General features: G+C 45.5%; 59 protein-coding genes (1 of these 59 running past the window's edge). 24 read left to right on the top strand and 35 right to left on the bottom strand.

The window, feature by feature from the left end:
- Positions 1-465 precede the first annotated feature (465 nt).
- Positions 466-1,248, top strand: coding sequence for a hypothetical protein (locus tag OIK42_RS19745; RefSeq protein WP_273642910.1), 783 nt, complete (start codon positions 466-468; stop codon positions 1,246-1,248).
- 21 nt (positions 1,249-1,269) lie between these two features.
- On the opposite strand, the gene OIK42_RS19750 is transcribed toward OIK42_RS19745, so the two are convergent.
- The 9 genes from OIK42_RS19750 to OIK42_RS19790 form a co-directional block, all read right to left on the bottom strand.
- Positions 1,270-2,994, bottom strand: a complete 1,725-nt coding sequence (locus tag OIK42_RS19750) for a glycosyltransferase family 2 protein (protein WP_273642911.1) — start codon at positions 2,992-2,994, stop codon at positions 1,270-1,272.
- A gap of 158 nt (positions 2,995-3,152) precedes the next feature.
- Positions 3,153-4,241, bottom strand: a complete 1,089-nt coding sequence (gene rfbB / locus OIK42_RS19755; RefSeq protein ID WP_273642913.1) for a dTDP-glucose 4,6-dehydratase — start codon at positions 4,239-4,241, stop codon at positions 3,153-3,155.
- Between the two features lie 29 nt (positions 4,242-4,270).
- Positions 4,271-5,125 (bottom strand): dTDP-4-dehydrorhamnose reductase, encoded by an 855-nt coding sequence (gene rfbD / locus OIK42_RS19760; RefSeq protein ID WP_273642915.1) that lies wholly within the window; start codon positions 5,123-5,125, stop codon positions 4,271-4,273.
- A gap of 9 nt (positions 5,126-5,134) precedes the next feature.
- Positions 5,135-5,680 carry a dTDP-4-dehydrorhamnose 3,5-epimerase gene (rfbC, locus tag OIK42_RS19765; RefSeq protein ID WP_273642916.1) on the bottom strand — a complete coding sequence of 182 codons (546 nt, stop codon included), beginning with the start codon at positions 5,678-5,680 and terminating at the stop codon, positions 5,135-5,137.
- A 164-nt stretch (positions 5,681-5,844) separates the two neighbouring features.
- Complete coding sequence (rfbA, locus tag OIK42_RS19770; protein ID WP_273642917.1) at positions 5,845-6,723, bottom strand: glucose-1-phosphate thymidylyltransferase RfbA; 879 nt, start codon at positions 6,721-6,723, stop codon at positions 5,845-5,847.
- Between the two features lie 4 nt (positions 6,724-6,727).
- Positions 6,728-8,857 (bottom strand): secretin GspD/PilQ domain-containing protein, encoded by a 2,130-nt coding sequence (locus OIK42_RS19775; RefSeq protein ID WP_273642918.1) that lies wholly within the window; start codon positions 8,855-8,857, stop codon positions 6,728-6,730.
- A 17-nt stretch (positions 8,858-8,874) separates the two neighbouring features.
- Entirely contained in the window at positions 8,875-9,330 is a 456-nt protein-coding gene (locus tag OIK42_RS19780) for a hypothetical protein (protein WP_273642919.1), read from the bottom strand.
- Positions 9,327-9,902 (bottom strand): hypothetical protein, encoded by a 576-nt coding sequence (locus OIK42_RS19785; protein WP_273642920.1) that lies wholly within the window; start codon positions 9,900-9,902, stop codon positions 9,327-9,329. The genes OIK42_RS19780 and OIK42_RS19785 overlap by 4 nt, the downstream gene beginning before the upstream one ends.
- Positions 9,895-10,836, bottom strand: a complete 942-nt coding sequence (locus tag OIK42_RS19790) for a PilN family protein (protein ID WP_273642921.1) — start codon at positions 10,834-10,836, stop codon at positions 9,895-9,897. The genes OIK42_RS19785 and OIK42_RS19790 overlap by 8 nt, the downstream gene beginning before the upstream one ends.
- Positions 10,837-10,960: 124 nt before the next feature.
- Here OIK42_RS19790 and OIK42_RS19795 point away from each other — a divergent pair, with 124 nt between their 5' ends.
- The 17 genes from OIK42_RS19795 to OIK42_RS19875 all read left to right on the top strand — a co-directional run bounded on the left by OIK42_RS19795 (position 10,961) and on the right by OIK42_RS19875 (position 30,503).
- Complete coding sequence (locus OIK42_RS19795; protein ID WP_273642922.1) at positions 10,961-12,664, top strand: GspE/PulE family protein; 1,704 nt, start codon at positions 10,961-10,963, stop codon at positions 12,662-12,664.
- 6 nt (positions 12,665-12,670) lie between these two features.
- Positions 12,671-13,861 (top strand): type II secretion system F family protein, encoded by a 1,191-nt coding sequence (locus OIK42_RS19800; protein ID WP_273642923.1) that lies wholly within the window; start codon positions 12,671-12,673, stop codon positions 13,859-13,861.
- A 9-nt stretch (positions 13,862-13,870) separates the two neighbouring features.
- The gene (gene gspG / locus OIK42_RS19805; RefSeq protein WP_273642924.1) at positions 13,871-14,290 is read left to right on the top strand and encodes a type II secretion system major pseudopilin GspG; all 420 of its coding nucleotides are present in this window, start codon (positions 13,871-13,873) and stop codon (positions 14,288-14,290) included.
- A complete protein-coding gene (locus tag OIK42_RS19810) occupies positions 14,271-14,660 on the top strand; it encodes a pilus assembly FimT family protein (RefSeq protein WP_273642925.1) in 390 nt (129 codons plus the stop codon). Before gspG ends, OIK42_RS19810 begins: the two co-directional genes overlap by 20 nt.
- A complete protein-coding gene (locus OIK42_RS19815) occupies positions 14,650-15,066 on the top strand; it encodes a prepilin-type N-terminal cleavage/methylation domain-containing protein (protein WP_273642926.1) in 417 nt (138 codons plus the stop codon). The genes OIK42_RS19810 and OIK42_RS19815 overlap by 11 nt, the downstream gene beginning before the upstream one ends.
- Positions 15,067-15,070: 4 nt before the next feature.
- The gene (locus OIK42_RS19820) at positions 15,071-15,643 is read left to right on the top strand and encodes a type II secretion system protein (protein WP_273642927.1); all 573 of its coding nucleotides are present in this window, start codon (positions 15,071-15,073) and stop codon (positions 15,641-15,643) included.
- Positions 15,633-16,589 carry a type II secretion system protein GspK gene (locus OIK42_RS19825; RefSeq protein ID WP_273642928.1) on the top strand — a complete coding sequence of 319 codons (957 nt, stop codon included), beginning with the start codon at positions 15,633-15,635 and terminating at the stop codon, positions 16,587-16,589. Before OIK42_RS19820 ends, OIK42_RS19825 begins: the two co-directional genes overlap by 11 nt.
- A 456-nt stretch (positions 16,590-17,045) precedes the next feature.
- Entirely contained in the window at positions 17,046-18,380 is a 1,335-nt protein-coding gene (locus OIK42_RS19830; RefSeq protein WP_273642929.1) for a hypothetical protein, read from the top strand.
- 231 nt (positions 18,381-18,611) lie between these two features.
- Positions 18,612-19,094, top strand: a complete 483-nt coding sequence (locus OIK42_RS19835) for a hypothetical protein (protein WP_273642930.1) — start codon at positions 18,612-18,614, stop codon at positions 19,092-19,094.
- 211 nt (positions 19,095-19,305) lie between these two features.
- The gene (locus tag OIK42_RS19840) at positions 19,306-19,977 is read left to right on the top strand and encodes a hypothetical protein (RefSeq protein WP_374211886.1); all 672 of its coding nucleotides are present in this window, start codon (positions 19,306-19,308) and stop codon (positions 19,975-19,977) included.
- A 61-nt stretch (positions 19,978-20,038) separates the two neighbouring features.
- Positions 20,039-21,724 carry a glycosyltransferase family 2 protein gene (locus OIK42_RS19845; RefSeq protein WP_273642932.1) on the top strand — a complete coding sequence of 562 codons (1,686 nt, stop codon included), beginning with the start codon at positions 20,039-20,041 and terminating at the stop codon, positions 21,722-21,724.
- 7 nt (positions 21,725-21,731) lie between these two features.
- The gene (locus OIK42_RS19850; RefSeq protein ID WP_273642933.1) at positions 21,732-22,943 is read left to right on the top strand and encodes a glycosyltransferase family 4 protein; all 1,212 of its coding nucleotides are present in this window, start codon (positions 21,732-21,734) and stop codon (positions 22,941-22,943) included.
- Between the two features lie 39 nt (positions 22,944-22,982).
- A complete protein-coding gene (locus OIK42_RS19855) occupies positions 22,983-24,140 on the top strand; it encodes a polysaccharide pyruvyl transferase family protein (protein ID WP_273642934.1) in 1,158 nt (385 codons plus the stop codon).
- Positions 24,141-24,198: 58 nt separating this feature from the next.
- Complete coding sequence (locus OIK42_RS19860) at positions 24,199-26,631, top strand: rhamnan synthesis F family protein (RefSeq protein WP_273642935.1); 2,433 nt, start codon at positions 24,199-24,201, stop codon at positions 26,629-26,631.
- Between the two features lie 261 nt (positions 26,632-26,892).
- Positions 26,893-28,743 carry a LicD family protein gene (locus tag OIK42_RS19865; protein ID WP_273642936.1) on the top strand — a complete coding sequence of 617 codons (1,851 nt, stop codon included), beginning with the start codon at positions 26,893-26,895 and terminating at the stop codon, positions 28,741-28,743.
- Positions 28,743-29,198: an adenylyltransferase/cytidyltransferase family protein gene (locus OIK42_RS19870; protein WP_273642938.1), complete on the top strand. Its 456-nt coding sequence runs from the start codon at positions 28,743-28,745 to the stop codon at positions 29,196-29,198. The genes OIK42_RS19865 and OIK42_RS19870 overlap by 1 nt, the downstream gene beginning before the upstream one ends.
- Positions 29,199-29,447: 249 nt before the next feature.
- Positions 29,448-30,503, top strand: coding sequence for a glycosyltransferase family 61 protein (locus OIK42_RS19875; RefSeq protein WP_273642939.1), 1,056 nt, complete (start codon positions 29,448-29,450; stop codon positions 30,501-30,503).
- On the opposite strand, the gene OIK42_RS19880 is transcribed toward OIK42_RS19875, so the two are convergent.
- On the bottom strand, positions 30,500-31,273 hold the full coding sequence (locus OIK42_RS19880) for a sulfotransferase family protein (protein ID WP_273642940.1): 774 nt from the start codon (positions 31,271-31,273) through the stop codon (positions 30,500-30,502). The two genes, OIK42_RS19875 and OIK42_RS19880, sit on opposite strands and share 4 nt — an antisense overlap.
- A 77-nt stretch (positions 31,274-31,350) precedes the next feature.
- On the opposite strand from OIK42_RS19880, the gene OIK42_RS19885 reads away from it, so the two are divergent.
- Complete coding sequence (locus OIK42_RS19885; RefSeq protein WP_273642942.1) at positions 31,351-32,271, top strand: glycosyltransferase family protein; 921 nt, start codon at positions 31,351-31,353, stop codon at positions 32,269-32,271.
- Here OIK42_RS19885 and OIK42_RS19890 read toward each other — a convergent pair.
- Positions 32,264-33,925, bottom strand: a complete 1,662-nt coding sequence (locus OIK42_RS19890; RefSeq protein ID WP_273642943.1) for a hypothetical protein — start codon at positions 33,923-33,925, stop codon at positions 32,264-32,266. The genes OIK42_RS19885 and OIK42_RS19890 overlap by 8 nt on opposite strands.
- Positions 33,926-34,433: 508 nt before the next feature.
- Here OIK42_RS19890 and OIK42_RS19895 point away from each other — a divergent pair.
- Positions 34,434-34,814 (top strand): VanZ family protein, encoded by a 381-nt coding sequence (locus OIK42_RS19895; protein WP_273642944.1) that lies wholly within the window; start codon positions 34,434-34,436, stop codon positions 34,812-34,814.
- Positions 34,815-34,908: 94 nt separating this feature from the next.
- Here the strand turns inward: OIK42_RS19895 and rplQ are convergent, their stop codons facing one another.
- The 21 genes from rplQ to efp form a co-directional block, all read right to left on the bottom strand.
- Positions 34,909-35,310 carry a 50S ribosomal protein L17 gene (rplQ, locus tag OIK42_RS19900; protein ID WP_070176332.1) on the bottom strand — a complete coding sequence of 134 codons (402 nt, stop codon included), beginning with the start codon at positions 35,308-35,310 and terminating at the stop codon, positions 34,909-34,911.
- 40 nt (positions 35,311-35,350) lie between these two features.
- A complete protein-coding gene (locus tag OIK42_RS19905) occupies positions 35,351-36,340 on the bottom strand; it encodes a DNA-directed RNA polymerase subunit alpha (RefSeq protein WP_273643040.1) in 990 nt (329 codons plus the stop codon).
- Between the two features lie 19 nt (positions 36,341-36,359).
- The gene (rpsD, locus tag OIK42_RS19910) at positions 36,360-36,980 is read right to left on the bottom strand and encodes a 30S ribosomal protein S4 (protein ID WP_273642946.1); all 621 of its coding nucleotides are present in this window, start codon (positions 36,978-36,980) and stop codon (positions 36,360-36,362) included.
- A gap of 24 nt (positions 36,981-37,004) precedes the next feature.
- On the bottom strand, positions 37,005-37,397 hold the full coding sequence (rpsK, locus tag OIK42_RS19915; RefSeq protein WP_273642947.1) for a 30S ribosomal protein S11: 393 nt from the start codon (positions 37,395-37,397) through the stop codon (positions 37,005-37,007).
- Positions 37,398-37,413: 16 nt separating this feature from the next.
- Complete coding sequence (rpsM, locus tag OIK42_RS19920; RefSeq protein WP_273642948.1) at positions 37,414-37,770, bottom strand: 30S ribosomal protein S13; 357 nt, start codon at positions 37,768-37,770, stop codon at positions 37,414-37,416.
- Between the two features lie 164 nt (positions 37,771-37,934).
- Positions 37,935-38,048 carry a 50S ribosomal protein L36 gene (rpmJ, locus tag OIK42_RS19925; protein WP_075607266.1) on the bottom strand — a complete coding sequence of 38 codons (114 nt, stop codon included), beginning with the start codon at positions 38,046-38,048 and terminating at the stop codon, positions 37,935-37,937.
- Between the two features lie 25 nt (positions 38,049-38,073).
- Positions 38,074-39,393, bottom strand: coding sequence for a preprotein translocase subunit SecY (secY, locus tag OIK42_RS19930; protein ID WP_273642951.1), 1,320 nt, complete (start codon positions 39,391-39,393; stop codon positions 38,074-38,076).
- A 5-nt stretch (positions 39,394-39,398) separates the two neighbouring features.
- Positions 39,399-39,833: a 50S ribosomal protein L15 gene (rplO, locus tag OIK42_RS19935; protein WP_273642952.1), complete on the bottom strand. Its 435-nt coding sequence runs from the start codon at positions 39,831-39,833 to the stop codon at positions 39,399-39,401.
- A 3-nt stretch (positions 39,834-39,836) separates the two neighbouring features.
- Positions 39,837-40,016, bottom strand: coding sequence for a 50S ribosomal protein L30 (gene rpmD / locus OIK42_RS19940; RefSeq protein ID WP_044058207.1), 180 nt, complete (start codon positions 40,014-40,016; stop codon positions 39,837-39,839).
- 6 nt (positions 40,017-40,022) lie between these two features.
- Complete coding sequence (rpsE, locus tag OIK42_RS19945) at positions 40,023-40,523, bottom strand: 30S ribosomal protein S5 (RefSeq protein WP_273642953.1); 501 nt, start codon at positions 40,521-40,523, stop codon at positions 40,023-40,025.
- A gap of 9 nt (positions 40,524-40,532) precedes the next feature.
- Positions 40,533-40,886, bottom strand: a complete 354-nt coding sequence (gene rplR / locus OIK42_RS19950) for a 50S ribosomal protein L18 (protein WP_273642954.1) — start codon at positions 40,884-40,886, stop codon at positions 40,533-40,535.
- A gap of 12 nt (positions 40,887-40,898) precedes the next feature.
- Complete coding sequence (gene rplF / locus OIK42_RS19955) at positions 40,899-41,432, bottom strand: 50S ribosomal protein L6 (protein WP_273642955.1); 534 nt, start codon at positions 41,430-41,432, stop codon at positions 40,899-40,901.
- 13 nt (positions 41,433-41,445) lie between these two features.
- Complete coding sequence (gene rpsH / locus OIK42_RS19960; protein ID WP_273642956.1) at positions 41,446-41,838, bottom strand: 30S ribosomal protein S8; 393 nt, start codon at positions 41,836-41,838, stop codon at positions 41,446-41,448.
- A 12-nt stretch (positions 41,839-41,850) separates the two neighbouring features.
- Entirely contained in the window at positions 41,851-42,156 is a 306-nt protein-coding gene (gene rpsN / locus OIK42_RS19965) for a 30S ribosomal protein S14 (RefSeq protein WP_137168137.1), read from the bottom strand.
- 12 nt (positions 42,157-42,168) lie between these two features.
- Positions 42,169-42,708, bottom strand: coding sequence for a 50S ribosomal protein L5 (gene rplE, locus OIK42_RS19970; RefSeq protein WP_273642957.1), 540 nt, complete (start codon positions 42,706-42,708; stop codon positions 42,169-42,171).
- A gap of 16 nt (positions 42,709-42,724) precedes the next feature.
- A complete protein-coding gene (gene rplX / locus OIK42_RS19975; RefSeq protein WP_273642958.1) occupies positions 42,725-43,039 on the bottom strand; it encodes a 50S ribosomal protein L24 in 315 nt (104 codons plus the stop codon).
- Positions 43,040-43,051: 12 nt separating this feature from the next.
- Positions 43,052-43,420: a 50S ribosomal protein L14 gene (rplN, locus tag OIK42_RS19980; RefSeq protein ID WP_105934286.1), complete on the bottom strand. Its 369-nt coding sequence runs from the start codon at positions 43,418-43,420 to the stop codon at positions 43,052-43,054.
- Between the two features lie 269 nt (positions 43,421-43,689).
- Positions 43,690-45,075, bottom strand: coding sequence for a DUF4397 domain-containing protein (locus OIK42_RS19985; protein WP_273642961.1), 1,386 nt, complete (start codon positions 45,073-45,075; stop codon positions 43,690-43,692).
- A gap of 266 nt (positions 45,076-45,341) precedes the next feature.
- Positions 45,342-47,852, bottom strand: coding sequence for a TonB-dependent receptor (locus tag OIK42_RS19990; protein ID WP_273642963.1), 2,511 nt, complete (start codon positions 47,850-47,852; stop codon positions 45,342-45,344).
- Between the two features lie 234 nt (positions 47,853-48,086).
- Positions 48,087-49,064 (bottom strand): elongation factor P--(R)-beta-lysine ligase, encoded by a 978-nt coding sequence (gene epmA / locus OIK42_RS19995; protein ID WP_273642964.1) that lies wholly within the window; start codon positions 49,062-49,064, stop codon positions 48,087-48,089.
- A 44-nt stretch (positions 49,065-49,108) separates the two neighbouring features.
- Positions 49,109-49,678, bottom strand: coding sequence for an elongation factor P (gene efp / locus OIK42_RS20000; protein WP_273642965.1), 570 nt, complete (start codon positions 49,676-49,678; stop codon positions 49,109-49,111).
- A 34-nt stretch (positions 49,679-49,712) separates the two neighbouring features.
- Here efp and epmB point away from each other — a divergent pair, with 34 nt between their 5' ends.
- Positions 49,713-50,744 (top strand): EF-P beta-lysylation protein EpmB, encoded by a 1,032-nt coding sequence (gene epmB, locus OIK42_RS20005; RefSeq protein ID WP_273642966.1) that lies wholly within the window; start codon positions 49,713-49,715, stop codon positions 50,742-50,744.
- Between the two features lie 9 nt (positions 50,745-50,753).
- Here epmB and OIK42_RS20010 read toward each other — a convergent pair whose 3' ends face one another.
- Positions 50,754-50,945: a hypothetical protein gene (locus OIK42_RS20010; RefSeq protein WP_273642967.1), complete on the bottom strand. Its 192-nt coding sequence runs from the start codon at positions 50,943-50,945 to the stop codon at positions 50,754-50,756.
- Between the two features lie 118 nt (positions 50,946-51,063).
- On the opposite strand from OIK42_RS20010, the gene OIK42_RS20015 reads away from it, so the two are divergent.
- The gene (locus OIK42_RS20015) at positions 51,064-51,375 is read left to right on the top strand and encodes a hypothetical protein (protein ID WP_273642968.1); all 312 of its coding nucleotides are present in this window, start codon (positions 51,064-51,066) and stop codon (positions 51,373-51,375) included.
- 7 nt (positions 51,376-51,382) lie between these two features.
- Here the strand turns inward: OIK42_RS20015 and OIK42_RS20020 are convergent, their stop codons facing one another.
- The gene (locus tag OIK42_RS20020) at positions 51,383-52,657 is read right to left on the bottom strand and encodes a YfiM family lipoprotein (RefSeq protein ID WP_273642969.1); all 1,275 of its coding nucleotides are present in this window, start codon (positions 52,655-52,657) and stop codon (positions 51,383-51,385) included.
- A gap of 26 nt (positions 52,658-52,683) precedes the next feature.
- On the bottom strand, positions 52,684-53,361 hold the full coding sequence (locus OIK42_RS20025; RefSeq protein WP_273642970.1) for an HAD family hydrolase: 678 nt from the start codon (positions 53,359-53,361) through the stop codon (positions 52,684-52,686).
- A 771-nt stretch (positions 53,362-54,132) separates the two neighbouring features.
- Between OIK42_RS20025 and OIK42_RS20030 the strand changes: the two genes are divergently transcribed.
- Both OIK42_RS20030 and OIK42_RS20035 read left to right on the top strand, forming a co-directional pair.
- Positions 54,133-56,742: a TonB-dependent receptor plug domain-containing protein gene (locus tag OIK42_RS20030; protein WP_273642971.1), complete on the top strand. Its 2,610-nt coding sequence runs from the start codon at positions 54,133-54,135 to the stop codon at positions 56,740-56,742.
- 67 nt (positions 56,743-56,809) lie between these two features.
- Positions 56,810-57,671, top strand: partial view of a glycosyl hydrolase gene (locus OIK42_RS20035; protein ID WP_273642972.1) — the beginning only. Its footprint extends 2,480 nt past the window's final position; the window shows 862 of its 3,342 coding nt (coding positions 1-862); its start codon is at positions 56,810-56,812; its stop codon lies off the right edge, out of view.

Consider the following 57,671-nt stretch of genomic DNA (forward strand, 5'->3'; position numbering starts at 1 on the left):
ATCTGATTTTTAAAGAACAAAGTGCAAAAAGATTACTCTATTTGCGCAAGGAGGACTTCCGTCACATTCAGCTATTTAACTGAACCTTGCTGCTTCGTGGCTGTTTAGGCCCTGCCGAAGCGGATGCGTATAATACGCTTTTTGTTTTTTGAGTCAACATGTTTTTTGAATTATTTTCGCAAACTGTTTTCTCTTAAAACCGCTTGACACCTGACGTAGAGAACATTTAACAATGTTCGTTTGCGTACATTTCCTGTCGAAGCGGACGCGCATTCTAGACACTTCTAATTAAAGATCAATACTAAATTTGTATTTTTATTGTAATTTGTTGAACGAACGGATACTTTATAACCAATCCGGTTGTTTTTTCGTTATTTTTTGAACTAAATACACCTATTTAGCTCTAATCTAAGGATTCATCTTACCGAAACGAAATAGGTTTAAATTTGAGTGTAGGGCAGAAATATGAAACGTAGTGGTTATATCCTGGTTTCCCTGATGTTATTCACAAGTCATTTTTCGCAAGCGATCACAACTGACGAAGAATTATTGCAAACTGAGAATACCGTTCTGCAAGGATTTATTAAGCGACAAGTAAAACAATCAATGTCGGTTGGCAGAGCTGTAGGCTCGATTACCAGTCATTACCCCAACGAAGTAGAAACGATTGTTGCCACTTCACTGGATATGTACCCGAATGATTTTAAAGAAATCATTCACGCTGCTATATCGGCACAACCAAACGCTACCTCTAAGATTGTTGAAATAGCGATTAAAAAGAACGTAGCATCCTGCCCTAATATTGTAGAACTCGCTATTGAGGCCGATCCAAGTTATGTGGATTTTGTGGTGGGCGCTGCCGCAAACTCTAATCCTGATGAATTGAAAGATATTGTCCGCGTTGCGGTGTTAACTGAACCCGATTCCGCTGATACCATAGTGCAGACTCTCACCAGTGAGCACCCGAATGAGTTGGTAGATATTCTTACCAGTGCTATCCAAGCCGTGCCCGTAGTGGGTGAGTACGTGGTAAATGCATTACTGGCGGTGTTTCCCCACGAAGCAGAAGCCGTGGTCACTACCGCGGTTCGAGAATCAGCTCAACAACGCGAGCAAATATCAAAAATCATTGAGACTGCCCATCAGGCAGGTTTAGATAGTGCCGACATTAAGCGTTACGCAATGGACGCCGGTATGACTGAAGAAGAATACAGTGCTGCAGTAAAACATAAGAACCAGGATCAGTAATAATGGTCGTGTGAGCGCGCGCTATGCGCTGGTCTCCCGCCATTCCTTTTCATCTTTAACAGCAAAGTTTTCTCTGCGTAACGTCAGGTTAGGGTTATAGGCAGGGTCGTTTTCGATAACATGGGCCCAATGCTGTTTTAAGTAATCGAGTTCAGCATTAAAGCGGGCCATTTTTTCTTTACTGACGTCTAATCCCCGTGACACCGATTCGTGATGATAATGTTCTACCTCTGCACAATACAGATTCCGCAGGCCAAGCTCTCTGACACGCAAACAAAAATCGACGTCATTAAAGGCAACGGTAAGGTTTGTGTCGTTTAACCCGCCAACGGCTAAATAGTGTGATTTTTTAACCAATAAACAGGCCGCCGTCACGGCACTGAAGTTTTGCGTAGCGGCTAACCGGTTCATATAACCTGGATGGAATCGCGGGAAATACTTGTGCGCGTGCCCTGCACCGCCCCCGTACCCCATTACAACACCGGCATGCTGGACACGATCATCACTGTAGAGTAACTTTGCGCCAACGCAGCCGATGTCATCCCTCATGGCATGCCCGGCCATATATTCGAGCCAATCCGCGGTGATAACTTCAATGTCGTTATTAATTAATCCAATGAGCTCGCCTCTGGCATGTTGCACTGCAAAGTTATTGATTGCCGAGTAATTAAACGGGTGCGGGTACCTTAATACCGTGATCTGCTTATGGGTAGCCAGTTCTTCAAAATAGGCTAAGCTGTCGGCCTCATCGGAATTATTGTCAATCAACAGGATTTCGTAGTTAGTGTAGGTGGTTTTGTTAATAATTGACTCAATACACGCTTTCACCAGTGCCTTGCCATTTTTAGTCGGAATGATCAGTGACACCAGTGGCTCACTGTTTAGCGGCCACTGAACACGGTTAACCGCGACTTTCGATAACGTCGACGCTTGTCCGCCCGCGCTGACAACACAATTCGCCAGTTCCTGAAGTTGCGCGCTTTTACCTGAGCGGCTCCCGGTAAAGTGCAGCAGTGAAAAGGGCAAGTGCTTAATACGCAGATGCGTATCGGCCAGCCACAGCTCGGCGACGATCGCACCAATTGTGGCGCACGACAGCTCCTTTAACGCTGTTATTTGGTGCGCAGCAACCACCAGCCCCGTTTCTACATAGCCAGCGGAAAAGTGATAGTCCGGGTTCCAGTCGGGTAAGCAGCGAGGTGTATCGAAATGTGCGCCGGCCGCTTTTTCATCGGTGTCTACATACAGCATGTCATAATTGTCGCTGCGGGCTAACACAGCCAATGCCATTGGATGCAGTTCATCACCGGCGTTGATTAATAACGCAGGTAAATCCGCGGTTAAGCTTGCTTCGTTAACGTGGCCGGCGCAATGTATTGAACAGGGCAATAGCGCCGAGAGCTGATTATCTTCTGCGCCAATCACCGTCACTGAGTTTAGCCAGTCGGACTGAGGCAGCAAAGACAAACACGTTTGCTTGATCTGGTTAGCGTTTGCGCCAAATATCACCACATTAAAATGACTTTGCACTATTGGCTGTTGTGCAACGATTGTGTGCAGCTTTGATGCCTGACGGCGCAATGTATTGGCATATAGAGCCTTGAGTTTCTTTTTACTTGGCAACCCGTAAAACAAGCCGGACTTTTGCAGGGAGCGCGAATAAAACGACGTGAGCGCCGGGTTCTTTTTGGCAAAATTGCGCACCGGTTTGGGCACAACACCCACACCGGCTTTAATGGCTATCATTGAATATTTTTTTAGCGACATGTAGCGATATAACAACCGTTAAGTAATGTTTTATGTTTGCCTGAAGCTCTGCAAACGCGAACTTTGAAGTATCCCTTAAAACAACAACAGGGGCAAATAGCCCCTGGTTTATAACACGCTGCGCCTTAAACGCTGCATCAGGCGTTACCTAAACGTTCGCCCTGGTAACTGCCGTCAAGTACCGCTTGCCACCAGCTGGTATTTTGCAAATACCAGAGTACCGTTTTACGAATACCACTTTCGAAGGTTTCCTGTGGCGTCCAGCCCAACTCAGATTCAATTTTGCTGGCATCAATGGCATAACGCATATCATGACCAGGGCGATCGGCAACTGTGGTGATTAACGCACGATAACTGCCTTGCTCACTGGGTTTAACTTCATCAAGAATATCGCATATCGTGTGTACCACATCGATATTTTGCTTTTCGTTATGACCACCGATGTTATAGGTTTCGCCAATTTTTCCTGTGGTTGCTACCACCACCAGTGCACGGGCGTGATCTTCAACATATAGCCAGTCACGAATTTGATTACCTTTACCATATACCGGCAACGGCTTTCCCGCCAAAGCATTTAGAATCATTAACGGAATGAGCTTTTCCGGAAAATGATAAGGCCCGTAATTATTGGAGCAGTTCGTTACCACCGTAGGTAACTTGAAGGTGCGTAACCAGGCCCGAACCAAATGATCGGATGCCGCTTTTGATGCCGAATACGGTGAGCTTGGCTCGTAGGCAGTGGTCTCGGTAAACAAGGGGAGTTCGCCATCTGAACCGACATCATCAGGGTGCGGTAGATCGCCATACACTTCGTCGGTAGATATGTGGTGAAACCGAAAGCCTGCTTTTTTGCTATCGGACAACGCAGCATAGTAGGCCCTTGCCTGTTCCAGTAATACGTAAGTTCCTACAACATTGGTTTGAATGAACTCACCGGGACCGTCGATAGAACGATCAACATGCGATTCGGCCGCTAAATGCATAATGATGTCTGGCTGGTAGGTATCAAGCACACGCTTTACCGCCGGGCCATCACAAATATCCACCTGCTCAAAATGATAACGCGCATCGCTGTCGACGTCTTTGAGTGACTCCAGGTTGCCAGCGTAAGTCAGCTTATCAAGGTTAACCACCCTGTGTTCGGTATCGTTTATAAGGTGGCGTACTACGGCAGAACCTATAAACCCTGCACCACCGGTCACTACAATTGTTTTTGCTGTTGTCATTGTCGTCTTCTTAACTATGTTTATGCGGCTTACACCAGTTCGTCCATCATCGCACTAAGCTGCACTTGCCAGTGATTAAGCTCTGTCGAAAAGGTCTCTCTGGTGAGGGTTTTATCCAGCACGCTATAATGCGGACGTTTGGCCGGTGTTGGATAGGCGCTGCTGGGGATCGGTTTAATAGGTACCGGCTGTGACAGCAAACCTTTGGCTAAGCCTAGTTGCTGAATAGAAACAGCAAAATCAAACCAGCTGCACACCCCTTCGTCAGACCAGTGATATACGCCGCTGGTGCGCTGTATGGCAGCTTCGATACACGCCTGAGCTAATCCCCTGGCCCAGGTGGGGCTGCCAATTTGGTCGTCAATGACGCCAAGCTGGGGCTTTTCTTTCATTAAGCGCAGCATGGTTTTAACAAAGTTGTTGCCATGGGCCGAATATACCCAGGAAGTACGGATAATGGCACTGGCAGCAGGTAATATCGATAGCACTTCAGCCTCGCCAGCCGCTTTGGTTTTGCCGTACATGCCCTGGGGTTCAATGGTGTCGTGCACGGTATAGGGCGCGCCCTTTTCGCCATTAAATACATAGTCGGTCGACACGTGGACAAAAAAAGTGCCATTGACTTTGCAATAGCGCGCTAGATTAGCCACGGCGGCCTGGTTAAGCAGATAGGCGTTATCCTGATCCGTCTCAGCGTTATCAACAGCAGTATAAGCTGAGGCATTTATTACTGCATCTGGTTTGATGTCATCCAGCTTTGCGGCAATATTTTCGCTTAAAGTTATATCGATATCTTCTCGGCCAAGGCAAAGGGCTTCTGGCACCAAACGGGCAATTTCCCAGGCCAGTTGACCGCTTTTACCAATAACCACTAATTTTGTCATGGTAATATCCTAAAACGTTGGCGCATTCACAAACGTCACTCCATCGGCATCTTTCGCCGACAATGACGGCGCTTCACCATTTACCAGCGGCCAGTTAATGCCAATTGTTGGATCGTCAAACTTCACCGACACTTCTGACTCAGGATGATAATAGTCCGTGCACTTGTAAACAAATTCGGCCGATTCGCTGGTGACGTAAAAGCCGTGAGCAAAGCCTGCCGGTACCCACAACTGACGTGCATTCTCTGCCGATAAGTGCACGCCCACCCATTTGCCAAATGTGGGTGACGCTTTTCGCATATCCACTGCCACATCAAACACTTCGCCGGCCACAACCCGCACTAACTTGCCCTGGGTTTGCTCCAGTTGATAATGTAAGCCGCGCAGAATGCCCTGTTTGGACTTTGAATGATTGTCCTGAACAAACTCGACATTCGCACACTCAGCTTTAAACCAGTCGGTACGAAAAGTTTCCATAAAAAAACCACGCTCATCACCGAATACGCGTGGCTCAATAATTTTGACATCAGCAATGTCAGTTTGGATTACCTGCATTAATTTACTTTTCCACTATTTTTGTTTTGTATCCAGCGTGCGTATTAATGTGTTAGAGATACGATGAGCTAAAATACATTTAATTATTTGTTAGGTATATTTGCGTTGTACTTATCTGAGTATGGGTAAGCTTTTTACACCAGCATTTGACACCCCTGAAGGCTTTATTTTACCCGGTCTTTAATGACTTTTAATAAATACGTGCCGTAGCCACTTTTAACTAGTGGAGCTGCCAGCTTTTCCAGTTGCTGCGCGTTAATATAGCCCATGCGGAATGCCACTTCCTCCGGACAACAAATTTTTAAGCCCTGGCGTTTTTCAATAGCGGCAACAAAGTTAGCGGCATCCAGTAAGCTGTCCAGCGTACCGGTATCGAGCCAGGCTGAGCCGCGCCCCATTAGCTCCACTTTAAGCGAGCCATCCTGCAAATACATATTGTTTAAGTCGGTAATTTCGAGCTCACCACGGGGAGACGGTGTGACTTCTTTTGCAAAATCCACCACGCGTTTATCGTAAAAATACAGACCAGTCACCGCATAGTTGGATTTTGCGACAGCCGGCTTTTCTTCGATAGAAAGTGCGTTCCAGTCGTGATCGAAATCAACAACGCCATAGCGCTCCGGATCATTCACGTGATAACCGAATACCGTAGCACCAGAGGTTTGTTCATGGGCGCTTTTTAAAGACAGTCTTAAATCGTGACCATAATAAATATTGTCGCCCAAAATGAGCGCGCAGTCATCATTACCGATAAACGATTCACCAATTAAAAACGCCTGCGCCAGGCCGTCGGGTGAAGGTTGCACGGCATACTCAAGGTTAAGTCCCCACGCCGAGCCATCGCCAAGCAGGTCAATAAAGCGCTGTTGCTCTTCTGGGGTAGTAATAATGAGCACATCACGAATACCCGCCATCATCAGTGTCGACAGCGGATAGTAAATCATTGGCTTATCGTAAACAGGCATTAACTGCTTGCTTACCACTTTCGTGAGAGGGTGCAGCCTGGTACCAGAGCCACCAGCTAAAATTATTCCTTTTCTCATTGTGTTACTCCATCAAAGCTTCTAATCGAGCACGCTGAAGATCATCCGTCAAACCTTCAACTTCATCAGGCGAATTCAGAATATAAGGTATGATCATAATCATCAGTTCTGTACGCTCTTGCGTCGAGCCATCGCCCCGGAACAGCCGGCCTAAAACCGGAACTTTACCAAGTAGTGGCACGCCGACTTCGTTTCCTGAATCTTTAGAACGTATTAATCCTCCGATCAGCGCCGAGCCACCATCGCGCAAAGTGAGCACGGTTTGGATGCTTCGATTAGAAATTCTGGGTTGATCGCCGCCTGATACAGCCGCTTCACTCAGCTCTTGAGAAATTTCCAAATCAACCATTCCTGTAGCATGTACTGTTGGCGTAATATCCAATATTACCCCGGTCTCCTGGTATACATAGTTTTTAACGATTGGTGCATCCGCTGTGCTAGTACCTTGCGATTGTGTCGACAAAACAGGGATTCTGTCACCGACATTTATGTTCGCTGATTCGCCACTTTTCACCATTACCCGAGGCCGAGAGCGTATTGTTGTTCGGTTATTGCTGTACAGAAAGTTTAATGCAGCCCGTGTATTATTTGCTGCGCCATCGCCCATCCCATCTGTCACGGTAAAGTTTAGGCCATTGCCAAACGTTGAACCTACTACATCATAAGCACCAATAGATGATTTAAATAGCCACTCAATTGCTGAATTATCGCTCTCGTCAAGGCTCACTTCCGCTAATATAACCTCAATCATCACTGAAGGTGCTGGACGATCCATACGCTTAATCATCGCTAACGCCTGAGTCCAATCCTTGCCACTACCGCTGAATAAAATAGTGTTGAGCATTTCATCAACCGCATAACGACCTTTCGTTTGAGAATTTTCATTATCGTTTGTCGTTTGTGGTCTGGCTTGTACTTGCGACACTCTGCCGTTTTCACCACTTCCCTGCATTGGCTGCAACCCGTTGGCTACGCCTAATTGGCTCAACAGGTTTACAATATGACTGGCTTTGGTGCTTTGCACCTGATAACTAAACAACCCATTTTTGACCTCACTTTCTCGCTTAGTCTCTAGTTTCCTGGCCCACTCAACTATGTAATCGAGTGTTTCTTGCTCTTTTGCAAAAATGACAACCTGGCCAGTCGACTCTAAAGGCAATAACCGAACTGGTGCTGTTGACTCTCCAGCCTTAACTTCAAAACCTTCAGTTTTCAATATCGCCAACAAATTGTCAGACAATTCTTTGGCCGTACTGATCACAGGCTGTAAAATCACGCTATTCATACCCGCCATCGACGGCCTGTCGAGTAAGTTTATTGCTGCAACTGCTTGTTGAACTTTTTCATACTTTCCTTGTATGAGTAGTGCGTTACGATTAATGTCTTCTTTAACATCCAAATCGTTACGACCAAAAATTTGCGATAAGACACTGCGCACATCGGGTGTTTTCAGTGCTTTAAGTGGATAAATTTGAAATATGGGGCGATTGCCTGCGGGCACCTCCGGTAGCGCTCGTCCAGACATAATTATAGGCGTTTCATCTCCTGCGGCCTGGGCAGAATAGTCAAACACCAATACTCCCTCACGTTCAAAGGTCGTAACCCCGTAAGAAGCTAGCGTCTTAGTAGCCAACACATAGAAATCATCCTGAGATATAGGGGCGCTCAAGCGAAGCGTGACTAAGTCTGGAGCATCTTTAACCGACGGTTGCAGAATAAAGTTTAAACCCAGCTGATTTCCATATACTTCATTTATGAAACCTGGAATGGGTAAATTGTTGTATGACTGCTGAGCAACTTGTTTATCTTCTAGTTTTGGTATAACGACCTTTTCAGCCGCTTTAGCGGCTTGAGAAACCGATAACTTGGGCGGAGGGATCACTCCTAATGCAGTATCAATCTCACTGCTATCTGCCTGTTGCCCAATAATGGTGTCTGCCTCCCCCTCATTTTGCTCTTTTGGCTCACGAAGTGGCTTAAAAAACGTTTTTTGATCCTCTTTGGAGAATTTGGAAGCAGGTCCACTGAATTGCGCACAGCCATTAAGTAGCACCAGTAAAACTGGCACGACTAAGCAGCTCAGATGTTTTCGCTGAGTTGAAATAAACCATGCATTATTGCTTTTTCTGTTCATCGGATTTTATTACTGCCTTATTGAAATAGCACTTGTTGTTGCTGTTGGTTAGTATCGTCGTTTTGCCAGACTACTCGTCCTTGCTCAATCTGAGTTAATGACCAGGGAGCAAGCCATTGCTCTCCCAAGCTCAACACAACTGGTTCAGTATCTCCAGGAAGCAAAAGTATCGCTCGTTGTTGTTCAGTTAATACCGTGCCAATTAATATTGCATCGGTTAGCTGACGTTTTTGGGGCTCCACGGCATTCTCTTGTGAAACACCAGGCTTCTGTTTTGGCTCTGGATTGAATTTTTCAATATTGCTCATCACCTGTTTCCAGGTTGTTGTGTCCGGAGCCTCATATTGAATGAGGGTTTGCGCATCTCTGCTATTGCTATTACTGTTGGCACTCAACAGATTAACAATACCGCCCAGTATAGCGGCAACAATCCAACAACCTGCCAATACTACGATTAGTTTATTACGACTCATTCTTTAGCGTTCCGGTATAGAAAATCTAAAACGACTGTAATACTGTCGCTTCTCCCTGGCCGGTAACGCAAAGATATAATTCGCAATGCGGGTTTGCTTCCATCCATTATCGCGAGCAATCCTGATAGATTACGCTGGGACATTTTGCCCTGATACTCTACACGCACCTGCCAAAAACGGCTGGTGCCAAAATTAAGTTCGCTGGAACCTACTAAACTGGCGCGGCCATCACTTATGAATTCAGTTGTCAATTTGCTAACCGCTGATAGCGCTTCGGCCTCTGCGACACTGACTGATTGCGCAACTGGAATAGTTTGTTTTATGGTCTCAACCGACTCGCGTACCGACTGCATAACAGAGTCAGGAACTTCATCATCAGCCGCTCTTTGCAAACGCCCGAGCATTTGGAGTTTATTCTGAACCTCCGCCGCAAACTCATCACTCGAATCACTTAAGGATTTTGTTAGGCTAAGCAGCAAAATAACCGCGATCAGTAATAACAACCAATGCAAACGTATATTTTGCTGCAACTCTAACATAACTGGACTATTTTTTTGCAACTGCTTATTCACCGGCGACTACTTCCAGTATCCATGTATCTTCATTAGCATGTGGCCGGATAGCAACACGTTCAAATAGAGGGCTTTGTTCTAATTTTGTGACCAGTTCAGCGATATTCAAATTAGCCATTTGTAACTCGACTTTAAGTTCTTTCAATTGCCACTCTAGTAAGTTGATCTGCCATTTACTTGACTCACCTAATTCGGATAGCACCTCAGCCAAAGCTTGAGGCAGGTAACCAGCTTCACTTTGCCAGGACTGTGCCCGACCAATAAACTGCTGATCGTTTTGCAATCTCGCCTGCTCATCAAGCCTGTCTCCCACAAGGTCTTCAAGCTTGACTATATCACTGTCCAATTGATTTCCTTGCACTGCAAGCGAAACAAAGCTGCCCGCCTGCCATGCTATCATTACGCCGAACACCACGCCGGCGAGCATTGCCCAGGTTATTGGTTTTTTTAACCATCGATCGATATTTCTATGGCGCGCCCAGTATCCTCGCTGCTCCTCGCTCATTGCAACGGCATCGGTGGCCTTTTCAGTCAGGACATGACAAGCCGTCATTTCTCCCGCCGCCCAATGCTGTTCGTAAGCGAAGTTTTCACCAGTAACTCGATGCATACCGTCAGCCAGGACACCTTGCGCTGCGGTTTCTGGCAAGCCTTGGAAACTCCCTGCGGTAGTCCAGATTGCTACGCCATTGGCTGACAAATAATGATAGGCATCGCCTCCCACAAACGGATTCACCACACGAGCCTGAATTTTCGCCCAATCAGCCTTTTGTGAAGGCTTAAGACTTGCAGGATAAGCTTTGAATACATAGTATACTTCGCTTTTGGTATCCACGTTATATTCGTCATGCCATAGTAAAGACTCAAGCCAGTCCAGTAATGAGGACAGCCAATTGGCCTTAAACTCAAGGGCAGAAGTCAATGTCATGCTCATGAAACTATTCCGATCAAGTAATGCGGGATAATATACCGAAAATTCTCCAGACAATTAACCGTTTATCAGTAAATATGTTCATAAGTGACAGTTACTACCTAAAAAGCGAGCGATTAGTGTGACAATGCCCAATACAAATATAAGCGAACATCATCAGGACAAACTATTGGCGGCCCTGCTGGATGATGGAGTACTAAGTTCGGAACAAGCAAAGTTGGCAGAAGACACCGCCGGTAAGCTCAGCCTGGACATCCTGCGCGCATTATCACGCCTCGGGCTTGTTGGGGACGATAATTTGTACAGCTATGCCGCAGATGTTTTTGGTCTGGAATTAATCAATAAAATACATCAATGCCCGGGGTCGGTAATGATTATCGATACATGCAAAGACCTGGGGTTAAGTATCGACTGGTGCATCAGTAACTCCGTATTCCCCATCCAGGATGGCGATTCCATTCATGTTTATTTTGGTAATCCGTTTCTGCAAAATCAACTGACACCGTTAAGACAGCTGGTCAACGAAAAAAAACTACACAAATATTTACTGACCCCAGCTATGGCCGTTTCTGTTGCTGACGACATCACTAGTGAACGAGCTGTGTCCGAATTATTTGGTCAGTCCAATTCAGATATGGCCGCGCTCGCAGAGGAAGCACCTGTTATTAACCTGGTAAACAGTGTTATTGAACGCGCTATCTATGCTGAGGCATCAGATATACATGTTGAACCCGGCAGTAAGAATCTAACCATAAGATTACGGGTAGACGGCAAATTGAGTGAATTTATGCAACAGCCGGCATCTCGATTTCAAGCCATTGCATCGCGTATAAAATTGTTATCCGGAATGGATATTGCTGAGCGTCGTTTACCGCAGGATGGTCGCTTTACCAGCCGTGCAGGTAGCCGCGAATATGATATTCGGGTGTCAAGTGCTCCCGATGTCAATGGCGAATCTATCGTTATGCGATTGTTACCAAAACAGCGAGATGAACTCAGTATTGACGGTCTTGGCTTCGCCGAAGATCATCTGGCAATGATACGGCAGTGGGGCAAGTTAAGTAATGGCATCATATTAGTTACCGGGCCCACTGGATCAGGTAAGTCAACTACATTGTATGCACTGCTGGCTGATGTACAAAGCGGTGATGAGAAGATTGTTACCGTGGAAGACCCGGTTGAATATCAATTACCAGGGATCACTCAGGTCCAGGCCAAACCAGAAATTGGGTACACCTTTGCGAAGGCCTTGCGTACTTTTCTGAGGCAAGATCCTGATATCATCATGGTCGGCGAGATACGCGACAAAGAAACCGCCGACATAGCTATTCAATCCTCACTGACCGGTCACCTGGTGTTATCGACCCTGCATACTAACGATGCCTGTTCCGTATTTCCCCGGCTTTCCGATATTGGTGTGGAGAGCTACCTTACCGCTGCGACAATACAGGGGGTTCAGGCTCAGCGACTAGTGAGAAAGCTCTGTGAACATTGCTCTGTGAGTGCACCGAAACCCAACTTTTTAGAGCAAAACCCTGAACTTCACAGCCTGTTAGAGAACGTGTCCAGCCCTGACTGGAAACAAGCTGTAGGATGCGAGCGATGCCAGGGACGAGGTTACCGTGGCCGAGTGGGTATTTATGAGTTAATTGCCGTGACGCCAGCATTACGTGACCTTGTTGCTGCCAAAGCGCCGCTAAAGGATATCCGTGCCAGCGCAAGAGCATCCGGGTTTCGTTCCTTGCTTGAAGATGGTTTACTAAAGGCCGCCCGGGGGTTAACCAGCGTAGATGAGGTTTTACGCGTTTGTTCATCGAATGAGGATGCCTAAACGTCTATGAAATTCAATTATGAAGGTATAGACCTAACACTAAAACAGCCGGAGACGGGGGAAGTGGAAGCCCTGACCGAAGCAGAAGCACACCATTTATTGCAGCAACGCAACATAGAGGTGACCAGGCTAGTCGTCCAGGAAAACAAAGTTGAGGGCAAAAAGAAAGTCACTGTGTCTGACTTGGTTGTGCCATTGCAAGAACTCGCAACGCTCACTGAATCAGGTGTGATATTAGTCGATGCGCTGAACGCTCTGGCGCAAAATAAAATGCATTATGGGTTAGCTCAAGGATTTAGAAAACTGGCCAGCGCTATAGAAGGCGGAGAAAGTTTTTCTAAATCAATAGCGTCTTCTAAACTCCCATTTCCGACCTATGTAGAGCATTTGGTTCATGCTGGGGAGCTCAGCGGCCAATTAAGCAACGCGTTAAATAATGCCGCAGCGCAGCTAAAATACGATGAGGCAATTCGCAACGATCTTCGTGCAGCCTTAACTTATCCCCTGGTACTCATTGGTTCCGGGCTAGTTGCCATGTTGATTATCTTTTTTGCCGTAGTGCCTAAGTTTTCCCATATGCTGGATAACGAAAAAGAACTTCCAACCCTGGCCTGGTTTGTCTTATCGGCCGGGCGTTATGCCAACGAGTACCCATGGCTTATAGCCAGTGGGTTTATTGGTGTTTTATTATTAATTGTTGGCGCCGTGACCAACAAAAGGATTCAAAGTAAAATAATGAATATTGCCATTGGACTACCCGTTATTGGTCCCTGGCTTGCCGAACAGGATGCTGCACGCTGGGCTGCATTGTGTGGGGCTATGCTCACAGCCCGAGTAAACTTAGTTACTGCACTATCCCTGGCGGCGCAGTCAAGTGCTTTTACCCGGCGACGCGCCCGTGCGGAACAAATAGCTGACGATATTCAGGCTGGCACTGCGCTGCCAGAGGCAATTGAACGGTCTGCTCTATTACCGGGGACTTCATTAAACTTGCTCAACGTGGGCGACAAAACAGGTAAACTAGCAGAAATGATGGGCGCAGTGGCTCGGCTTCACGACGAATCTTGTAAACGCAGAATGAAACAAGTAATGACACTAATTGAACCCCTTGCAATACTGATTGTCGGGGTGTTAATTGGTATTATGATTTTAGGTATAGTACTGGCAATTACAGCCTCTACCGATATAGCAATTTAAAGGAAGGTTATGAAAAAGCACTATTCGGGATTCACGATGATTGAACTCCTCGTTGTACTGGTGATTTTAGGTCTCCTAGCGGGATTAGTAGGCCCGCAATTCTTCGGCAAAGTGGATAGTTCAAAAGTCCGCACTGCCGAAACCCAGGTAAAAATGTTAAAAATGGCACTACAAACTTACCGCCTTGATGTTGGCCAGTACCCGGATAACCTTGAAGCCTTGCGCACGGCGCCAGCTGACGTAAAAGGTTATTGGGATGGACCTTACCTCGACGAGTCGGTTCCTGTCGATCCCTGGAACACGCCTTACGTATATGAAAAAGATACCAGCGCTGATCAAGGCTTTTATTTGTATAGTTATGGTGCTGATAGCGCTCCTGGTGGCGAAGAATTAAATGCAGATATCGGGTATGTACCACAAGAAAGCTAATATCGGTTTTACGCTGATTGAGTTGCTCGTAACGTTGGCAATTCTGGGCTTGATAACCGCCTTAGCCGCACCATCGGTGAATGCCTGGTTATCGAGCAGAAGTACCGACGCCCAGCGTCAGGAGCTTTCATCAACATTAGCACTGTTACCTTTAAAAGCAGTTTCCGCCGGCCAGTCTCTTTATGTAGAGTCTGCCAGCGAACTAATCGACAACACTGCGGGAGTAACGATTTCCAGCCCTATAATTGTGCTCGAGAATGGCTATTGCAAAGGTGGCAAAATCATCATAGGGCGGGGTAATTCGCAAAAGCGATACACTGTCAACGCACCATTTTGTGAACTCATGATGGACATAGAAAATGCGTCGTAACAAAGGCTTCACCCTCATCGAAGCTCTGGTAGCGCTGGTTATCCTGGCGGCAACATTTACGACTGTCTGGGGCTGGTTTGGTACTGTTGCAACTAACACCCCGAAGATGGAACAGGCATTGAGAATGCCACTGCTGTTTGATGAATATACCCAGTACCTGGCTTTGCAGCCACTTCAGCAGGTTCGGCAGGGAGAATTCGTTATAGATGGGTTCAGAATTGAATGGCAGGCAACAGTCGCCCGCGCTTCAGACAATGAATATTATCGGCGCCAACGTGAATGGCTTGTAGTCCTTTTTGACGTAGAGGCACAGGTATTTAAGCAGGACGAACAAGTCGAAACATTCTCCACGCAGGAAGTTCGCTACTGGCGGGATCCAAACTCTCCCTCCAGTATTTTTGGATAAGGCTATGCGTAATCGGAACGGCTTCACCTTAATCGAGCTGCTAGTGGTACTTGTCATTACATCGCTAACCACCGCACTATTACTTTCAGGGCTTTCAACCACCTGGCAAAATTTTGCCAGATTAAGCAGCCGTAACCTTGTGTTTAACCAAGCGCAGTTACCTAAGTCCTGGTTTATAGAAAGTGTTCGCGGCGTGTTATTGTCACATCCGGATACGGCAACGTTTGCCGGTACATCTGACAAAATCGACATGGTAACATTTCTCCACCCTGCCAGCCGGCCAGCTTCACCTCAGCAGCTCAGTTGGGAGCTGAGGGGCGATAACGGCACCTGGTCGCTGGGCATCTCTGAACCGACCAATCAATACAGTGAAGTACTCACTTTTACGGAGGCAGTGCATTTTGAGTACCTGGTTGAACGCCAGTGGCAAGACACATTTATCCCAAGCAATGGAAAGCTGCCGTTGGCAATAAGGATCCAGGGTAACAATGCAACCTATATACTAGCGACTGTGTCGCGTCCTTTACGCGCAGACATACCAACCGAATTACCGGTATTTGGTGCTTATGAATTTTAACCCTGCATTGACAACTCAGCGAGGAATCGCGCTCCTCTCTGTTTTAGTTGTCTCGTTAATTTTAACGCTTTTAATTAGTGGGGCTACAGCCATGCTAAATAAACGCATGGCGCTCGCAATAGATGCTAAGCAACAGCTCGCAGAAAAGATGCTCGCCCATGCGGTAAAAAATGAACTCACCTATTTAATTGCGACACAAAGGACAACCCGAGCAGGAGTAAGCAAAGGTACTAACCCTCAGGGCGCCAGCAGAAACGACGCGATCTGGGCCCTGCGCTATATCGGTGATGAGATTAGGGTTGATGGTTTTGAGTATAGTCGCACAAATGAGCTGGCTACCGTTCACTACTCGATTCAAGCTGTTAATGGTCTGATCCCGGTTAATTCGTCGGCGCAGAACTGGCTAAATCGCTGGTTATACAGTACTGGCATGGATAACTATACTGCCGCGAGATACACTGACGCATTAGCTGATTACGCCGACCCCGACGACTGGAGCAGACCTGCGGGTGGGGAGCGGCGCAGTTACCTCAATCGGGGAATGGCTCCCCCGACAAACTTTCTGCTACAACACTGTGGTGAACTGTATGACATTTTGCATTGGCATGATAATCCCGACCTGGTTTCCCAATTGCAGCCCTTTTGCGGGCTCAGGCGATCTGCCAGCGTAAATTTGAACGCAATACCTGCCCCTTTACTCCATCAGCTATGGCCGAACCTGGCCGACCAAATTCTTGCCGAAAGGGCCAATGGTGAATGGATACTGGGCCATAGTCAGGCTCAGTTAAAGTTTAATGATATAAGTGGAATGACAGACGATTTTATTCGGTTTATTGCCGGCTCAAGATTTAAAATACAAATTAAAACAGGCAGTCATGTAGAGGCAACGGAACTCACCACGGGTACGAAGCTCTTACCGCCCTATACGGAACGCCCACTTCGATAACTACAGTTTGTTATTGATACACCCTACCACAACCAAAGCTTTCATCTACACGGTTTGAACAATGTGCTAACACCGACTACGATTGCAAGAGATTATTTATTATAATAACGACACCAAAAATATACCTGTAATCTCAGCCGTCACTATATACATATTTAACTGATGCATATAGCATATACCTGAGACTTTGCTTGTAATTTTGTGCTAAGTAGTCTAAAACTGTGTATTCTTCTTTAATAATGTAACTGAATTCGCTAATGGACAGTCAATTAAAGTTTACAAAACATCTGTGATGTTAAGAGAAGACCAGAACAAGCTATTAAAATAGCGACAAAAAAGTTGAACACAACATTTTGGTGTTGTACTTTATAGGGGAAGTCGAGTGCTCGTCACTAAGGACTTGGTGGCGAAAGCCATGACTAAATAAAACTATAGTTACTCTTGCAGGAGTTATACATGTTAAACAAAAAAATCTTAGCGGCTTCTATTGCAGTCGCGTTCTCATCAAGCGCATTTGCTGTTGTTGACATTGAGGCGGACACTGGTTCCGTTACCTTTGCAACAGAAGCATACACTGCGACTGACCTAAACACCGACGGTAACCTTCCGGTAACCAACGCCAGTAACATTCTTGACGTTACTTTTAACACCGGTTTTACCATTGGTAACGGTACATCTAAGTACGTTGTTGTTACTCTGAACAATGCTGAATTTGGTGCAGCACCAACCCTTACAGTAACAAACGGTACTGCATCTATCGCCCAAGGCGGTACTGCGGGCGACAGCACTGTAATCTTTGAAGTTGCAGCAGGTGCAGATATTCCAGCAAACGCTGTAATGACTTTAGCAGCGTCATCTTATGCTATTTCAACTTCATCAGCAGCTACTGTATCAACAGCTCTGTATGAAACAGCGGGCAATGCAGTATCTGGAGACCAGGCGCTGTACACTGAAACTGGTACTTTAGCAACAACAGGTACTGGTAGCTCAGGTGACTTCGCAAATGAGTACACCAGCACAGCAACTGTAGCGTCTAGCTTCCTGAACTTTGACGCATCAGCAACAAACACTGCTTCAGCAACGTTAACTGCAGTTGGTGAAATTGACATCACTGAAATCGTAGCTAACTCTACTTACAAGCCTGACGGTACTGCGTTAACTGCTGGTGATCTGATCACTGACGCTCAAGACGTTACCTTCGCTGGTAACTTCTCATACGGTACCTGGACGCTTGAAGACGAAGCTACCTGTGCTGACGTTGGTGGTGTTACTTCTATCGACGTAAGTGCTGGTATTAACACTGATGAAGACGAAGCGACAGTAGCGGTTGCAAGCTTAGCGGCTGGTCCATACTACCTGTGTCTTGAAGTTGACGGTACTACCGAAACTATCGTTAAGTCTACTTACGATGTAACACTTGTTGACGACAGCCTGGAAAACGACCTGGGTACTGTTAAGTACGATACTACTTCTATCGAAGTACCGTACCTGACAACCTTCGCAGACTACAATCAGCGTTTCTTCTTGGTAAACTACAGCAACTCTGAAGTGACTTACACAATCGACTTCGTTTCTGAAGACGGCGTGACAGCTACTGACGGTACTGCACAAACAGGTACTATCCCTGGTGGCGAAATGATTTCAATTAAAGCAACTGATATCGTTACTCTGGCAGGTAAACAGCGTACTTCTGCTATCATCGAAGTAGAAGCACAAGATGCTGACGTTTCAGCTAGCATGCAAATCGTTGACCTTGAGTCAGGTACTACTGACACCGTAGTACTTAACTAATTTTAGTTAATAACTAGAATCCAAAAACCTCCGCTTATGCGGAGGTTTTTTTTGCCTAAAAAAGCGTTATTTGGCGTTTTTTTATGACACTACAGATAGTTGCCCCGCGAATAACTATCAGCCATTCTTATGGGCGTATCAGGCTTGGAGCAAATTTTTTTGCCAAGCAAGCCAGGCATACATTAGAATTCCAGCCATTAATTAACAAATCACTGAAACAAAACGCAAACAATGTTAAAACATCCGCTCATTATATTTTTATCGCTCACACTGCTACTACTGGTTAACTACCAAGCCGCAGCTGTGGAAACTAACTCCCAGCAGCCAGCAGAAGTTAGTACATCGGGGCTAAGTTGTGCCGAGCCAGCACAAAATTTTATCCCCTTATTAGGGAGAGGCACTGCCGATGTCGAAACTTTTTTAATTAGAGATCTGCAACAGGAACTGGTAAGGCAAGATGAACACTCGGTGCTCGTTTCGATAGTTTGCACTAATGATGCTGTAGTTAAGGGATCCACCATAGAAGTACAGGAAGATGGCGAAACCAAACAAGCTCTTTCTAAATTGTTAGTCACTTTTCCCTTAACCCTCAAAGTACAAAATCGCCGTTCATTAATCACCCTGGATGTAAACCTGCACTATTTAACTGAACATTTGGAAGCAGTCGAAGGCCGCAATACAACAATCACGTTTGAAGTATTAAAACAGCGGTGACATATTTGTCCGGGCAATACCACTTTACAGGCACTTTTATAAGATGACGGCTATAACATTACTAACCGGTATACCACGGTCAGGTACGACACTCTGCTGTAAACTGTTAAGCCAAAACAAAACGACGCTGGCTCTGCATGAACCACTGGATCCGCAAGTAATAACCTCAACAGAGCTGAACGCGTCGATACATGAAATATCGCAACGAATAATGGCTATTCGAGACGCTGTTCAATCGTCAAAACCTATCCCTCTTGGCGATAAGGATAATTACCTTGTAGATAATCCTGTGGGCTACTCACAACAACACCATGGCGTAAGAGCACTTTCTTCGGTGAGAGGAACAACCACTATTCCGCTTAACAACGATCTTGAACTGCTTGTGATAAAACAAAATGCGTTGTTTACGGCACTATCATCCCATCTTATTGCCCACTATCCATTAATTGCAATAATCCGCAATCCTGTTGATGTACTGCTGTCATGGATGACTGTCGATTTACCGGTAAATAAAGGGAGGTTACCGGCCGGAGAAAAGTTCGATAAACATTTAGCCAGCCTCTTACAGCAAGAAGACGACGTATTGCAACGTCAATTAATTATTTACGACTGGTTTATAGATAAGTTTAAACACTCAGCATTAGAGTGCATTAAGTACGAAGAAATTGTCGCGACCAACGGTAAAGCACTTTATGATGCTATTGGTATCACGCAACCTAACCCTGCAGAGCTCAGGGCTCCGCAACGCAATTTCGCTCCCTCCCTGATTGAACGCCTGAACAACTGTGTACCACAGTTGGAAGCTTTAGCCATAAAAGCGGGCTACAGCCCCGCAATAATAAGCAAGCAACTTGAATTCTTAAGCTGCCAAAACTGCTCTTAAAAAGAATCTATGTTATATTGACACCGTTTTGTTAGCGACTGACCAGAAAAAAATAATTCCAATGAAAAGAACACTCAAATCAGTAGTAAAAAAATTACTCGGCTCTTCACCCCAGCAACTCGTTACCATTGATACCGTAGCAAAAACTCTCGACGGCTATTGTGTGATTGGCTGGTATTTCACCGACCTTGTCTCGTCCGTTAAAGTCACCGACAGCAACAATCAGACTGTTGACGCTATTACAGATGACATAGAACGTGCAGACGTTGCTGCAGTAACGGGGAAACAGGCGACTGGCTTTCAGATATTGCTTACCACTAAAGTAACACTTGATGAACTGACGTTAGTTGCAACACTCAAAAATGGCCAGAGCCAAACTTACGCGCTGTCGTCTGCCAATGTGGAAGCTTCACAGTTAGCTGCACCGATTAAATCAACAACAAAAGGCCAAAACTGCAATGGCGCCTGTGAATTCGCTGTTGTTACGGGTACTCATGTATTTGTGAGTGGCTGGTTAACCGACACCCGGCGAGCAACGTCGTTGGCTCTCAATAAAAAATCCAACGCTGTAACTGAAAGTGACTATGACATATTTCGGTTTATGCGCAATGACGTGGTCGAGGCTTATGGCAAAGGTCCTCATACTTCCGCTGCCGGCTATTGCATATTGTTTACCCTCGATAAAAAACTCGACAAAAACGAGAAGCAACTTAATTTAGTTTTTACAATTGATGGCAACGAAGAAGAAATGTCGGTAAACCAGGTGTTTTGGGGCGCTGACGAACCCATGACGAATACCAAGCGGATTCTTAATAACTGGGCTCCCTCCAACCCGGCTCACCTCGCCAAAGCAGACATTGTTAGCACACCGGTACTTGAGCTTTACGCTAATACTGCCAAAGCAACCTCAGTGCGTTACGATTTTGGTGAACAGGTACAAACGCCAAAGGCCAGCATCATTATTCCGTTATATGGCCGTTACGATTTCATTCGTTACCAAATGTCGCATTTTAATCGTAGTGGCGAGGCACGACAATGCGAAATTATTTATGTAATTGACGATCCGTCCATCGCCTCGCCCGCAATGCAGTTGGCGCGTTATATGGCTCAAATGGTTTCGCATCCCTTCAGCGTTGTGAAGCTGTCAGACAACGTTGGTTTTGGCCGCGCCAATAATATTGGGGTTGAGCATGCTCGTGCAGACAACCTGATCCTGATGAATTCAGATGTTCTGCCTAAGTCTGTCGGTTGGCTGGATAAAATGCTCAGTAGTCTGGACGCACCCGACACCGGAATAGTGGGCGCACGCTTACTGTTTGAAGATGGCTCAATACAGCACGATGGAATGGCGCCTGTTCGCCTGCAGGAATACCCGGGCTTGTTATTTAATGACCACCCTTATAAGGGCTGGGCGGTAAAATTATCGCCACACGCCGCAGAGGAAGCGCCCTGCCAATTAATTACGGCAGCCTGTTGGGCACTACGTAAAGCAGACTTTGAAGCCGCTGGCGGCTTTGACCCAGCTTATGTACTCGGCGATTTTGAAGATTCTGACTTATGTCTGAAGATAGAAGAAATGGGTAAAACCAATAAAATCCGCAGAGACGCAGAGTTTTACCATTTAGAGCGCCAGTCACAGAACCTGGTAGAAGCCGGTAAGTGGAAGCACAACCTTACAATCGTTAACGCAGTGACATTTAACAAACGCTGGAAACAAAAACTCGAAGCAATGCAGGCTGCAGGATAAATACATAATGAAAAAAATACTTTTTATCTCTCATGGTCACCCTGAACTGAGTAAAGGCGGCGCCGAAGTTGCCTCCTGGAACCTTTACCAGCAATTAAAAGAACAAGGATTTGAGTGCTTGTATATCGCCAGAACAGACCCAGGCTCTCATGGTGGTTCAACATTCTCAGTGCGTGGCGAAGAACTGCTGTTTCATACTGCCATGGATGACTGGTTTTCTTTGAGCACAAAACGCTTAAAGCCGTTATTTGATGACTTGGGCGATCTTGTCAAAGAGTACGCGCCCGACGTGATACATATACATCACTATGCTCATATGGGCTTTGAAATCTTTGCGGCGCTGCGTCAGGCTGCGCCCAATGCTAAGATCGTGTTTACTATCCACGAGTTTATGACTATTTGTATGCACAATGGCCAAATGGTCAAGAAAGGTTCGCTTAAGCTCTGCCATAAAGCGTTACCTGCCGACTGCCATAAGTGTTTCCCGCAACACTCACCGGGTGACTTCCTGTTGCGACAACAATATTTGCTCGATCAGTTCGATAATGTTGATTGTTTTGTGTCGCCCAGTCACTTTTTGGCGAAACGCTATATTGAGTGGGGCCTGCCAGAAGATAAGATGCATGTAATTGAAAATGTATTGCCAGAGATGACTTCCTTCCCGCCTGCGCCTATCAAAGAAGGCGAAAAGCGCACCAGATTGGCATTCTTCGGACAAATAAACCCGTACAAAGGGTTAGATATACTACTCAATGCATTAACCTTGCTGCCGGATAATATTCGCGAGCAGATAACTCTCGATGTGCATGGCGCTAACCTCGACAAGCAAGAGCCCTCGTTCCAGGAAAAAATAAACAAACAACTCGACGCACTCAGTGATTGTGTAAACCTGCGAGGCGCTTACGAGTCTGAGCAACTACCTGGCTTATTAGCAGACTGTGACTGGGTGGTCATTCCGTCTATCTGGTGGGAAAATTCCCCGGTTGTCATTCAGGAAGCGATCGCCCATGGCCGCCCGCTCATTGGTTCAAACATTGGCGGCATGAAAGAGAAAATAGAGAACATCGCAGGGCTTACCTTTGAAGCACGCAGCGCCTCATCACTGGCAAAGACCATACAAAATGCTATCGAACCAGACGTTTTTGAACACTGGCAAAAGTCTTTAGTGGTAAGCAGCAATACTTTACAAGAGCATATTTCTTTGCTGAACTCATTGTAGTGATCTGCAAAAGTCACATAAATTAGGACCACACAACTTATGAAGATTGGTGTTATAACCAACCTGGTTAAAATAGAAGAGTTTGTTGCCAAACATATGGCGACAGCAGATACCGATGCCTGGATGAGAGCAACTGGTGGGAATACCGGTAATGTTGCATTTGTTCAGGGCATCAAAAATATCCTGGGTGACAGTTTTGGTGTGGTGAACTGGGGCGATAACCCCCAGGCCGTTAACAAGCACTACGATTTACTGGTCATTTGCTGTGCTAATCAAATTGGCGCCCACGTTGATTTGGCGGGCTGGGCCGACCGCCTGAGAAACTTCGATCTGCCAACTGTGTTTATAGGGCTTGGCGCCCAGAGCAATAAAATTGGTGAAATACCCGAGATACCAGAGGGTAGCAAGCAATTTCTGGAACTCACCAAGTCACTACGGATAAACTCTGCAGCCAGTAATATCATTACCCGGGGTGAGTTCAGCAGTGAGGTGTTGTCTAGCTTTAACGTAGACAGTTCGCCTTTTGGTTGTCCATCACAGTTTATCTCAACCCAACCCAATTTAGGTGCTGCCTGCCTCGCTCACCAGCAACGAACCAAGTTCGACCGTATCATGACAGCCGCAGGCAACCCCTGGCATGCGTCGGCATCGTTAGAAAATACTCTCACAGAGATAGTGGAAAAGTACCGCGGTGATTACATTTTACAACACCCTAAAATGTTAATTCAGCTAGCTTTGGGCGAGACTGATACCATTGAGCCAAGCCACATCAAACGGTTAGAAACTGTGTATTCTCGTATCGGTGATATAGAAAACATCAAAGCCTGGTTTGAAAGCTTTGCGGTATTTTTTGCCGACGCACAAAATTGGATGCATTATTCAAAACATTTCACATTAGCTATTGGCCCTCGATATCATGGTGTCGCCTTACCAATACAAGCTGGCGTGCCAGGAAAGGTGATAAGTATCGACTCCCGTACAGAAGAACTATCTGTCACGACAGGCATACCAACGGTACCTTACGAAGAAGTTGAGAAGCTATCAGCAGAAAAGCTGGTCGATTTTTGTCGTTGGAAAGAAAGTGATGCAAGCAACTATGACGCTATCCGCACTAAAAATGCGATTAACTATCAACGTTTTCTGACCGACAATACTATTCCTGTAAATGATGGCATTATTGCTTTAGCTGAAAATTAAGATCACTCGGGCTGTTTTTTACAGCAGCCCTTTTACACACCTGGTATCTGAATAGCCCATGGTTAAACACACTGACCGCCCTTTCCTGCTGGTATCTGGCTTTCACCGAAGCGGCACATCTCTGGTTGCCAAAACACTCGCCAACAACGGTGTTAATATGGGCGATAACCTTATGGGAGCTAGTTTCGCCAACCCTGAAGGCCATTTTGAGGATATTCCACTTGTTGAACTGCATGATGCCATGCTGGCTGCCAACGGCACAAACTGGCAGGAACATAAAAATATTACGCTCACAACTCCTTCTTTCCTAACTTCGAGGTTAACAACATATTTGAATTCTCGGCGCGATAAGGCAGCTACATTTATTGGAGCCAAAGACCCGAGGGCGCTATTTTTCCGGCAACAATGGTTACAACAACGTCAAGCGAATCTTAAGTCTCTTTTTGTGTTTCGAAGTTGGCAATATTCAGTCTCTTCACTCTTGAAGCGCCATAGCAGAGAGTTGCTTCAAACATCAAGTCCAATGAGTACACGACCCTCTGACATCATATTTTGGCAACAACCTGAATTAGCAGCGAAAATGTGGATTACGTCTGCACAGGCTATGCTAAAATGGCATGAAAAAAACCCAAATAACACTCTCCTTTTTCCTCTTGCAGCATTAATTGAAAAAAACGACCACCTGCCAAAAGCTCTGCAGTCGATAGGACTGCCGGAAGATCTTCTTGATGCATCATCAATAATTAAAAAGGAGTTGCTCCATACGGATGTTCCAAGCTCTTTGCTCAATATGCTTCCTGAAGCCATTCAGAATGAATGTAACAACCTGAGTATGCAGCTAGACTCAGTTTTTGGCATTAACGTGCGCGAGCAAATTACATACACCCAAACAAACTGCATTTTCCCCGATATTGAAAGTCTCATTTCCTCAGATGAAGGGGGTGCAGAGAGCGAGTCCGAGCCTGCTTCGTATATTGATTTAACAAGGTTTACTTATCAGGAAGCCATAAGTCTTATTACCGAGTACCCTGTCGGACTGTATTCATTTGACTGGACAGTACTATTAAATGCTCCTGGAATTACCGCTAAAGATTATGATGATATTTTTACATGCGCTATCAAATACAAAGCATGGACAACCGCGGAATTGGCAGTGCGACGGGCACTAGACTTACAACCGGCATCTTGGCGGTGGATGCAACTGGGGGATATTTTTAAAAGAAAAGGTGATATTGACCAAGCAGAAAGGTGCTATAAGAATGCATTGGCTCGTACGCCAGAAAATGCAACGTTTTATGCAAGACTAGCTGAAGTTGAAATTGAAAGAAAGAATTTCGATGCTGCAAGAAAGCTAATAACAGAGGCAAAAGCACTAGATATTACAAAGCCCGCCATTGCCAGTGCCGAAGTAATACTACACAGAGAAGAATCCGTTAAGCTCAAGTCCGACTCGGCACCTGACGATCGTGCAGATTATCAATCCATGGCGTTGATAAACAATTATGCGGAAGTCGTAGATGTTATGTCAGCAACCCCTCAACAGGGTAAAGCACTCGATGACTATATGGTTAAAACCGCATTTGTGCTGCGTGATAATTACCAGTGGCTAAAAGAAGGCTTAACCAGTATCCCAGCGCAAAGCAAACAATCTCTTTTAGATTATTTGTCTAATCACGTGCAAAAATACTGGTCTGAGGCTGTTATATCAACAGAGTTTTCTCGTGGGGAGGCCGTCATAAAAGAACCGCTCGTCCCATCAAAACCTCAGTCAGAGAAAGCTAAATGTACGATCGGCGTACATATTCATGTTTTTTACCCTTATCTGCTTCCGGAAATCTTTAGCTTTCTGGAAAATATTCCGTGCGCTTTTAGTACTGTTGTGACATGCCCTAAAGAAATAGAAGCACCGGTTAAACATCTACTAAGTAAACTATCTGATATTCGTGTCATTTCTGTAGAGAACAAAGGCAGGGATATTGCTCCCTGGCTTATGGTTGCATCGAAGTTACTTAAGCACTGTACTGTAGTACTAAAATTGCACACTAAGTCTACCCCACATGCCAGCAAGCTTTCAGGTTGGAGATTACAACTGCTCTGGCATCTGCTTGAAAGTCCACAGAGTATTGAAAAGATTCTTTCTGACTTTGCCGAAAACCCCAGGTTGGGTTTAGTTATACCTGCCTATCACCCACATATATTTCCACATATAAACTGGGGCAAGAACAAAGCGCTGAGCGAAGAAATAGCGAACATATTTAATATACCAGTTGATACAACGATAAGTGTCAATGCTTTTCCTGCTGGTTCCATGTTCTGGTACAGACCGGCAGCTCTAGCTCCGATCATTGAACACACATGGCAATTAAAAGACTTTCCCGATGAAAGGGGCCAAATCGATGGTACCTTAATGCATGCAATCGAACGACTTATTCCTTATATATGCCATAATCAACACTACGTTCATGAATTTATCAATTTACCCTCTCATTAAAAGACAATGATGACGGTCATTATCCATGAGTGACTATCAACCAAAATAGTTTACGGATCCCTCGGCAGCAATGGGTGACCTACGTTTTAACTCAAAAGCAGTTCGTTTCGCCTACCCAAGCTCAACAATAGCCGATGAAAAAGTCCTTCATTCTAGACAAGGTGAGCGTGCTTGCGTATCATTGAGTTTTGTCATTATTGTGACAACTTCATGAATTTTTCATGAATTTTTAAATTCAATCTACAAATTATCAGGTGAGAAATGGAGTACCCAATTACTGTCGAGGAACTTGACAATAACAAAGAAGTTACACTCCAGACATCAATACAAGATTCATCATTATCTTCATTTCAGCGACTCGAAAGTGGCTCATTTCAATCCAGCATTTGTGTTACTCCTTCTCAAGATGTTATTTTTGCCACTACGGCAATAGGGTTGAGTAATCGGCAAGCAGAGATCTCATTGATTTGTAAAAAGCAAGCAATATTCTCATTTGCTTGCAAAACAAAGGTCATTGCAAAGTCCGCTTTTTATGTCGAAGAACATAAACTTACCAGTACATTTATTTCAGTGCCTTTGAAAGAGTTGCTACGGCAAGAAAGTGAAAATCTTCAGGTTTGCATAGCGTTAAACAATGAAACCGCTATATTACTAAAAGTATCAACACACATAATTAATGACTTCTCCCGTGAGGAAAGAAAGATTGCCAGCTTAATGCCTTCGAGGGGTTATTTTGGAGGTCTTAGCAATACTCCTTTGCGGATTAATGTACAAAAAAAAATAGATACGCTTTTCTTATGCAATCAGGATACTGATGCCTATCTAAATTTCAGCCAGTTACACATCTATACGACAGGGCGACAACGACTTCAACCAGACCAGTTTGCTGACGTAACTGCCAGTTCAAACGTATCAAAAGCGGATCTTTTCAAAACCATATCGAGCGGTAATGGATTTCACTCGAGAAAAGAAACCTTTCCTCACCTAATAGTTCGCTTGAAGAAACCTGAGTTTGTAGAAAGTATCGAAATTGTAAACCGACGGGATAAGTGGGGCTCTCGAATTCAAAACTTAGCAGCTTCCGTGGCCATAGAAAACCACAAGATTGTTCCAGTTTATTCCATGTTGGATTTTAGTGGTATAGAACAAGACAAAGATACCTTAATTAATTTATGTCAGCATTTACGCCTGGATTACCCCAAGTCGAAAGACAGATACGCTATATTAAGCTCAGTTGTGACTTGTTTTGAGGAACACCTTGTCAGTTTGAAAGAGCGAGACTTCGACATCCCTCTGCAAATGTTAAGTACATGGAACGAGAACTATACCATTTCTGACAACAAGTGGCACAAAACGGAATTGGCATTGCTTGCTATATATATTTTCGTTAAAACTAAAAAAACATTGTCATTGTCCCTGAATAGCTTTTCGCGGCTGTTGAGCAACTCTAAAGATATAGAATATTTGGAAAGTAAGGTGAATGCATATCGCTCAGCCGGGTCCCTTTTTCCACTCAAATTCACTAAACACGGAGCTGCAAGACAAGGTATGTTGGTATGTAATACGGACAAGGTATTACTAGCCTTGGATGCAGTGATGGAAGACTTGTCTCGCTTGGGTCTTAAGCCATGTATCGCATATGGAACACTTCTGGGCGCCCAGCGAGAGGGAAAATTTATTGATCATGATGATGATGTTGACATTTTGATAGAGTTGTCTGAAGAAGACCTGACAGAATCTCAGGTACGCACCTTAATGAACGACGCAATGGCCAAGCTAGCAGGCAGCAAATACAGAGTAAACACAAATAAAAAATCTGGAACTTACAATACTCATGTTTGTCATCGGGAGACAGATATTTTAATCGATGTTTTTCCATACTGGTATAGCGGAAACTCTATAAATCTTTACATGGAAAAGATGGCTATAAAATCTATTCCCAAGCAGATTCTATCAGGCCGTTCGAAACTCCAGTTGTATCAAAAGAGCTATGATGCCCCCTTTGATATAAAAGCCTTCTTGTTAAGTCGCTATGGCCCCAGATGGGAAATTTCAGATCGATACCATGAGTGGCCTTGGCAGGTAAAACAGGATTCCGTAGGGATTAATTAATGAAGACTATTATAACTTACGGTACCTTCGATTTGTTTCATGTTGGTCATGTAAAGTTACTAGCCCGGTTAAAGAATCTTGGAGACCGGTTAGTAATTGGCTTATCAACCGATGAATTCAATTCTGAGAAATCGAAGACAACAATAATTAAATATGCAGACAGAGAGGAAATTCTGTTGTCATGCAAGTATGTTGATGCAGTATTCCCTGAGACTTGCTGGGAGCAAAAAAGACAGGACATTATAAGGGAAAAAGCGGATGTTTTTGCGATTGGTGATGACTGGGCAGGTAAATTCGATTCGCTGGAAGATATCGTAGATGTAGTTTACCTCCCACGAACACAAAACATCTCAACAACTAATATCAAGTCAGTAATGAGTAAAATAGAGTCTGACCAGAAAGCCGAAATCAGAAATGTCAGTTCGCACCTGCAGGCGCTTGTTGATACATTATAATATGCATATGTGTACATCATGAGGATATCGTCATTTTTTACTTGTATAGAATGAATCTATTGTTCTGGGCGCATATATTTATTCAGTCTTAAAATTGATTATGACTTTTTCCTAACCTATTAGAACTGCCAAACTTTAATCAGAGTCAATCTGACTTGATAATTATACTAACTAGTTCGGCATCCAATATTCTGTTAGGATCTAGCGAGTAGAAGTAGCTTAATTATGAATCCTAATAGAAAGTAGCGAATGAATCTCCCTGTCAATTCAAAAAAAACTCCCCTTTTTAACTACAATCAAACTTTTACCGGTGCGCTACCCGAGTGGAGTGAAGATCTGGTGACTCCGCCTAGCGTTTCGGTGAAAGAGGTGTCCGGAGCGTTAGTCACAAAAGGCGCGTTGGACGGGTGGCCACGCCGCCTTGTATCTGGAGTATTTGACAGTAATTTAGGCGAAGTAATTGAGGGGGCTTTCGTTCGTAATTACAGAGTTTCCTATCCCAGAAACATTTCAGAACTCAATATCGAAACTGTGCCCAGCTATACCGGACGTTTTATTTATCTAGGATGGATCATCACTCACTATGGTCACTTTATTACTGAGTCTATTTCAAGAATGTGGTGGTTAGCGGCAAACGAAGAGCACGTTAAAGACATAACCATCCTGGCCCATGCAAACTTTAACAGTCCACTCAGCTTTCCTTCGCATGTAAAAGAAGCCTTTGCCGCCTTAGGTATATCTTTATCACAAATAAAATTGGTTAAAGAAGATGCCATTTACGAATCATTGATAGTACCTAGCCAATCCATGATTCTTGACGACACAATATCCGAACGTCAGGTGAGCATATGGAATAAAATCAGAGATAACATCCACCCCGCGAAGAATGCTAGCGAGCCAAAGCGAAAAGTTTATCTTTCAAGAAAGTTTCAAGACCAAAAAGATGATAGCCGTCAATTTAATGATCAAGCTGTAGAAGATACATTTAGACAAAAAGGCTTTGAGATCGTCTATCCTGAACAGCTAACTTTTCAGGAGCAAATTAAGATTTACGCAGAAACAAAAGTGTTAGCCGGGCCTGTGGGCAGTGCGATGCATAACGCAGCATTCATGCCAAATAATGGTAAAGTCGTGATTCTCGCCCCAAATTCTTTTCTATTTAAAACCGATTCACATATCGCCTACATCAAAGAACACACACTTAACTATTTTTTAGTAGACACTGGCAGTACTAGCATCAAGCGAGTGAATTATGATATTGATACAAAGGACTTGGCGAATTACCTTTCTTTGCTTATAAACTAATCGAGTTTACGTACTTCATTGTGGTTTATATTGACTTCTGAATTAACGAGTTGATAGTACCCCATCAATAACGTATAGAAAAAGGAAGGAACTCTATAAGAGGTATCAGATTCGAATACTCGATTAGGTTCAATCGGTTGCTCAGCAATCTCAAGAAAATTCGTTATCTTTTTCAATGTTAATGTGTGTTCTCTCGCAAGATCATTTTGCTCAAAACACATCACTTGATATGTACTTACATAATTTTTTAATATTTTCAATTGCTTAGAGTAAAGACCCCTGATCAAGTAAGATTGATCCCTGTACTTACTTTCAAACGGGCTCGTAGGCAGGTTTTTATAAAAGCCACGCATCCTCCAGGGTTCGAGCAAAAAAGCCATAGCAGGCGAGCGGGCTTCTAATCCTCTGGACTTTGTCATGGCATAATGTGATAACGCCCGCTCGACAGGGTCCCGCAACATGACAATATATTTTGCGTGCTTACAGGTTCTGGCCGCCGACATAATAAATTGAGGATGCAGCATCGTTATCGGCGTCGCATCCAGAATATACTTCTCCCCGTTATAATGGGCTAATTTGCCGGCATATTTATCACGCGCAAAACTCAGTTTATCTGCAGAACGGTGGTATTGCGGGTCGTCAAAGACGTGCGCTTCCTTGCCTTCAACCAAACAGATATCAGGATGTTGAGCAAGGAACGACGCTAATGCCGTGGTACCGGCCTTTTGAACACCGGGTATAAATAAGTTGGGAAGAGGGTAACTGCTCACAATACTCTGGAATATTTGTCACAATCTGATTAGTGTATGTTAAATTCACCATGACGCAATAGCCTTGCCATTTACTGATGTCGATTCGAATAAAAAACAAACGTATATCATTTTTACGCTATTATCATGGCTACACGGGCGGTCATCAAAAAGTACGTGATTACCTTGATCATTTCGTTGATGCAGGCTGGCAGCCATCACTGTATCTAAGTAACAAAGCGGCCACTGAAAAATCATTGTTTAGCGAGATACCCGGCGTAGACTATCAGTGTAATTACCAGCCTGCAGGTTTTGATACCATTTTTTTAGCTGGTATGGACTGGCAGCACTATCTTCCATTGCGCGATAAATCTCAGACCGTGATTAACCTTATCCAGCATGTACGCCATGGCGATCCTGAAGAGCCACTTTTTCAATATTTACAGGAACCCGCCATCCGGCTGTGTGTGTCCTCAGCGGTCAAGGAAGCAATTCAGCCTTTCGCTAACGGTCCTTGCTACACGATCAGAATGGGCCACCGATTTCCTGAAGTAAAAGCCCGGCGACAATGGGATCTCTATATTCTAGCCAATAAACAAGCCGACTTAGGCGCTGAACTCTATGATTGGGCTACGGGATTAGGCTTTAACGTAAAAATAGACAAAAGTACGCAAGAACATAGGGATGTGATAGCAAGTATGGCAGCATCGGCCATCACAGTCGCGCTCCCCAACCCTACAGAGGGTTTCTATCTACCCGGCGTGGAAGCTATGCATTACAGTAAAGCGGCCGTTGTGCCTTACTGTGTTGCGAATAGGGAGTACTTCAATACATTTGCTAATCTGTTTATGCCCGACTATAACATTAAGGCAATAAAACGGGATATTTTGCGAGCCAGCAAACGTTCCTCACTGGCAACATCGCTGGGTTGCTTGCTCGGTAAGAAAATAGCCTCTGCCTACACACTTGAGCGGGAGCGCAAGGAATTGCAAAACTGTTTACGAAAACACCTTATTTAAACAGTTTGATTAGCTTTGTTATCAACGTTACGCGCAAGACGTCAATCATTATGTAAAACTTAAACTTTATTTTGATTGCGTTGCTAAGCTTTAAGCGGCTGATTATCTCTTTAGCATTAGCGTTTCCCGGCTGGTAACGAGCTTGTTTATATAAACTGAGTGCCAGCATTTCATCTTGTTCAATAAGCTCTGCTAACGTATTGGTGAGTGCCTTATCGCGCATTTTAGCATCAAACTGTTGCGGCAACTCATAGCCATCAACAAGGCGTTCTAGTCGTTTTTTATCAATACCCGGGTACATCAGGACCAGCTTATCCATTTCATCCCTGATATTCTTCAGAACTGTAATACGTTGTTCATCAGATACGAAGGAAAAGGCAGGGACATCTTCACTGTGCTTCTGTAAGTGTACGTCAAGGGCTCGTTTTAGCTGTTGATCGGCAAAGCTATTACACATTCGCATTAATGTAATTGCTCCCGGGCTATACTGACTATTCAGGCGCTTAATGTCTTTAGGAGCTTGAATCGTAGTACCGATGCAAGCGGCAAAATCGCTCAACAGAGAGCCGCCTTTGTATAGATTATGCGAGAAAAAGCGATATTCAACATCACAATCAAAATCCGCCGAAAGCTGGCTTACCAGCTTCAAATTGTCAAAACCGATTGTAGGCGGAACCGTAAAATCTTTAGTCCTCGAGTGCCGCTTTACTTCCTGATGGAATGACGACTCAGTAATGGCAAGTGGGTGACGAATATAAAATACATACTTTGCCGTTGATAAAAGGCTAAAAAACCAAATCAGATAGTAGTAAAAGTGCTCCGAGGACAGCAATAACGTATGACATTCGGTGGCATTAAATTCTTCGATTAACGCCTTCGTTTTAACTTTATCGAAATAAAATTTATGCTCCTGGGCATCGTAACCCACCACGCGCTCGAAATTACCAGAACTAACACCGTTGGCGTCGGCCCCATGAGCAGGATAGTATATGCCGTCACGCCGTAAAGCATCCACATTGCCATTAAGCCAGCTCTGAATAGCAGACGTACCGGTTTTCGGTGGACCAAGATGAATAATCACGCGTTTACCCTGGTTAATGTGTATTTTATTATTGCTGACATAGTTTTCCCACCGACGCAGGCACTCCGCTTTCGCTTGTTCATATATCGCGTAGTCATCCGCATAGAGCGTCTTTATTTCGGCATATTCTTCAGCAGGAATGTCAAAACAAACACTTTTTTGGCAATCGCTACCATAGGGCAAACGATATAAACCGACATTTTGCCAGTCAGCAAACAATAAAATACTTTGGTAAAAATAGTTTTGAACACCGATATAACCAAACTCATGTACGGAATATTTTCCTAGGAGCCGACTGTAAAAGTTAACTCTTTCTGGCGCTCGGTAATACTCTTTAAAACTGATCTTAGTGGCAGGGAGTTTTTTATGAGTGCCTAGGTAGGAATACATGAGACGCTGTGAGGGCTCCGTTAACCAAAGCGCTACCTTGTCACAAGTTAGACCTTCATCGATATGTTGTCTAAATTCATTATGTAAAAGAGCATCTACATTATGAGCTGTAAAGAAACATTGGGAGATATGGAGTAACTTTCCGACATCGGAATTTGGGATAATAAGAAGCTTTTTTGACAAACTAGACACTAACAAAACTCGAATAAAAGATGTGGCATGCAGGACTTGTACGGCCTTATAGAATTAGCGCGTATACTACTATGTTAGCCCAAATTATAAAATTGCTTTAAACAATAAAATCCCCTTGTATCGCGTAAACTTCAATGGGCAAATTCGTGAGCGCATATGAACATTGCGCTTGAATGTTATCCCCCCATATTTACATTGAAGCTTGATAAAACATGCTATGGGTACAGTATCTTCTTTTTGCCATCCTTTTATCATTACTCTCAAGCGTTTTGCTGGCACTCCATGAATGAAAGTAATAATGAAAACACTTAGCCATAAAGACATACAAGAAGTATCAGGCGGGGTTGTACCCGCCATTCTGGCCCGGATAGCCGGCGCCTATATATGAGCCGTTGGCGGTAAAGAATGCATAGACGAGTATCTGCACAACAGTATCGACTCGGCCAAGGCATCTATTGATTATTGGTTCGGTTAGTTGAACTAAACAGGAGCAACTGCCATGACATACGCTTGCATCAGGATTGCCTACCTGGCACTTGCTCTGTCTTTTTACCTATTGGGTTACTGGCATGAAAGCATGGGGAATAGTTACGATGCGCTATTATTCCATAACTACCCGAATGCGATTACGGTGATAATTTGCTCAGCGCTGATGGGAGCGGCTTATTCTGAGCACCGAAATACTAACGTAGTCGGCGTAACTATTGGCCTGATTATTTACGAAGTGATGCAGCTTTGGATACCGGCGCGCACCTTTGACTGGCTGGATATAATGGCTTCAATAGTGGGCATGGTGCTATATTTAACTGCCTTTCAGCTTGTGTTTAAGCGTCTTGTGAGGCGCAAAGTCCGGTGCAAGCAAAGTAATACGGCAACATGATTTTCTTTCGTTGCTTGTTAAGTGTCAGGCACAAAAAACCCGGCTTTAGCCGGGTTTTTTAATCTTCGTCGGTAATACCTTTAAGAGTAATTACTTACTCTTCAGTTGCTTCTACTGCTTCTTCTTCAGCTTCTACAACCGGACGGTCAACTAATTCAACGTATGCCATAGGCGCGTTGTCACCGGCACGGAAACCGCATTTTAAAATGCGTAAATAACCGCCAGGGCGAGTTTCGTAACGAGGACCAAGCTCGTTGAACAGTTTACCTACTACTTCTTTATCACCAGTACGAGCCATTGCCAGACGACGGTTTGCAACGCTGTCTTGCTTAGCCAATGTGATAAGAGGCTCAATTACGCGACGTAATTCTTTCGCTTTTGGTAACGTCGTTTTGATCACTTCGTGCTTGACCAAAGAACCGGCCATGTTTTTAAACATAGCTTGACGATGGCTGCTGTTGCGATTCAACTGACGACCACTCTTACGATGGCGCATAGTTTTATCCTTCTAAAAAATCAGTGTGTAATAAACCTGATTAGTCTTTTTCAGCGATGCTCTCAGGCGGCCAGTTTTCCAGGCGCATGCCCAGAGAAAGTCCACGTGAAGCGAGAACATCTTTGATCTCAGTTAGCGATTTTTTACCCAGGTTAGGTGTTTTAAGTAACTCAACCTCGGTGCGCTGAACCAGGTCACCAATATACTGGATAGCTTCTGCTTTCAGGCAGTTCGCAGAACGTACGGTAAGCTCCAGGTCATCGACCGGGCGTAACAGAATAGGATCAAACTCAGGTTTTTCTTCTTTCTGTTCTGGCTCAGAGATATCACGCAGTTCAACAAAGGCATCCAGCTGTTCAGCCAGGATGGTTGCGCTACGACGAATGGCTTCTTCAGGATCTAAAGTACCATTCGTTTCCATATCAATGATCAGCTTATCCAGGTCGGTACGCTGTTCTACACGCGCAGATTCTACGGTGTAAGCAATACGTTCTACAGGGCTGTATGAAGCATCAACTAATAAACGACCAATTGGGCGATCATCTTCTTCAGAGGAACGACGAGTCGACGCTGGAACATAACCGCGGCCCATTTCTACTTTAATACGCATGCTGATTTCAGCGTCGCCAGTTAAAGTACAAACTACGTGCTCAGGGTTTACGATTTCTACGTCACCGTCATGCTGGATATCACCAGCTACAACAGGGCCAGCGCCAGATTTCACCAGAGTCAGAGTCGCTTCGTTTTTGCCTTCTAAGCGAACCGCCAAACCTTTCAGGTTCAACAAGATTTCGATTACATCTTCTTGAACACCTTCTTTGGTGCTGTACTCGTGAAGTACGCCGTCAATCTCAACTTCAGTTACTGCACATCCAGGCATAGATGACAGTAAGATGCGACGTAAGGCGTTTCCTAAAGTGTGGCCAAAACCACGCTCCAGGGGCTCCAAAGTTACTTTGGCACGAGTAGGAGAAACGTTTTCGATCTCAACTAATCTCGGTTTAAGGAATTCAGTCACAGAACCCACAATGCTTCCTCTTTAGTTAGCTTTACTTAGAGTAAAGTTCGACGATCAACTGTTCGTTAATTTCAGCAGACAAGTCAGTTCTTTCAGGAATACGTTTGAACGTACCTTCCATTTTGTTGTTGTCTACTTCAATCCAGGTTGGCTTCTCGCGTTGCTCAGCCAGTTCTAAAGCAGCCGCGATACGCGCTTGCTTTTTAGCTTTTTCACGAACAGAAACCACGTCTTCGGCAGTAACGTTAAATGATGGAATGTTTACCACTTGACCATTAACAACAATGGCTTTGTGGCTAACCAGCTGGCGCGCTTCTGCACGAGTGCTGGCAAATCCCATACGATAAACTACGTTATCAAGACGCTGCTCTAAAAGTTGCAACAGGTTTTCACCGGTGTTGCCTTTCAAGCGAGCCGCTTCTTTATAGTAGTTGCGGAATTGCTTTTCCAAAATACCGTACATACGACGGACTTTTTGTTTCTCACGCAGCTGTACACCGTAATCAGACAGACGACCACGACGGGCACCATGCTGACCAGGCGCAGTATCGATTTTACATTTAGAATCGATTGCGCGAACGCCACTTTTCAGGAACAGATCTGTTCCTTCGCGGCGGCTAAGCTTGAGTTTTGGACCCAAATATCTTGCCATGTTCTTTCTCCAACTGTCCGTCGATTAAACGCGACGTTTTTTCGGTGGACGACAACCGTTGTGAGGAATAGGCGTCACATCGGTAATGTTTGTGATCTTATAACCGGTTGCGTTAAGTGCACGGATCGCAGACTCACGGCCTGGACCTGGACCTTTAACGAACACTTCAAGGTTCTTCAGACCGTAATCTTGTGCGGCTACGCCTGCACGCTCAGCAGCTACCTGTGCAGCAAATGGGGTAGATTTACGTGAACCACGGAAACCTGAACCACCAGAAGTTGCCCATGCAAGTGCATTGCCTGAACGGTCTGTGATAGTCACAATTGTATTGTTGAAAGACGCATGGATATGAGCCATACCGTCTGCAACCTGACGTTTAGCGCGTTTACGCGTGCTACGAGTCGGTGCTTTTGCCATAACTTATTCTCCCCGCTTACTTTTTAATTGGCTTACGAGGACCTTTACGGGTACGCGCATTAGTTTTAGTGCGCTGACCACGTAGAGGTAAGCTACGACGGTGGCGAATACCACGGAAGCAACCCAGGTCCATCAAACGTTTAATGCTCATAGAAACTTCACGACGTAAGTCACCTTCGACGGTGAACTTAGCCACTTGTTCACGAAGCTTCTCAATTGTCGCTTCGTCAAGCTCTTTGATTTTTGTATTTTCTGCAACACCAGCGCCTGCACAAATGCTTTTCGCACGTGTAGGACCAACACCGAAAATTGCTTGAATAGCAATCACGGCGTGCTTGTGCTCAGGAATGTTAATGCCAGCGATACGGGCCATTAACAGCACTCCTCTTTGTAATAATTGTCGACGACCTAAAAAGCCCGTTAGGATACTTACCCGTCGAACAAAATGCAAATATTAGGTGATCAATTTAACTACACCGAAAGCTGAGCCTGGTGTCAGGCTCAGCTTACAGGTAAACAAATTATTCACCGCTTGGATTAGCCTTGCCTTTGCTTGTGCTTAGGCTCAACGCAAATCACACGCACAACACCGTTGCGCTTAATGATTTTACAGTTACGGCAAATTTTCTTAACTGATGCACGAACTTTCATTACATCACTCCGTAGTAGGCTTATCTTAGCGGCCGTAGCCTTTAAGATTCGCTTTCTTCAGAACAGAATCATATTGACTTGACATCAAATGAGTCTGCACCTGCGCCATAAAGTCCATGATAACAACTACGATAATTAACAATGACGTTCCACCGAAGTAAAACGGCACGTTCCACGCAATCAACATGAACTCGGGCACTAAACAAATAAAGGTTATGTATAGAGCGCCAGCAAGTGTCAGGCGAGTCATTACCTTATCGATGTAACGTGATGTTTGTTCACCCGGGCGGATGCCTGGAATGAATGCACCGGATTTCTTCAAATTATCTGCTGTATCACGCGGGTTAAATACCAGCGCAGTATAGAAGAAGCAGAAGAAGATAATCGCAACTGCATATAACATTACGTACAACGGCTGACCGGGCGACAATAACAATGCTACGTCTTGTAACCAGGCCATTGATTCATTTTGTCCAAACCAACCAGCAATGGTGCTTGGAAACAAAATAATACTGGATGCGAAAATCGGTGGGATAACCCCTGCCATGTTAACTTTAAGCGGTAAATGTGTGCTTTGCGCTGCATAAACCTTACGGCCCTGCTGACGCTTAGCGTAGTTCACCACGATCCGGCGCTGAGCGCGTTCTACGAACACAACCAGATACGTCAGACCAATTACAATGGCGCCGATTAATAACAGCAGCAACAAGTTAATGTCACCCTGTCTCGCTTGTTCCGCTGTCTGACCAATCGCTGTAGGCAGACCGGCAACAATACCAGCAAAAATCAAAATAGAGATACCGTTGCCAATACCTCGTTCAGTAATTTGCTCACCTAACCACATCAGGAACATCGTTCCTGTGACTAAGCTAACTACTGCTGTAAAGTAAAATCCGATGCCAGGATTAATAACCAAACCATTAATCAGGTTAGGCAGGCCGGTCGCAATACCAATAGACTGGAAAGTCGCCAGTATCAACGTTAAATAACGTGTGTACTGACTGATTTTGCGTTTACCTGCTTCACCTTCTTTTTTCAACTCAACCATTGGCGGATGCACAACAGAGAGCAGCTGCATAATAATTGATGCAGTAATGTAAGGCATAATCCCTAAAGCCAGAACTGATGCACGCTCAAGCGCACCACCTGAGAACATGTTAAACATTTCTACGATGGTGCCTTTTTGTTGCTCGAACAACTGAGCCAACACTGCAGCATCAATACCAGGAATAGGTACATAAGAACCCAACCGGAATACTACAATTGCTCCGAATACGAACAACAATCTCGCTTTAAGCTCACTCAAGCCGCTTTTTGCGCCCGAATCCAATCCTGGTTTCGCCATCTAGCTTATTCCTCTACTTTACCGCCAGCAGCTTCAATCGCCTCTTTGGCACCTTTAGTAACCTTCAACCCGCTTACAGTCACAGCGCGTGATACTTCACCGCTCTTAACTACTTTTACAAACAGTACGTCTTTTTTAACCAGACCCGCTGCTTTTAAAGTCTCAAGAGAAGCTGTATCACCCTCTACCTTAGCAATTTCACTCAACGTAACCTGATCGGATACGAAGCTCTTACGAGAGGTGAAACCGAATTTAGGCAGACGACGCTGCAGTGGCATTTGACCACCTTCAAATCCTGGCTTGACACGTCCGCCTGAACGGCTTTTTTGTCCTTTGTGACCATGGCCACTCGTTTTACCAAGACCTGAGCCGATACCACGGCCTGTACGCTTACCTGAATGTTTGGCTCCTGGTGCAGGAGCAATACTATTTAAACGCATGTCTTACTCCTCCACTATCTCAACCATGTAGTTTACACGGTTAATCATGCCACGTACGGCTGGGGTGTCTTCCAGTTCACGAACATGGTTGATTTTCCGCAGACCCAAGCCTTTCAGCGTTGCTTTGTGCTTTGGCAATCTGCCAATCGCACTTTTAGTTTGCTTTACTTTAATCGTTGCCATGTCTGATTACCCCAAAATTTCTTCTACAGACAATCCACGCTTCGCGGCGATACCGGCTGGCGAGTTCATCTCGGTCAGCGCGTTAACGGTTGCACGAACAACGTTGATTGGGTTTGTAGAGCCGTAACATTTTGAAAGTACGTTCTGCACACCAGCTACTTCAAGTACTGCACGCATTGCACCGCCGGCGATAATACCGGTACCTTCTGATGCAGGCTGCATGTAAACTTTAGAACCTGAGTGACGACCTTTAATTGGGTGCTGTAACGTATGACCGTTAAGGTCTACGTTAACCATGTTGCGACGGGCTTTTTCCATCGCTTTTTGGATTGCAGCTGGCACTTCACGTGCTTTACCGTAACCAAAACCTACACGGCCATTGCCATCACCCACTACAGTCAATGCAGTGAAACTGAAGATACGACCACCTTTAACCACTTTAGAAACACGGTTAACGGCAATCAATTTCTCTAACAGTTCGCCTGTTTGAACTTCTTGTTTAGCCATTATTAACTCCTAGAACTGAAGGCCAGCTTCGCGAGCTGCATCAGCTAATGCTTTAACGCGACCGTGGTATTTAAAACCGCTGCGATCAAAAGCGACGTCTTTAACGCCTTTTTCGATAGCGCGCTCTGCGATTGCTTTACCCACTAACGCCGCTGCTTCAGCGTTGCCAGTTGATTTCAGATCTTTAGCCAGATCTTTTTCAACCGTAGAAGCCGCCGCCAATACTTCAGAACCGCTTGGAGCGATTAACTGAGCATAAATGTGGCGAGGTGTACGGTTAATCACCAGGCGATGCGCGGCCAGTTCACGAATTTTAGCGCGAGCGCGAGTTGCGCGACGCAAGCGTGCTGTTTTCTTATCCATCGTATCACCCACCTACTTTTTCTTAGCTTCTTTACGACGTACAAACTCGTCTGCATAGCGAACACCTTTACCTTTGTAAGGCTCTGGTGGACGGTACGCGCGAATGTTCGCCGCAACCTGCCCTACCACCTGCTTATCGGCGCCTTTGACGACGATTTCAGTTTGGCTAGGAGTTTCAACTGTGATGCCCTGAGGCATTTCGTATGCTACAGGGTGAGAGAAACCCAGAGTCAGGTTAAGTTTGTTACCTTGTGCCTGCGCACGATAACCAACGCCTAACAGCTGCAGTTTTTTCTCAAAACCTTCGGTCACACCGATAACCATTGCATTTAACAGTGCGCGTGCAGTACCAGCCTGAGCCCAACCATCAGGGAAACCTTCGCGAGGTAACACTTTGATTTGGTTCTCTTCCTGGGTAACTTCAACAGCATCGTTAAAAACGCGGCTCAATGTACCATTTTTACCTTTGATTGTGACTTCTTGACCTGAGATAGACATCTCTACGCCAGTGGCGAGGTCAACAGGGGCCTTTGCTACTCGTGACATTTCAACTCCTCCGTTACGCTACATAACCGATGATCTCACCGCCCATGCCAGCTTTACGCGCTGCACGGTCAGTCATCACACCTTTAGAAGTTGACACGATAGCAACACCTAAACCACCCATTACTTTTGGCAGCTCATCTTTTTTCTTATAGATGCGCAGACCAGGACGGCTTACACGTTCAATTGTGTCGATTACTTGCTTGCCTTCGAAGTACTTAAGCGTCACTTCTAAAACAGGCTTAACGTCACCAGCTACAGCGTAGTCAGTTACGTAACCTTCTTTCTTCAATACTTCCGCTACGGCAACGCGCAGCTTTGAAGAAGGCATAGTTACAGAAACTTTCTGTGCCAACTGGCCGTTACGGATGCGGGTAAACATATCCGCGATAGGATCTTGCATGCTCATATCAGCTACTCCTTACCAACTGGCTTTTTTAAGGCCAGGGACTTCACCGCGCATCGCCGCTTCACGCAGCTTAATACGGCTTAGGCCAAATTTGCGTAGGTAACCATGTGGACGGCCAGTAATTCGGCAGCGGTTTTGCTGACGAGACTTCGAGCTATCACGTGGTAATTGTTGCAGCTTCAATACAGCATCCCAACGCTCTTCTTCAGAGGCGTTAACATCGCTGATAATCGCTTTAAGCGCGGCACGTTTTTCAGCATACTTAGCTACTAGCTTTGCACGCTTGACTTCACGAGCCTTCATTGATTCTTTTGCCATAACCCTACACCCTTATTTTCTGAATGGGAAGTTGAACGCACTTAACAGTGCGTGCGCTTCTTCGTCAGTGCCAGCACTGGTAGTGATGGTAATATCCATACCACGAACCTTATCTACCTTATCGAAATCGATTTCAGGGAAGATAATTTGTTCGCGCACACCCATGCTGTAATTACCACGGCCGTCAAATGCCTTGGCGTTTAAGCCTCGGAAGTCACGGATACGTGGAATTGCAATCGAAATTAAGCGCTCTAAGAATTCCCACATACGCTCACCGCGCAGGGTTACTTTACAGCCAATCGGATAACCTTCACGAATTTTAAAACCCGCTACTGATTTACGTGCAACTGTAACAATTGGCTTTTGACCAGCGATAGCAGCCATATCGGCTGTCGCATGTTCAAGAACTTTCTTGTCAGCAACTGCTTCACCTAAACCCATGTTTAAGGTGATTTTTTCAATCCGAGGGACTTGCATGACGCTTTTGTATCCGAACTGCTTCGCAAGTTCAGCTACTACTGTTTCTTTATAGAAATCATGCAGTTTCGCCATCGTACTCTCCAATTAATTAAACAAGTTCGCCGTTAGATTTAAAGACACGTACTTTCTTGCCTTCTTCTAAACGGAAACCAACGCGATCAGCTTTACCCGTAGCCGGGTTAACTACCGCAACATTAGAAACGTGAAGTGAAGCTTCTTTTTCAATAATTCCGCCAGCTTCGCCCAATTGTGGGTTTGGCTTTTGGTGTTTCTTGACAAGATTTACACCTTCAACGACTACACGGTTATCAGAGTTAAGCACTTTCAGGACTTTGCCTTGTTTGCCTTTGTCTTTACCCGCTAATACGACTACTTCATCATCACGACGAATTTTATTAGCCATTATCGTGACTCCTTATAGTACCTCTGGGGCCAATGAGATGATTTTCATGAAGTTATCACTTCTCAACTCACGGGTTACCGGTCCAAAGATACGCGTACCAATTGGTTGCTTGTTTGCGTTAAGCAAAACAGCCGCATTACTGTCAAAACGGATGGTAGAACCATCTGCACGACGAATGCCTTTTCTAGTACGCACCACCACTGCGTTCAGTACGTCACCTTTTTTAACTTTACCGCGAGGAATTGCTTCCTTGACAGTAACTTTGATGATGTCACCGATACCTGCATAACGGCGATGCGAGCCACCAAGAACCTTAATACACTGAACCCTGCGAGCGCCGCTGTTGTCGGCAACATCCAGGTTAGTTTGCATTTGGATCATGTTAGTGCTCCGCTGTTAATTACGACTCTCTTGAGTCTCCGATTGTGCTAAAAACGGCCAAATCGACCATTTTTAAACCATACCCCGTCAAAAAGGGCGCGAAATAATAACAGAAAAGAAGGCTGGAGGGTAGCCGGATTTTGAATTATTTTTGACTAATTGAGGATTTATTCAATTACACCGGACAAGTTAACTTATATCCACCGTGAATGCTAGCAAAAACAGGGCTTACGCCCTGTTTAAGGCAACTTACCATGAACAGTTAAAGGCTAATCAATCACTTTTACTGCGTAGCCAGAGCTGTTTTCTGCGCTCTCGAGCGTAACAATGTAGTTCGACTCTTCATTAAATCCGTACAGCGGTAGCCGGAAAAGTAAAAAACGCTCGTCATTATTGTCTTCGTGTACGGCGATAATTTCATAATAATCGGCCGGTACCACCAGCGTTTCTGTCTCCAAATACTCAACACCTTTAACCCTGTATTGCGCGGTATCAATAGTTTCATCATGACGCACCAGATAAAAGTCAACATCACTGTAATCATCGACTAAGTTAACCAGGTTAATGGTTTTATCATACGCCTGAGACAGCGCACTTTCGATAAAGGTTACTGATGCTAACGCCCCTGCCTGCTCATGCAGCACAATGGCTTTACTCTCGCTTTGATTCAATGTAATCAGTTTATTTTTAAGTGGTTCCAGGCTGTTATCAGCAATGACTGCATCCAGCCGGTAATCACCGTATTCGGCCTCGGTAAACCCGGTCATTTCGCCAGGCGCCAGGGTAACACTTAAGGCATCAGCGTCGTTGTCACCTGTCAGTGATAACGTCACCGGCTCTGTTGCATTAACGCTGTTATACACACGGTATTGCGACGCAGCATTAACATCTGTAATAGCGGTTACGACCGATGAATTTAATACCACATCTATAATCATGCCGTTTTGGATAGCACCTGAGATATCCCGGGTTACCAACACATACTCAGTACTATAGTTAAAATTGATGGTCGGTGACTCAAATACAACCTCTGTTGCGCCTGGCTCGGTTAAGTAAAGGGTGTATTCATCTTCATCGAAGTCATCACTGTCGCTGTCACCATCCCAAAAGGTATATTCTATTAACTCACCGCGCGTAATTGTTCCCAGGTAATTTGCAGCCTCGAACGGGTCACCAGCCTCGCTCATGTAAAGGTCGTATTGCTGCGTTTCTTTGAGCATGACTGACGTTGCCATGAGTCGAAAGTGATTATCCAGAGTTTCACGCCCAAACTGTTGGGTAGTAAATTCAGGTGCCGAAAAATCACCGTTTAAAAACACCATCGTTTTAAAGGACGTTTTAAGACTAACGCTGAGTGTCTCAATAACAACTTCCTGATCGTCAGCATCAAGGCGGTAGAATTCAAGTGTGATGTCGCCTTGCTCGAGGCTTAACAACGCGCTACTGTCACCAAATTGGGCACTGCCCAAATCGTTTCCATCCAGCTCTCGCAGGTATACTGTCGCGCCATTCGGTGAACCATTATAAAACTGCAGGTACGCCTCATCGTAACCAGCACTGGAATCTCCATCCGAGCCCCCACAAGCGCTTAATAGCGTGATGAGAAAAAATAACGATGCATAACCAATATGGCGATAGTGAACTAAAGTTTTCATAGTCAAAGATTGTCCTTAGAAATGATTGGGTGCTTTCCGGATTAGCCGGAGAAACCGCAGCACAAACTTGTGTTGCTCACCTCAACAGACGCTCTTTTGAAGATTTGGTTCTTTACCAATACGACTCTTTACAGTTCTTTACATTTCATTACAAATCAATCACTAACAACATTGAAACCAGTGGTGGACGTATTTAAAGGTACAAAAAAGGCGGCAAAACTGCCGCCGAAGATTGGGATTTACTTCATCATAAACATAACACTCTTCTAGAAACTGAATCGCGTTCCTAGCGTAAAGTTACGACCGGGTAATGGCGCTTGTTCTTTCAAAAAAGAGCTATGCACCCTGGCTTCTTCGTCGAGCAGGTTATTGGCTCGCACATAAACCGTCCAGTCCTGGCTGTCAGGCAATCGATAATCAACCGACGCACTCACTAACGTGTAGCTGTCGGTTGTGGTTTCATACTCGGTGGTATCACCTTGCTCGTCATACCAAATAACCGACAGTTCACTGCTCAGGGAATTGCCCTGGTAACTTAGCGTTGAACCTAAGCGCAGCGGCGGTATGCGCGGCAAGTTGTCGTTGTCGAGCCTGGCTCTGATATAGTCACCGAATACCTGCACACGCCAATTCAGATTGAGATCAACAAATGCCTCGGCCTCGATACCGTAAATCGTCGCATCGTCCTGATTAAAGTAGTAAACCGGCGTGCCTTCTTCGCCGTGCTCATCATGCGGTTCGTCTTCGTGTATCGCTTCGTCATGGTCAGCACCGGCGTGCTCGTCACTATGTTCGTCTTCACCACCATGTTCAGACAACGCCGCAAGGCCTGTGGCACTTTGATAAATATAATTATCGGCCTCATTATAAAACAGTGAAACGGTATAACCACCAGCTCCGCTGAACTTGCGGAAGGTAAGATCAAGGTTATTGCTGACTTCTTCTTTCACCTCTCTGAGGCTTTCGGCAACGTCGCCTTCTTCATCCATATCAAACACCAAACCGACTTCGAAAGTTTGTGTAGCCAGATGCTGGCCGGCAGAGAACAGCTCTTGCTGGCTCGGTGCCCGCTCATTTCGCGACAGTGTTAGTGCGACGGAGTAACCCGGCGCATATTGCCAGTTCAGGCCGGCAGATAGGGAGCTGCTGGTAAATGAATAATCGTCAAATTCGAAGTTTAGCGCGTGTTCTTCGTGCTCACCGCCCTCGTGTTCACCTTCTTCATGTTCGTCGTGGTGCTCCTCTTCATCATGCGCCAGTTCGACGGCATCCAGTTCAAACTCGATAGCGTCAGCGTTATAAGTGGTGCGTTCCAGGCGACCACCGAGTTCAAGCAACACTGCGCCGAATTTCTTTTGCTCGACAAGGAATATCGCAGTGCTTTGCGTGTCGGTAGACGGCGTAAAGGCTTCCTCGCCCACCGCGGCATAGTCGCTGTTGGTGTGCTGTAAGCCAAACACGCCGTGCCAGGCATTAATGTCCTTATGGTGGGCAGTTAAACGAATATCACTACCCTGGTTACTAAACCGAGTGCCGACTTCGTCACCTTCTAACTCAACATGCTCATAGTCGGTATATGCTGCGGCAAACTTTAATGTGCTGATACCTGAAACCGGAGAGTACCACTCGCCAGCCGCCTGGTAGCGGGTCATATCAACGTCCAGCCGGGTGCCCGCTTCTTCCTCTGCATGAGTGTCGTCGTGTTCATCCTCATGCTCGCCTTCATGTTCGTCCCCATGTGCCTCCTCGCCATGGCCGTGACTATGGCCGGGCACACCGTAGAGGTTGTTGAGTTTTTCCACTGCAAAACCAAAGTACCCCTGCTTATCAACAAATGACAATCCCGCAGTAAGATTGGTGGTATCCATTTGGCTGTTTTCCAGTTCGCCCGGTTGCTCATCGTCATCAGGAGAGACCGAGGCAAAACCCGGGATTTCCGCATTATCAGTTTTGCGATTATAACCGTCTGCATGAAAGGCTATCTTGTCTTTGCCTCCCGTAACATTAAACCTGCCAAACTTGCCGTCATTAACCGTGGCGTAATTAGCTTCTATATCGCCTTCCAGCGCCACCGGCACCTGTTTAGGAATACGTTGGTCCACCACGTTAACAACGCCGCCAATCGCGCCGCTACCGTATTGTAAGGTTGCCGGTCCTCGCAGCACTTCTACCTGAGTGGCACTGGTACTGTTGGCGGCGACATTATGGTCTGGCCCGATGCGAGATACATCTGACACATTCAGGCCGTTTTGAACTATTTTTACCCGGGGACCATCGTTACCTCTTATGATAGGACTACTCGATACCGGCCCAAAATAGGTACTGTGAACCCCTGGCGTAGATTTAAGCGTTTCACCCAGGGTTTCTGCCTGAATTTTACGTAACTGCTGCTCATCGATTACCGACACGGGGGTGACAGACTCCAGTACCGATGATCCCAGTACACTGGCAGTCACAACGATATTTTCAACCGATACCGGTGCCAGCCTGAAGTTAATCACCTGATCGCTATCGACATCACCAAGATCATTGTCACCATGCACATAATTGGCTGAATAGACATGCAAATGGACATGAGGCACCCGAACATCCTGAAATACGTAGTTGCCCTGCTGATCGGTATAAGTAACCTGTTTAGACCCCTCGATGCGAACTTCAGCACCCGAAACCGGTTCACCCGTTTCGCTGGTCACCTGTCCCTGGATAGTAGTTGCCAGGACAGTGGATGTACCTAATATGGATAATATGGCAGCGCCAATTGCGGAACGTCTGATCATTACTTTATATAAACCTATCTAAACTATTGCTTTGCGAATGTTATATTATAACATTACTTGAATTAGCCTAAGTTCGTCAAGCTCAACTTACCGCTCAAATGGCGCAGCTGGTCGCCACGGCCACTGCGGTAGTCAACCTCAAAGCAATAATTTAACTAGCCAACGCACAATAAAAGTTGGCGCTTACTAGCGGCAAAATACTTTTCATATAAAGGGTGTGAACGAAGAAAAATATCAGGCCCGTGCAATCGGGAAAGCGAGCACCTGATCAATGTGTGTGTAGCCATGTTTGAGCATCAGTAGCCTATCGAGCCCCATGGCAACGCCTGCGCATGGCGGTAATCCCGCGTCAAGCGCAGCAAGAAAGCGCTCATCAACAGGTTTTTGTGGTAAGCCGGAATGCTGTCGGTTCACATTGTCCTGCTCGAACCGTTGGCGTTGCTCTGTAGCGCTTTGCAGCTCATTAAAGCCGTTGGCAAGCTCAGCGCCTTTAAAATACAGCTCAAACCGATCAGCAACCCGCGGATCACTGCTATTGATGGTCGCCAATGCAGACTGCGACGCCGGGTAGGCATAGATAAAACACGGCACTTGCTGGCCAATCTTTGGCTCAATTTCGTAGCTGAATAATAGTTGCAACATGCTGTCACGGCTCAAAGACTCAGTATCGTTAAGCTCTATATTGCATTGTCTGAACACCTCTGCAATACCCTCGGTAGACGCTGACAGAGGGTCGAGGTTCAGATACTGTTGGAAAGCCTGCTGGTATGTCATACGCTCGGTATGCTCAGCATTGAGGACATGTTTAAGTAGCGCGGCAATTTCATCCATCAGCGCGTGATGGTCTAAACCAATGCGATACCACTCAAGCATGGTAAATTCGGGATTGTGCCAGCGACCACCACCTTCGTGACGAAATGCTTTAGACAGTTGGTAAACCGAGGTTTGATAGCAGGCGAGTAACCGTTTTAAGGCAAACTCGGGCGAGGTTTGCAGGTAAAGTGTCTGCTCATGACCTTCGCTACTGTGCTGAAACGGCGTAGCGAAGCCCTCGATATAAACATCGGTTACGGTGCCATGAGACAGCACAGGGGTATCCACTTCCAGCACATCGCGGTCAGCAAAGAACTGCCGTATCTGCGCATAGAGCCGGGCTCTGTCTTTCAAGGCTTGTAATGAGGCGGTTGGCTGCCAATGCGAAGTAGAGGTCATGATAAAGGCTTGGGCGCTGCACCAGGCAGCACACCTAGGTAGGATTATTTCTGTACGCGTGAAACGTATTCACCGTTACGGGTGTCTACTTTAATCACTTCGCCGGTTTGTACAAATAGCGGTACTCGTACTACGGCGCCAGTAGACAGGGTTGCCGGTTTGCCGCCGGTGCCAGCGGTATCGCCTTTCAAACCAGGATCGGTTTCGGTGATTTCCAGTTCCACAAAGTTAGGCGGCGTCACAGTAATAGGCGTGCCGTTCCACAGTGTGATGGTGCAAACATCGTTCTCTACCAGCCACTTTACATTCTCACCTACCGCTTTTTCGTCAGCGGCAATTTGTTCGAATGTTTCGTTATTCATAAAGTGATAGAATTCGCCGTCGGTATACAGGTAGGCCAGTTCCGTATCCATAACGTCTGCGCCTTCTACTGATTCACCGGAGCGAAAGGTTTTTTCCAGTACTTTGCCAGAAATCAGTTTACGAATTTTTACCCGGTTAAAGGCCTGACCCTTACCAGGTTTTACGTATTCGTTTTCAAGAATGTTGCAAGGTTCACCGTCGAGCATAATTTTTAAGCCCGCTTTGAACTCATTAGTGCTGAAATTAGCCATAATTCCTCAATAAACACTGTTAGGTTTTAGATTTGTGGCGCAAATAATACAAAAAAAACACATCACTGTAGAGCAAAACTGGCAAAAAGAGTTAGCCACCGGTTTTACAGACCCATTTTCGTTGCTCAGATATCTCAATTTAGACACGACTGATTTCGGTTCTCATGCTGAAGCCCGCCGTTTGTTTCCTATGCGGGTGCCACGTTTTTTTGCTTCGCTGATGCAAAAGGGCAACTGGCAGGACCCGCTCTTACAGCAGGTGTTACCGGTTAAACAGGAGTTTTTAAGCGCTCCGGGCTTTAGTGCCGATCCTTTAGAGGAACATGCAACGGCCACCCCGGGTTTACTGCACAAATACCGCAGTCGCGTGTTGCTGATTGTGCGGGGCGGTTGTGCGGTAAATTGCCGCTACTGCTTTCGACGCCACTTCCCCTATGCCGACAACAGCCTGTCCAAACAAGAGCTGGCGCGGAATATTGACTATATTGCTGCGCATCCGGTCATTGATGAGGTCATATTGTCAGGTGGCGATCCATTAATGGCAAAAGATACGCATCTGGCTGAGCTGGCGAATGCATTAAGTGCGATACCGCACATAAAACGGTTGCGAATTCACAGCCGTTTACCGGTTGTCATGCCATCGCGTCTGGATACAGATTTTATGCGCTGGTTTAGCGCAGTGCCGTTACAACGGGTGTTGGTATTGCACGTTAATCATGCCAACGAGATTTCAGAACAACTGGTACAACGGTTACGGTCATTGCGGGAAGCCGGGGTTACGCTGCTTAATCAGGCTGTGTTGCTCAAAGGCATTAACGATGATGCTGATACACAGCAACAGCTTAACGAAACCCTGTTTAACGCCGGTGTTATGCCCTATTACCTGCATACGCTGGATAAAGTGCAAGGGAGTGCGCATTTTGATGTGCCGCTGCAAACGGCCAGAGAGATCATGGCTGAATTGATAAAGCGTTTGCCAGGCTTTATGGTACCAAAACTCGTCACCGAGATTGGCGGCCAACCTGGCAAAACGCCGATAGACTTGCGTCTACATCCGTTGGAGTAAACTCCCTAATCAGGCATAAGTATCGATTTTAGCACCGAGAGCCGGATTAGCGGATGATGGCTTTGGTACGTCAGCGGCTGAATCCAGCAACTGAAGCGTAGCTTGACCGTCACGCTCTTGCTGGCCTTTAGCCATCTTGAGCGATGCCATTTCAAGCGACGCACCGGACGTTCCAGAGGCACCTGCGCCTTGAATATCCATACCAGTTTCCTTATTTGCTTGTAGCAACGTTGAAAAGTGGGCAAAATTGCCCACTATTCGGGTTATCGGCAGGCCGACCTGATTCTTTAATTAAATTTTCAAAAAAAGGAGCGCTTAATTGGATTCTGTACACCAACAGTTACAAGAAACGCTACAAACCCTGTATCGCAAGGCGGTTGACGCTGATGCGATACTCGACCAGTTACAACACCAACAAAAAGGTAAATTTGCCGCTGTGTTCGCCGATGATAGTGGCTTTTCCACTCGTGCCAAACGCTTTGGCCCCTATGTTGAGGAAATCGCCAGTGACTGGCAGGCGATAAAGGATTTACCAGAGCAAGAAGCCAAAGCTGCCTTATTACCGCTGGTAAAGAAAATTGAACTGGCGCTGACAACCTTGCAGCAATTTTCTGTCAGCGTAAAAAAATAGGCCCGCTTTAAGGAGCGTAAAGCGGCAAAGCATCCAGACGCTGTTGTATCAGCGCCACCTGCTGGCGGTACGCCGGACTGTCAACCTCTTTGAACCGGCGGCTGAACTCTACTTTACTCAAGCCTTCTGGCAAATCATCTAACGCAGGAATGATATCGCGTTCACGGAGATGTTCTGTGGCGCGTTGCTGCACACGTGCGGCGGTATTGTCGGCAATAGCTGTTGTCGCAAAGGCAATGCCTGACATATCCGCAGCGAGATCGACAAAGCTGTAGCCACTGCCGCCTAAAGCTCTGTCCATTAATTCTTTAAACTCACCAATAGCAAGCGTGATATTTTGTTGTGATACGATTTGCAGCGCTGCCGAGATAATAAAATGTAATGCCAGATCGTTACGCTGGGCAAGCACCGCCGGAGCACGGGGCCGGGCAATTTCTCCTTCAACAGGCTGCTCTACGCCAGCAATACGGGCAAACCGGTGATCGCCCAGATAAATTGCCAGCGACAGTAAAGCCGCTTGATTATGTAACACCCGATCGCCCTCTTCACTTAATTCAGCGGCCCGGGCCAGGGCCAGATTTAAATAGCTGGCAAGAGATTTTGGCGACGGTGACTGGCCAAGCTCAGATGTCGCTAAAAACGCTAAATAGTCGGTAGTCAGCAGGCCTATCTCGGTAACGCCACTGGCCATATTATCCCGCACAACGTGTAGTTGCTTGAGCAAATCGTCCAGAGGACGCATGTCTAACACCAACAAATCTTCGGCCATCGTAATTTGGGTTATTTGACTGGCCGCGGTGCTGGCCACATCACTTTGAGTCAGCCTATCCACCAGCCACACTGACACCTTTAACGCGGTATCACCGGGTATACTGATTTTACCTATCTTAATATACTCAATATCAACGCCGGTCCCAGGAAACACCAGGGTGGAAAGGTTTATATAGTAACTATCTAACAACCCGGGTAACGGAACACTCGCCGCCAGCTCTGTTTTACGGGAGGATACCGTCACTGAACCACTGAAGCCCGGGATCGCCCTTTGTGCAAAGCCCATTAAGCTCTCGAGCTGCTTTTCCGTTACTTCAACGCGTTGTTGGGAATGGCGATCATGCAGACTATTTCTTAACTGCTGCAACAATTCCTGAACGGTCTCTGCGTTGTCGACCTGATGCGGCGATGTTTTGGTGATGGCTGGCGCAGGCTCTATTACCAGCAACGTAATAACGGCCGCGCCCGCAACAAACAGTAAAATAATAGATAGCAGAATACGGCCAAACATGTCAGGTCAATCCAGGTTCGATAACACTACGGGCGGTTAAACTGAGCTTCTGTCCATTCAGACAGATCCCGGTACTGAGCAATGGCGGTTGTAAAGTTGTGACCGGCCGATTGTGCAGTGGGTATAGCAACACACTGAAGGCCAGCGCCTACCGCAGCCCTGAGACCATGCTCGGTATCCTCTACGGCAATCGCTTGCTGCGCCGAAAGGCCCATAACAGTCAGAGCTTTCAAATAGCAGTCTGGCGCAGGCTTACTGTTTTCTACGTCTTCCACAGCCACCACACACTCAACCCACTCAGCAAACCCGTAGGATGACAAGGTGCGTTGTACTGAATATTTGCTGCCGCCGGTTACTATGGCAATGCGCAACCCTCGCTGATGGCACAATGTCAGGGTTTCTTTCGCGAAGGGCATCAGTGGAAACGGCTGCGCGTCTAAATAGGCTTTGGTGAGCTCGGTTTTAATGTTAGCCAATTGCTGCGGGTCGGCGTTGAGATTAAAATCCCGCACCACGTCAGTGCCATTTTGCGGTGTCGGGACCCCCGCCATAACATCATTGTAATACTGCTCGGTAAGCGTCACCCCAAACGGCTTTAGTGTTTCTTGCCACAGACCGAAGTGCACCGCCTCCGAGTCAATCAGAGTGCCATCATGATCAAATAAAACCGCTTGCAATGTTGATACCGCGTCACCTGCTGTCATTGTCGAGTTACCATAAGTATATATAAAAATGCTCTACAGCCCTTATTTAGGATCTGTTTTCACTGTAAGTTTGTAAAAACTATACATTACAAAACACATAAATCCTAAGTACTACCCTGACACTGCCAGTCTCGGGATTCTGCTGAAAAAGAATGAAATTGTAAAATGTTTTGTGGTCTTGGTGCATGCTTGAAGCGGAAAACTGGTTTCACTATATAGCATTGCAAGGGGCAATTCTCAAATTGAGAAGCCCGCCGGAGAACACTTGTATAAGACCAGGAATTTTTCTGTCAACGCCAAGCGAGCTGACTGCGAGCCTTTCAATCAGGTCAATTCTTTCATCTTAGGCTGAGCTTTTACCGACTAACGTGTCAGTTTTATTGATCAACTCTAAGTCTTGCTGCTCGCCAAGCTCGAACTAAAACGCGGGTGTGAAAAGGCGATTCACTTAAAAAAAGCTAATGTATAACGGCTTTGATTTGCTTATAAAATGTTAATTTAATTGTCACTTAGTTAAGCCATACTACTAGAAAAAACGCAAAAACCTTTCACATATCGTCATCTTCACTCAATCCGTTAGTTTTTAACCCTACGACCCACCAACCAGAAAAACAAAAAAAGACATATAAAACAATTCATTAAGAAAACCCATAGGCATAAATTATGGTTATCTAAAAATATATTATTTTACTATTGTTTACTTATTGTTAAATTTTAGTAACAGAACAACACGCCCTCGTATAGACTTGGATTTAAATGATGAATGCACCAATGCCACTCCATAAACTTTCTCTTGCTGTCTTAGCTGGATTAAGTGTTTCAATAAGCGCTTCTGCCATTGCACAGAGCTCACAAACTGAAGATGAAGAAGAATACGAAGTCATTGCGGTAACAGGAACGCTGATTGAAGGCGTCAACCCTGTTGGTTCTAATGTGATCGGTTTAAATCAGGAAAAAATTATAGAGCAGGGGGTGACTTCTGCCACCGACTTGCTTAGACGTATTCCACAAATGGCCGATTTTAATTCGGTACCAGAAAATACCCTTAGCTCTTCGATTCCTTTTGAACCACCTCAAATCCGGGGGATCGGTGGTTTGAGCGGTATGGCAACCCTCGTTATGCTTAACGGCAGCCGCCTTGTTCCAGTTGGCCCGAATAACTGGGTAGACTCGTCGATGATCCCTGCCAGTTTGCTTGAACGCGTAGAAGTAATTCCAGACGGTGGTTCATCGATTTATGGTTCTGATGCCGTCGCCGGTGTTATCAATTTCATTCCCAAAAGTGACATGGATGGCGGTGAAATTAGTGTCCAATACGGTGTAGGGCATGGCGACTATGACAGTCTCGATGTCTCTGGTGGATTCGGTACCAGTTGGGATAAAGGCAATTTGGTGACCGCTTTCTCATACGGTGACCGAAGCCCTATGTTTGGTAAGGACCAAAGTTACATTAAAGATAACTTAACCGATGTCGGCGGCGCGGACTACCGTTCAACGTCATGCAGTCCTGGTAATATTTTACTGAATAATACGCTGTATGGTTTACCAGGTCTCGACACATCAGCGCCTAATTATTGTTCAACCTATGACGATCAATCTTATTATCCTGAAGAAGAGCGATACTCTATATTTGCTAACGTAAACCAGGAGCTTTCGGATCGTTTGACCCTGGATGTACTGGCTTATTATTCTCGTCGTGATACCACCGATTACGATCCGGCAGATATACGCGGCTCAGCCACCATTACTTCTGACAACCCTTATTTTGTTGCGGTCGGTGATGAAACGTCCAATACCGTTTCTTTTTCTTACGCGGATGTATGGGGTAAAGCCGGTGAGAACCCGTCGATGTATGATCAATGGCAGGTAACATCATCTTTAGCCTACCAAATGACAGATAGCTGGAAATTAAAAGGTACGCTGAATTATGGCAAGAGCTCTTGGTATTACCACGATTACAAGATTAATGCTGACGCACAGTTAGCCGCATTATCGGCAAATACTATCGAGAACGCGTTAAACCCTTATGACATATCACAAACCAGTGCATCAGTTCTAAGCGGGATCCGTAATTGGCGGGATGACACCAGCACCAATCAAGATATTGCAGAAGTAAAGTTGATTGCTAATGGCGAACTGTTTGAAACTGCCGGCGGAATGATGCGGGCTGCAGTGGGCACTGAATTCCGTGAAGAGTCTTATTTTAGGTCGACCAAATCCGGTAAAATTGACAATCCGTCAACCGTGGTAGATCAGGATATAAAGCGCCAGGTTAAATCTGTATTCGGTGAAATTTACATTCCTATCATCGGTGATGACAACATGATTCCTGGTGTTCAGCATCTGGATGTATCTATCTCTGGACGCTACGACAAATACGATGATGTAGGTTCTAGTTCTAATCCTAAAATTGCTGTTACCTGGAACCCGGTTGACGATCTGACGGTCCGCAGTACTTGGGGAACCTCATTCCATGCTCCAGCGCTGGCAGATTTAGCAGCGCCATTAACTTATGAGTTATTCCTGCCAATTAGTCCGCTTCGCGCATCAGATAGTCCGTTTGTGCCGGATTTCTTTAAGCCCTCATTTATTTTAGGCGGCGCTTCTGAGGGGATTAAACCAGAAACAGCAGAAACCATGTCTTTTGGTACAGATTGGTATGCGACAGATTCCATGAAAGTCTCATTAACCTATTGGAGTATCAAATACGAAGATCGTCTTGACCAGAACGCTGGTTTCTTCTTTGGCCCTGCTTATTATGACGAAGAAGTGAATAATGATTACTACATTTTAAACCCTGCCTCGGCAGAAGATGTAATTGCGAAATTCGGCGACTATCCGGCTCAGGGCTTTGATAGTCTGGCGAGCATGTTCACAATATTTGGCTCTCCATACGTCGTGAGCGATCAACGTAAAGCGAATATGGGAGCTTATGAAATTGATGGCCTCGATTATTCATTACAGTATTTCCAAGATATCGATTTAGGCGAACTAGAATTCACATTAAGCGGTACTTATGTGCTAAATCGTGATAAAGAAAACGTAAAAGGTGCTGGCTTTAACGATACCCTTGCGTTAGGTGACTTCAACAGTGCGATTTCGGCCTTCAACAGTGTTGCGACATTGGGTTTACGCCGCGACGATTGGTTTTTCTCCGGCACCATTTACTACCGTGGCAGTGCCGATGTAGCCGAGGAGCATATTGATTCATTTACTACCTTGTCACTCTTTGCCAGTTACGACTTCAGCATGGATACCCAGGTCACCTTCAATATTGACAACGTCACGGATGAGGATCCGCCGTTTAGAAACATTGATGAGGGTGTGGCTTATAAGAGCATGGGCCGTTATATGTCTGTTGGTTTCAGAACTCGCTTTTAATTAATCTATTCTAATTGAGGGCTGTCACGTGAGTGTCAGCCTTTTTATTTTATAGGAAGGACAAACGATGATTCGATCAGAAGGGTTCGCTCATTTCTCTCTAACTAAAATTGCGATTGGCCTGGCAGCTATTTCTCTTCATGCTAGTGCTAATGCTCTGGAAACAAAAGATTTCATCACACCTCCACAGGCGGCAAAACCTCTGGTATGGTGGCATTGGATGAACGGTAATGTCACGCAAAGTGGTATTAAAAAAGACCTCGCCTGGATGGATAAAGTCGGCATAGGCGGCGTACAAAATTTTGATGCACAATTAATGACGCCCAAGGTCGTTGATGATTCGTTGGAGTATATGACACCCCAATGGAAAAACACGTTTGAATTCGCTTTGGCCGAAGCAAAAAAGCACAACTTTGAATTTGCTATCGCCGCTTCCCCCGGCTGGAGTGAAACCGGCGGTCCGTGGGTAAAGCCTGAGCAAGGTATGAAAAAACTGAGTTGGCGTGAAGTCACCATTAATGCTGCCACTAAAAAAGCGGTCAGGGTGCCTACTCCCCCGACAAATACCGGTGTGTTCCAGGATTTTTATGGCGCTGATGAAATGTTTGCGGATCCTACCCACAGTAAAAAGGCCCCCCCCGTATACTACAAAGATATCGCAGTATTAGCAGTCCCGATTGACGGCCAACAAATTCAGCCCTTATCCGTCACGACAAATAATGAAGACAAATTAGATTTAGCGGTACTGACAGATAACTCATTCAGTGCGACGACCAACAGCAGTTCGCACCCAGATTCGCCACTTGAAATAACCTTTGATTTTGGTGAAACCAAAACTGTTCGTAGTATGTCATTAGCCATGCCATCGCCAGGGATGTTTTTTCCTGCGGTATTCTTACCAACCCTTCAGGCCAGTGAAGACGGAAAAA

The organism is Alteromonas gilva (genome assembly GCF_028595265.1).
Classification (GTDB): domain Bacteria; phylum Pseudomonadota; class Gammaproteobacteria; order Enterobacterales; family Alteromonadaceae; genus Alteromonas; species Alteromonas gilva.

Excerpts from the sequence above, each read along its gene's own strand:
- OIK42_RS19745 (WP_273642910.1), top strand. The coding sequence starts at position 466 with ATGAAACGTAGTGGTTATATCCTGGTTTCCCTGATGTTATTCACAAGT.
- OIK42_RS19750 (WP_273642911.1), bottom strand. The coding sequence starts at position 2,994 with ATGATAGCCATTAAAGCCGGTGTGGGTGTTGTGCCCAAACCGGTGCGC.
- rfbB (WP_273642913.1), bottom strand. The coding sequence starts at position 4,241 with ATGACAACAGCAAAAACAATTGTAGTGACCGGTGGTGCAGGGTTTATA.
- rfbD (WP_273642915.1), bottom strand. The coding sequence starts at position 5,125 with ATGACAAAATTAGTGGTTATTGGTAAAAGCGGTCAACTGGCCTGGGAA.
- rfbC (WP_273642916.1), bottom strand. The coding sequence starts at position 5,680 with ATGCAGGTAATCCAAACTGACATTGCTGATGTCAAAATTATTGAGCCA.
- rfbA (WP_273642917.1), bottom strand. The coding sequence starts at position 6,723 with ATGAGAAAAGGAATAATTTTAGCTGGTGGCTCTGGTACCAGGCTGCAC.
- OIK42_RS19775 (WP_273642918.1), bottom strand. The coding sequence starts at position 8,857 with ATGAACAGAAAAAGCAATAATGCATGGTTTATTTCAACTCAGCGAAAA.
- OIK42_RS19780 (WP_273642919.1), bottom strand. The coding sequence starts at position 9,330 with ATGAGTCGTAATAAACTAATCGTAGTATTGGCAGGTTGTTGGATTGTT.
- OIK42_RS19790 (WP_273642921.1), bottom strand. The coding sequence starts at position 10,836 with ATGAGCATGACATTGACTTCTGCCCTTGAGTTTAAGGCCAATTGGCTG.
- OIK42_RS19795 (WP_273642922.1), top strand. The coding sequence starts at position 10,961 with ATGCCCAATACAAATATAAGCGAACATCATCAGGACAAACTATTGGCG.
- OIK42_RS19800 (WP_273642923.1), top strand. The coding sequence starts at position 12,671 with ATGAAATTCAATTATGAAGGTATAGACCTAACACTAAAACAGCCGGAG.
- gspG (WP_273642924.1), top strand. The coding sequence starts at position 13,871 with ATGAAAAAGCACTATTCGGGATTCACGATGATTGAACTCCTCGTTGTA.
- OIK42_RS19810 (WP_273642925.1), top strand. The coding sequence starts at position 14,271 with ATGTACCACAAGAAAGCTAATATCGGTTTTACGCTGATTGAGTTGCTC.
- OIK42_RS19815 (WP_273642926.1), top strand. The coding sequence starts at position 14,650 with ATGCGTCGTAACAAAGGCTTCACCCTCATCGAAGCTCTGGTAGCGCTG.
- OIK42_RS19820 (WP_273642927.1), top strand. The coding sequence starts at position 15,071 with ATGCGTAATCGGAACGGCTTCACCTTAATCGAGCTGCTAGTGGTACTT.
- OIK42_RS19825 (WP_273642928.1), top strand. The coding sequence starts at position 15,633 with ATGAATTTTAACCCTGCATTGACAACTCAGCGAGGAATCGCGCTCCTC.
- OIK42_RS19830 (WP_273642929.1), top strand. The coding sequence starts at position 17,046 with ATGTTAAACAAAAAAATCTTAGCGGCTTCTATTGCAGTCGCGTTCTCA.
- OIK42_RS19835 (WP_273642930.1), top strand. The coding sequence starts at position 18,612 with ATGTTAAAACATCCGCTCATTATATTTTTATCGCTCACACTGCTACTA.
- OIK42_RS19840 (WP_374211886.1), top strand. The coding sequence starts at position 19,306 with ATGGCTATTCGAGACGCTGTTCAATCGTCAAAACCTATCCCTCTTGGC.
- OIK42_RS19845 (WP_273642932.1), top strand. The coding sequence starts at position 20,039 with ATGAAAAGAACACTCAAATCAGTAGTAAAAAAATTACTCGGCTCTTCA.
- OIK42_RS19850 (WP_273642933.1), top strand. The coding sequence starts at position 21,732 with ATGAAAAAAATACTTTTTATCTCTCATGGTCACCCTGAACTGAGTAAA.
- OIK42_RS19855 (WP_273642934.1), top strand. The coding sequence starts at position 22,983 with ATGAAGATTGGTGTTATAACCAACCTGGTTAAAATAGAAGAGTTTGTT.
- OIK42_RS19860 (WP_273642935.1), top strand. The coding sequence starts at position 24,199 with ATGGTTAAACACACTGACCGCCCTTTCCTGCTGGTATCTGGCTTTCAC.
- OIK42_RS19865 (WP_273642936.1), top strand. The coding sequence starts at position 26,893 with ATGGAGTACCCAATTACTGTCGAGGAACTTGACAATAACAAAGAAGTT.
- OIK42_RS19870 (WP_273642938.1), top strand. The coding sequence starts at position 28,743 with ATGAAGACTATTATAACTTACGGTACCTTCGATTTGTTTCATGTTGGT.
- OIK42_RS19875 (WP_273642939.1), top strand. The coding sequence starts at position 29,448 with ATGAATCTCCCTGTCAATTCAAAAAAAACTCCCCTTTTTAACTACAAT.
- OIK42_RS19885 (WP_273642942.1), top strand. The coding sequence starts at position 31,351 with ATGTCGATTCGAATAAAAAACAAACGTATATCATTTTTACGCTATTAT.
- OIK42_RS19895 (WP_273642944.1), top strand. The coding sequence starts at position 34,434 with ATGACATACGCTTGCATCAGGATTGCCTACCTGGCACTTGCTCTGTCT.
- rplQ (WP_070176332.1), bottom strand. The coding sequence starts at position 35,310 with ATGCGCCATCGTAAGAGTGGTCGTCAGTTGAATCGCAACAGCAGCCAT.
- rpsD (WP_273642946.1), bottom strand. The coding sequence starts at position 36,980 with ATGGCAAGATATTTGGGTCCAAAACTCAAGCTTAGCCGCCGCGAAGGA.
- rpsK (WP_273642947.1), bottom strand. The coding sequence starts at position 37,397 with ATGGCAAAAGCACCGACTCGTAGCACGCGTAAACGCGCTAAACGTCAG.
- rpsM (WP_273642948.1), bottom strand. The coding sequence starts at position 37,770 with ATGGCCCGTATCGCTGGCATTAACATTCCTGAGCACAAGCACGCCGTG.
- rpmJ (WP_075607266.1), bottom strand. The coding sequence starts at position 38,048 with ATGAAAGTTCGTGCATCAGTTAAGAAAATTTGCCGTAACTGTAAAATC.
- secY (WP_273642951.1), bottom strand. The coding sequence starts at position 39,393 with ATGGCGAAACCAGGATTGGATTCGGGCGCAAAAAGCGGCTTGAGTGAG.
- rplO (WP_273642952.1), bottom strand. The coding sequence starts at position 39,833 with ATGCGTTTAAATAGTATTGCTCCTGCACCAGGAGCCAAACATTCAGGT.
- rpmD (WP_044058207.1), bottom strand. The coding sequence starts at position 40,016 with ATGGCAACGATTAAAGTAAAGCAAACTAAAAGTGCGATTGGCAGATTG.
- rpsE (WP_273642953.1), bottom strand. The coding sequence starts at position 40,523 with ATGGCTAAACAAGAAGTTCAAACAGGCGAACTGTTAGAGAAATTGATT.
- rplR (WP_273642954.1), bottom strand. The coding sequence starts at position 40,886 with ATGGATAAGAAAACAGCACGCTTGCGTCGCGCAACTCGCGCTCGCGCT.
- rplF (WP_273642955.1), bottom strand. The coding sequence starts at position 41,432 with ATGTCACGAGTAGCAAAGGCCCCTGTTGACCTCGCCACTGGCGTAGAG.
- rpsH (WP_273642956.1), bottom strand. The coding sequence starts at position 41,838 with ATGAGCATGCAAGATCCTATCGCGGATATGTTTACCCGCATCCGTAAC.
- rpsN (WP_137168137.1), bottom strand. The coding sequence starts at position 42,156 with ATGGCAAAAGAATCAATGAAGGCTCGTGAAGTCAAGCGTGCAAAGCTA.
- rplE (WP_273642957.1), bottom strand. The coding sequence starts at position 42,708 with ATGGCGAAACTGCATGATTTCTATAAAGAAACAGTAGTAGCTGAACTT.
- rplX (WP_273642958.1), bottom strand. The coding sequence starts at position 43,039 with ATGGCTAATAAAATTCGTCGTGATGATGAAGTAGTCGTATTAGCGGGT.
- rplN (WP_105934286.1), bottom strand. The coding sequence starts at position 43,420 with ATGATCCAAATGCAAACTAACCTGGATGTTGCCGACAACAGCGGCGCT.
- OIK42_RS19985 (WP_273642961.1), bottom strand. The coding sequence starts at position 45,075 with ATGAAAACTTTAGTTCACTATCGCCATATTGGTTATGCATCGTTATTT.
- OIK42_RS19990 (WP_273642963.1), bottom strand. The coding sequence starts at position 47,852 with ATGATCAGACGTTCCGCAATTGGCGCTGCCATATTATCCATATTAGGT.
- epmA (WP_273642964.1), bottom strand. The coding sequence starts at position 49,064 with ATGACCTCTACTTCGCATTGGCAGCCAACCGCCTCATTACAAGCCTTG.
- efp (WP_273642965.1), bottom strand. The coding sequence starts at position 49,678 with ATGGCTAATTTCAGCACTAATGAGTTCAAAGCGGGCTTAAAAATTATG.
- OIK42_RS20010 (WP_273642967.1), bottom strand. The coding sequence starts at position 50,945 with ATGGATATTCAAGGCGCAGGTGCCTCTGGAACGTCCGGTGCGTCGCTT.
- OIK42_RS20020 (WP_273642969.1), bottom strand. The coding sequence starts at position 52,657 with ATGTTTGGCCGTATTCTGCTATCTATTATTTTACTGTTTGTTGCGGGC.
- OIK42_RS20025 (WP_273642970.1), bottom strand. The coding sequence starts at position 53,361 with ATGACAGCAGGTGACGCGGTATCAACATTGCAAGCGGTTTTATTTGAT.
- OIK42_RS20030 (WP_273642971.1), top strand. The coding sequence starts at position 54,133 with ATGCCACTCCATAAACTTTCTCTTGCTGTCTTAGCTGGATTAAGTGTT.